49 protein-coding genes and 2 pseudogenes (1 of these 51 running past the window's edge) are annotated in these 57,671 nt (G+C 63.6%); 28 read left to right on the forward strand and 23 right to left on the reverse strand.

Annotation, left to right across the window (positions count from 1 at the left end; all coding sequences use genetic code 11):
- Positions 1–240 precede the first annotated feature (240 nt).
- Genes sdhC through F3W81_RS20320 form a run of 4 tightly spaced genes read left to right on the forward strand, consistent with a single transcriptional unit; the run spans position 241 to position 3,630 of the window.
- Positions 241–630 (forward strand): succinate dehydrogenase, cytochrome b556 subunit, encoded by a 390-nt coding sequence (gene sdhC, locus F3W81_RS20305; RefSeq protein ID WP_193081381.1) that lies wholly within the window; start codon positions 241–243, stop codon positions 628–630.
- A gap of 14 nt (positions 631–644) precedes the next feature.
- A complete protein-coding gene (sdhD, locus tag F3W81_RS20310; protein ID WP_193081382.1) occupies positions 645–1,016 on the forward strand; it encodes a succinate dehydrogenase, hydrophobic membrane anchor protein in 372 nt (123 codons plus the stop codon).
- A gap of 15 nt (positions 1,017–1,031) precedes the next feature.
- Complete coding sequence (sdhA, locus tag F3W81_RS20315) at positions 1,032–2,837, forward strand: succinate dehydrogenase flavoprotein subunit (protein WP_193081383.1); 1,806 nt, start codon at positions 1,032–1,034, stop codon at positions 2,835–2,837.
- A 10-nt stretch (positions 2,838–2,847) separates the two neighbouring features.
- Positions 2,848–3,630, forward strand: a complete 783-nt coding sequence (locus F3W81_RS20320) for a succinate dehydrogenase iron-sulfur subunit (protein WP_193081384.1) — start codon at positions 2,848–2,850, stop codon at positions 3,628–3,630.
- A gap of 180 nt (positions 3,631–3,810) precedes the next feature.
- Here F3W81_RS20320 and F3W81_RS20325 read toward each other — a convergent pair whose 3' ends face one another.
- A complete protein-coding gene (locus tag F3W81_RS20325; RefSeq protein ID WP_193081385.1) occupies positions 3,811–3,975 on the reverse strand; it encodes a hypothetical protein in 165 nt (54 codons plus the stop codon).
- A gap of 237 nt (positions 3,976–4,212) precedes the next feature.
- Between F3W81_RS20325 and F3W81_RS20330 the strand changes: the two genes are divergently transcribed.
- The 4 genes from F3W81_RS20330 (at position 4,213) to F3W81_RS20345 (ending at position 7,150) form a co-directional block, all read left to right on the forward strand.
- Positions 4,213–4,386 (forward strand): hypothetical protein, encoded by a 174-nt coding sequence (locus F3W81_RS20330; RefSeq protein ID WP_193081386.1) that lies wholly within the window; start codon positions 4,213–4,215, stop codon positions 4,384–4,386.
- 150 nt (positions 4,387–4,536) lie between these two features.
- Positions 4,537–4,740, forward strand: a complete 204-nt coding sequence (locus tag F3W81_RS20335; RefSeq protein WP_193081387.1) for a hypothetical protein — start codon at positions 4,537–4,539, stop codon at positions 4,738–4,740.
- A 259-nt stretch (positions 4,741–4,999) separates the two neighbouring features.
- Positions 5,000–6,178: a type III PLP-dependent enzyme gene (locus F3W81_RS20340; protein WP_193081388.1), complete on the forward strand. Its 1,179-nt coding sequence runs from the start codon at positions 5,000–5,002 to the stop codon at positions 6,176–6,178.
- A gap of 108 nt (positions 6,179–6,286) precedes the next feature.
- Positions 6,287–7,150 (forward strand): urea carboxylase-associated family protein, encoded by an 864-nt coding sequence (locus F3W81_RS20345; protein WP_193081390.1) that lies wholly within the window; start codon positions 6,287–6,289, stop codon positions 7,148–7,150.
- A 51-nt stretch (positions 7,151–7,201) separates the two neighbouring features.
- On the opposite strand, the gene F3W81_RS20350 is transcribed toward F3W81_RS20345, so the two are convergent.
- From F3W81_RS20350 to F3W81_RS20365, 4 genes are all read right to left on the reverse strand, one after another.
- Positions 7,202–8,191, reverse strand: a complete 990-nt coding sequence (locus F3W81_RS20350) for an aldo/keto reductase (protein ID WP_193081391.1) — start codon at positions 8,189–8,191, stop codon at positions 7,202–7,204.
- 138 nt (positions 8,192–8,329) lie between these two features.
- Positions 8,330–9,352, reverse strand: a complete 1,023-nt coding sequence (locus F3W81_RS20355) for a hypothetical protein (protein WP_193081392.1) — start codon at positions 9,350–9,352, stop codon at positions 8,330–8,332.
- Positions 9,353–9,457: 105 nt separating this feature from the next.
- Positions 9,458–9,733, reverse strand: coding sequence for an acylphosphatase (locus tag F3W81_RS20360; RefSeq protein ID WP_193081394.1), 276 nt, complete (start codon positions 9,731–9,733; stop codon positions 9,458–9,460).
- Between the two features lie 68 nt (positions 9,734–9,801).
- Entirely contained in the window at positions 9,802–11,784 is a 1,983-nt protein-coding gene (locus tag F3W81_RS20365) for a protein meaA (RefSeq protein WP_193081395.1), read from the reverse strand.
- Positions 11,785–12,033: 249 nt separating this feature from the next.
- On the opposite strand from F3W81_RS20365, the gene ccrA reads away from it, so the two are divergent.
- The 4 genes from ccrA to F3W81_RS20385 all read left to right on the forward strand — a co-directional run bounded on the left by ccrA (position 12,034) and on the right by F3W81_RS20385 (position 15,834).
- On the forward strand, positions 12,034–13,320 hold the full coding sequence (gene ccrA, locus F3W81_RS20370) for a crotonyl-CoA carboxylase/reductase (RefSeq protein ID WP_193081399.1): 1,287 nt from the start codon (positions 12,034–12,036) through the stop codon (positions 13,318–13,320).
- A 114-nt stretch (positions 13,321–13,434) separates the two neighbouring features.
- Positions 13,435–13,710: a hypothetical protein gene (locus F3W81_RS20375; RefSeq protein ID WP_193081400.1), complete on the forward strand. Its 276-nt coding sequence runs from the start codon at positions 13,435–13,437 to the stop codon at positions 13,708–13,710.
- Positions 13,711–14,003: 293 nt separating this feature from the next.
- Positions 14,004–14,222 (forward strand): hypothetical protein, encoded by a 219-nt coding sequence (locus F3W81_RS20380; RefSeq protein ID WP_193081401.1) that lies wholly within the window; start codon positions 14,004–14,006, stop codon positions 14,220–14,222.
- Positions 14,223–14,295: 73 nt separating this feature from the next.
- Positions 14,296–15,834 carry an ATP-dependent DNA helicase gene (locus F3W81_RS20385; RefSeq protein ID WP_193081402.1) on the forward strand — a complete coding sequence of 513 codons (1,539 nt, stop codon included), beginning with the start codon at positions 14,296–14,298 and terminating at the stop codon, positions 15,832–15,834.
- Between the two features lie 166 nt (positions 15,835–16,000).
- Here the strand turns inward: F3W81_RS20385 and F3W81_RS20390 are convergent, their stop codons facing one another.
- Positions 16,001–16,876 carry a 3-hydroxybutyryl-CoA dehydrogenase gene (locus F3W81_RS20390; protein WP_193081403.1) on the reverse strand — a complete coding sequence of 292 codons (876 nt, stop codon included), beginning with the start codon at positions 16,874–16,876 and terminating at the stop codon, positions 16,001–16,003.
- A 157-nt stretch (positions 16,877–17,033) separates the two neighbouring features.
- Between F3W81_RS20390 and F3W81_RS20395 the strand changes: the two genes are divergently transcribed.
- Complete coding sequence (locus F3W81_RS20395; RefSeq protein ID WP_193081404.1) at positions 17,034–17,882, forward strand: DUF6473 family protein; 849 nt, start codon at positions 17,034–17,036, stop codon at positions 17,880–17,882.
- Positions 17,883–17,932: 50 nt separating this feature from the next.
- On the opposite strand, the gene F3W81_RS20400 is transcribed toward F3W81_RS20395, so the two are convergent.
- Both F3W81_RS20400 and F3W81_RS20405 read right to left on the reverse strand, forming a co-directional pair.
- Positions 17,933–18,859, reverse strand: coding sequence for an electron transfer flavoprotein subunit alpha/FixB family protein (locus F3W81_RS20400; protein WP_193081405.1), 927 nt, complete (start codon positions 18,857–18,859; stop codon positions 17,933–17,935).
- Complete coding sequence (locus F3W81_RS20405; RefSeq protein WP_193081406.1) at positions 18,859–19,617, reverse strand: electron transfer flavoprotein subunit beta/FixA family protein; 759 nt, start codon at positions 19,615–19,617, stop codon at positions 18,859–18,861. Before F3W81_RS20405 ends, F3W81_RS20400 begins: the two co-directional genes overlap by 1 nt.
- 358 nt (positions 19,618–19,975) lie before the next feature.
- On the opposite strand from F3W81_RS20405, the gene F3W81_RS20410 reads away from it, so the two are divergent.
- Positions 19,976–22,465, forward strand: a complete 2,490-nt coding sequence (locus F3W81_RS20410) for a GcvT family protein (protein WP_193081407.1) — start codon at positions 19,976–19,978, stop codon at positions 22,463–22,465.
- Positions 22,466–22,490: 25 nt separating this feature from the next.
- Here the strand turns inward: F3W81_RS20410 and F3W81_RS20955 are convergent, their stop codons facing one another.
- The 11 genes from F3W81_RS20955 to F3W81_RS20460 form a co-directional block, all read right to left on the reverse strand.
- Positions 22,491–22,832 (reverse strand): HNH endonuclease, encoded by a 342-nt coding sequence (locus F3W81_RS20955; RefSeq protein ID WP_226941762.1) that lies wholly within the window; start codon positions 22,830–22,832, stop codon positions 22,491–22,493.
- A 171-nt stretch (positions 22,833–23,003) separates the two neighbouring features.
- On the reverse strand, positions 23,004–23,237 hold the full coding sequence (locus F3W81_RS20960) for a hypothetical protein (protein ID WP_226941763.1): 234 nt from the start codon (positions 23,235–23,237) through the stop codon (positions 23,004–23,006).
- A 160-nt stretch (positions 23,238–23,397) separates the two neighbouring features.
- On the reverse strand, positions 23,398–24,483 hold the full coding sequence (locus F3W81_RS20420) for an NAD(P)/FAD-dependent oxidoreductase (protein WP_193081409.1): 1,086 nt from the start codon (positions 24,481–24,483) through the stop codon (positions 23,398–23,400).
- A 113-nt stretch (positions 24,484–24,596) separates the two neighbouring features.
- Entirely contained in the window at positions 24,597–25,679 is a 1,083-nt protein-coding gene (locus tag F3W81_RS20425; RefSeq protein ID WP_193084064.1) for a BMP family ABC transporter substrate-binding protein, read from the reverse strand.
- Positions 25,680–25,738: 59 nt separating this feature from the next.
- Entirely contained in the window at positions 25,739–26,659 is a 921-nt protein-coding gene (locus F3W81_RS20430; RefSeq protein WP_193081411.1) for an ABC transporter permease, read from the reverse strand.
- Positions 26,659–27,741 carry an ABC transporter permease gene (locus F3W81_RS20435; RefSeq protein ID WP_193081413.1) on the reverse strand — a complete coding sequence of 361 codons (1,083 nt, stop codon included), beginning with the start codon at positions 27,739–27,741 and terminating at the stop codon, positions 26,659–26,661. Before F3W81_RS20435 ends, F3W81_RS20430 begins: the two co-directional genes overlap by 1 nt.
- Positions 27,742–27,822: 81 nt before the next feature.
- On the reverse strand, positions 27,823–29,340 hold the full coding sequence (locus F3W81_RS20440) for an ABC transporter ATP-binding protein (protein ID WP_193081415.1): 1,518 nt from the start codon (positions 29,338–29,340) through the stop codon (positions 27,823–27,825).
- 11 nt (positions 29,341–29,351) lie between these two features.
- Positions 29,352–30,320: a xanthine dehydrogenase accessory protein XdhC gene (xdhC, locus tag F3W81_RS20445; protein WP_193081417.1), complete on the reverse strand. Its 969-nt coding sequence runs from the start codon at positions 30,318–30,320 to the stop codon at positions 29,352–29,354.
- Positions 30,313–32,742 carry a xanthine dehydrogenase molybdopterin binding subunit gene (gene xdhB, locus F3W81_RS20450; protein ID WP_193081419.1) on the reverse strand — a complete coding sequence of 810 codons (2,430 nt, stop codon included), beginning with the start codon at positions 32,740–32,742 and terminating at the stop codon, positions 30,313–30,315. The genes xdhC and xdhB overlap by 8 nt, the downstream gene beginning before the upstream one ends.
- Complete coding sequence (gene xdhA, locus F3W81_RS20455) at positions 32,739–34,106, reverse strand: xanthine dehydrogenase small subunit (RefSeq protein WP_193081421.1); 1,368 nt, start codon at positions 34,104–34,106, stop codon at positions 32,739–32,741. The genes xdhB and xdhA overlap by 4 nt, the downstream gene beginning before the upstream one ends.
- Positions 34,107–34,265: 159 nt before the next feature.
- Positions 34,266–34,730, reverse strand: coding sequence for an SRPBCC family protein (locus F3W81_RS20460; protein WP_193081422.1), 465 nt, complete (start codon positions 34,728–34,730; stop codon positions 34,266–34,268).
- 168 nt (positions 34,731–34,898) lie between these two features.
- Between F3W81_RS20460 and dnaE the strand changes: the two genes are divergently transcribed.
- A complete protein-coding gene (gene dnaE / locus F3W81_RS20465) occupies positions 34,899–38,405 on the forward strand; it encodes a DNA polymerase III subunit alpha (RefSeq protein WP_193081424.1) in 3,507 nt (1,168 codons plus the stop codon).
- A 222-nt stretch (positions 38,406–38,627) separates the two neighbouring features.
- Here dnaE and F3W81_RS20470 read toward each other — a convergent pair whose 3' ends face one another.
- Positions 38,628–38,822 carry a SlyX family protein gene (locus tag F3W81_RS20470; protein WP_193081426.1) on the reverse strand — a complete coding sequence of 65 codons (195 nt, stop codon included), beginning with the start codon at positions 38,820–38,822 and terminating at the stop codon, positions 38,628–38,630.
- A 208-nt stretch (positions 38,823–39,030) separates the two neighbouring features.
- On the opposite strand from F3W81_RS20470, the gene hisS reads away from it, so the two are divergent.
- From hisS to hisG, 3 genes are read left to right on the forward strand one after another with little or no spacing between them, the layout of a single operon-like run.
- The gene (gene hisS, locus F3W81_RS20475; RefSeq protein WP_193081428.1) at positions 39,031–40,515 is read left to right on the forward strand and encodes a histidine--tRNA ligase; all 1,485 of its coding nucleotides are present in this window, start codon (positions 39,031–39,033) and stop codon (positions 40,513–40,515) included.
- Positions 40,516–40,518: 3 nt separating this feature from the next.
- Positions 40,519–41,628 carry an ATP phosphoribosyltransferase regulatory subunit gene (locus tag F3W81_RS20480; protein WP_193081430.1) on the forward strand — a complete coding sequence of 370 codons (1,110 nt, stop codon included), beginning with the start codon at positions 40,519–40,521 and terminating at the stop codon, positions 41,626–41,628.
- The gene (gene hisG / locus F3W81_RS20485; RefSeq protein ID WP_193081432.1) at positions 41,625–42,320 is read left to right on the forward strand and encodes an ATP phosphoribosyltransferase; all 696 of its coding nucleotides are present in this window, start codon (positions 41,625–41,627) and stop codon (positions 42,318–42,320) included. The genes F3W81_RS20480 and hisG overlap by 4 nt, the downstream gene beginning before the upstream one ends.
- A gap of 206 nt (positions 42,321–42,526) precedes the next feature.
- Here the strand turns inward: hisG and F3W81_RS20490 are convergent, their stop codons facing one another.
- Both F3W81_RS20490 and F3W81_RS20495 read right to left on the reverse strand, forming a co-directional pair.
- Positions 42,527–42,904 (reverse strand): hypothetical protein, encoded by a 378-nt coding sequence (locus F3W81_RS20490; RefSeq protein ID WP_193081433.1) that lies wholly within the window; start codon positions 42,902–42,904, stop codon positions 42,527–42,529.
- A gap of 134 nt (positions 42,905–43,038) precedes the next feature.
- Entirely contained in the window at positions 43,039–43,467 is a 429-nt protein-coding gene (locus tag F3W81_RS20495) for a DUF1489 family protein (protein ID WP_193081435.1), read from the reverse strand.
- A gap of 159 nt (positions 43,468–43,626) precedes the next feature.
- On the opposite strand from F3W81_RS20495, the gene F3W81_RS20500 reads away from it, so the two are divergent.
- The 8 genes and pseudogenes from F3W81_RS20500 to F3W81_RS20535 all read left to right on the forward strand — a co-directional run bounded on the left by F3W81_RS20500 (position 43,627) and on the right by F3W81_RS20535 (position 53,180).
- Positions 43,627–45,915: an adenosylcobalamin-dependent ribonucleoside-diphosphate reductase gene (locus F3W81_RS20500; RefSeq protein WP_193081437.1), complete on the forward strand. Its 2,289-nt coding sequence runs from the start codon at positions 43,627–43,629 to the stop codon at positions 45,913–45,915.
- A gap of 316 nt (positions 45,916–46,231) precedes the next feature.
- Positions 46,232–46,480: a hypothetical protein gene (locus F3W81_RS20505; protein ID WP_193081439.1), complete on the forward strand. Its 249-nt coding sequence runs from the start codon at positions 46,232–46,234 to the stop codon at positions 46,478–46,480.
- Positions 46,481–47,216: 736 nt separating this feature from the next.
- Positions 47,217–48,954: pseudogene (istA, locus tag F3W81_RS20510) on the forward strand (IS21 family transposase).
- Between the two features lie 51 nt (positions 48,955–49,005).
- Positions 49,006–49,875, forward strand: a pseudogene (istB, locus tag F3W81_RS20515) (IS21-like element helper ATPase IstB).
- 169 nt (positions 49,876–50,044) lie between these two features.
- A complete protein-coding gene (locus F3W81_RS20965) occupies positions 50,045–50,203 on the forward strand; it encodes a hypothetical protein (RefSeq protein ID WP_226941764.1) in 159 nt (52 codons plus the stop codon).
- On the forward strand, positions 50,200–50,652 hold the full coding sequence (locus tag F3W81_RS20525) for a hypothetical protein (RefSeq protein WP_193081441.1): 453 nt from the start codon (positions 50,200–50,202) through the stop codon (positions 50,650–50,652). Before F3W81_RS20965 ends, F3W81_RS20525 begins: the two co-directional genes overlap by 4 nt.
- 78 nt (positions 50,653–50,730) lie before the next feature.
- Positions 50,731–52,143 (forward strand): Mu transposase C-terminal domain-containing protein, encoded by a 1,413-nt coding sequence (locus tag F3W81_RS20530; protein ID WP_193081442.1) that lies wholly within the window; start codon positions 50,731–50,733, stop codon positions 52,141–52,143.
- Between the two features lie 278 nt (positions 52,144–52,421).
- Entirely contained in the window at positions 52,422–53,180 is a 759-nt protein-coding gene (locus tag F3W81_RS20535; protein WP_193081444.1) for an ATP-binding protein, read from the forward strand.
- Positions 53,181–54,612: 1,432 nt separating this feature from the next.
- Here the strand turns inward: F3W81_RS20535 and F3W81_RS20540 are convergent.
- Positions 54,613–55,299, reverse strand: coding sequence for a GntR family transcriptional regulator (locus F3W81_RS20540; protein WP_193081446.1), 687 nt, complete (start codon positions 55,297–55,299; stop codon positions 54,613–54,615).
- A gap of 128 nt (positions 55,300–55,427) precedes the next feature.
- On the opposite strand from F3W81_RS20540, the gene F3W81_RS20545 reads away from it, so the two are divergent.
- Positions 55,428–56,327 carry a VOC family protein gene (locus tag F3W81_RS20545; RefSeq protein WP_193081448.1) on the forward strand — a complete coding sequence of 300 codons (900 nt, stop codon included), beginning with the start codon at positions 55,428–55,430 and terminating at the stop codon, positions 56,325–56,327.
- A protein-coding gene (locus F3W81_RS20550) for a bifunctional 3-(3-hydroxy-phenyl)propionate/3-hydroxycinnamic acid hydroxylase (protein WP_193081449.1) crosses the window boundary here: on the forward strand, positions 56,324–57,671 show its 5' portion. 191 nt of this gene lie beyond the right edge of the window; the window shows 1,348 of its 1,539 coding nt (coding positions 1–1,348); its start codon is at positions 56,324–56,326; the stop codon falls past the right edge of the window. The genes F3W81_RS20545 and F3W81_RS20550 overlap by 4 nt, the downstream gene beginning before the upstream one ends.

Below are 57,671 nucleotides of genomic sequence, written 5' to 3' on the forward strand. Positions count from 1 at the left end.
CGACCTCCGCCCTGCGCAGATTGGCTGCAGAATCAGACGCAAAAACCTAGCAAATCAGTCGGATATGATGCGCGGAAAACTGCGCCTAATTTGTGATCACAGCATTATTTCTTGTGATCACAATTGCGAAAAGAAATGGTTGCTTGTGTCAAATTCTGTGCACTGCGGCATGGTGTGCGGATGACAAAGCGCTATTGTCTGGTACAAGACGACCCCAAGGGATTTCGGAAAGGACATGTGATGGCCGACGTCAATCGGGGCAACCGCCCCCTTTCTCCATTCGTACTTGGGAAGGATTACCGCTTCCAGCTGAACTCTGTCACGTCGATCCTGAGCCGGATCACCGGCAATGCGCTGGTGCTTGAGGCCTTCCTGATCGCCTGGTGGCTGATGGCCGCCGCGACGGGACCTGAGTATTTCGCGACAGTGGATTTCGTGATCACATCCTGGATCGGCGATATCATCCTGCTCTTCTCGACCCTCGGCCTGTGGTACCACGCCCTCGCCGGTGTGCGTCACCTGCTCTGGGACAACGGCTACTGCCTGGATGTCGAAACAGCCGACAAGCTGGGCTGGGGCATGCTGATCGGGTCGGTCGTCCTGACCTTCATCACAATCATCTTCGTCTGAGAGAGGGGCCTGTCATGAGCTTTCTGACCGACCGCAAACGCGCCGTAGGCATGGGCGCCTCCAAGACCGGGACCGAGCATCACTGGTCGATGCAGATCAGCTCGATCGCGCTGATCTTCCTGGTGCCGCTGTTCGTCTTCACCTTTGGTCCCGCCCTGGGCGGCACTTGGGAAGAGATCGTCATCTATTATTCGCATCCCTGGCCCGCAATCGTGGCCGCGCTGACGATGACCGTCGGCATGATGCACTTCAAAAACGGCGCCCAGATGGCGATCGAGGATTACGTGCATGGGCTGACCGGCCGCATCACCATCATCCTGGTCACCTGCCTGGCCTACGCCATCGCTGGTGTCAGTGTCTTCTCGCTGATCCGGCTCGCCCTTTAAGACCCGAGGTTCCCTATGGCTGCTTACGAATACGAAACACACGAATATGACGTGGTCGTGGTTGGGGCTGGCGGCGCTGGTTTGCGCGCGACCCTGGGCATGGCTGAACAGGGTCTGCGCACCGCCTGCGTGACCAAGGTTTTCCCGACCCGTTCGCACACGGTTGCGGCGCAGGGTGGCATCGCCGCCTCGCTCTCCAACATGGGCCCGGACAACTGGCAGTGGCACATGTACGACACCGTCAAAGGGTCGGACTGGCTGGGCGATACGGATGCGATGGAATACCTCGCCCGCGAAGCCCCCAAGGCTGTTTATGAGCTTGAGCATTACGGCGTGCCCTTCTCGCGCACCGAAGAGGGCAAGATCTACCAGCGCCCCTTCGGCGGCCACACCACCGAATTCGGCGAAGGCCCGGCCGTGCAGCGCACCTGTGCTGCGGCGGACCGCACCGGCCACGCCATCCTGCACACGCTCTATGGCCAGTCGCTGAAGAACAACGCCGAGTTTTACATCGAATATTTCGCCATCGACCTGATCATGTCCGACGACGGGCAGTGCCAGGGCGTTGTCTGCTGGAAGCTCGACGACGGCACGATGCACATCTTCAACGCCAAGATGGTCGTTCTGGCCACCGGCGGCTACGGTCGTGCGTTCTTCTCCGCGACCTCGGCCCACACCTGCACCGGCGACGGTGGCGGCATGGTGGCGCGGGCAGGCCTGGCGCTGCAGGACATGGAATTCGTCCAATTCCACCCGACCGGCATCTACGGCTCCGGCTGCTTGATCACCGAGGGCGCGCGCGGTGAGGGTGGTTACCTGACTAACTCCGAAGGCGAACGCTTCATGGAGCGCTATGCGCCCCAGTACAAAGACCTCGCGCCCCGCGACTACGTCTCTCGCTCCATGACCATGGAGATCCGTGAGGGGCGTGGCGTCGGCGAACATGGCGACCACATCCACCTGAACCTGGCGCACCTGCCGCCCGAGGCGCTGCAACTGCGTCTGCCGGGCATCTCGGAATCGGCCAAGATCTTTGCCGGTGTCGACGTAACCAAGGAACCGATCCCGGTTCTGCCGACGGTGCACTACAACATGGGCGGCATTCCGACGAACTATTTCGGCGAAGTGCTGAACCCGACGGCGGAAAACCCGACGCAGGTCGTGCCCGGCCTGATGGCCGTGGGCGAAGCCGGTTGCGCAAGCGTTCACGGGGCCAACCGCCTCGGCTCCAACTCGCTGATCGACCTCGTGGTCTTTGGCCGCGCCGCCGCGATCCGCGCCGGTACGGTTGTCGACCGCGAAGCGCCTGTCGCGACGCCGAACCAAGCCTCTATCGACAAGGCCTTTGATCGGTTTGATTTCTTCCGCAACGCCAAGGGCGGCACGCCGACAGCGGAACTGCGTCTGGAAATGCAAAAGACCATGCAGTCCGACGCCGCCGTTTTCCGCGCCTCCGAATCGCTGAAAGAGGGCGTCGAGAAGATGACCGAGATCGCGGGCAAGATCCCCGATCTGCACGTCACCGACCGCAGCCTGGTCTGGAACAGCGACCTGATGGAAACGCTGGAACTGACCAACCTGATGCCGAACGCCATGGCCACCATCGTTGGCGCCGAAGCGCGCCACGAGAGCCGCGGCGCCCACGCCCACGAAGACTACTCGGCGCGTGACGACGAAAACTGGCGCGTGCACACCATCAGCCGCGTTGACGGTAACAAAGTCGATCTGACCTATCGCCCGGTCATCCTCGATCCGCTGACCACCGAAGACGAAGGTGGCATCTCGCTGAAAAAAATCGCGCCCAAGGCGCGGACGTTCTAAGGAGGACGACATGGTACAACTGACGCTCCCCAAGAACTCACGGATGAAGACCGGCAAGACCTGGCCGAAACCCGAGGGTGCCACCAACGTTCGCAAGTTCCAGATCTATCGCTGGAGCCCGGATGATGACGCTAACCCGACCATCGACACGTATTTCCTCGATATGGATAAATGCGGCCCGATGGTTCTGGACGCGCTGATCAAGATCAAGAACGAGATCGATCCGACGCTGACCTTCCGCCGCTCCTGCCGGGAAGGCATCTGTGGTTCCTGCGCGATGAACATCGACGGCGGCAACACGCTGGCCTGTATCTTCGGGCTGGATGAGGTGAAGTCGAAGGTCATCAAGATCTACCCGCTGCCCCACATGCCTGTGGTGCGCGACCTGATCCCGGACCTGACGCACTTCTATGCGCAGCATGCCTCGATCATGCCCTGGCTTGAGACCAAGACCAACCGGCCCGCGAAAGAGTGGCGCCAGTCGATCGAGGATCGCAAGAAACTCGACGGTCTGTATGAGTGCGTCATGTGCGCCTCCTGCTCGACGTCCTGCCCCAGCTATTGGTGGAATGGCGATCGGTATCTCGGCCCGGCTGCCCTGCTGCACGCCTACCGCTGGATCATCGACAGCCGCGACGAGGCGACACCAGAGCGCCTCGATCAGCTGGAAGACCCCTTCAAGCTGTACCGCTGCCACACGATCATGAACTGCGCCAAGACCTGCCCCAAGGGTCTGAACCCCGCCGCAGCGATTTCGTCGATCAAGCAGATGATGGTCGAACGCACCGTCTGATCTGATGTGAGAGACCAGAAAAAAGGCCCCGGAGCGATCCGGGGCCTTTTGCGTCTTTCAATGCTGCGCTGCAGCCGCATTCTCTGCCCATCCGCGCCGAAAACGGCGAGAAACCCGCCCGGTCAGATGTCCGGGCAGGCTGCGGTGGGGCACGTCACTGGCAGGGCGAAGGGGAGGGCCTCAGCCCTTCTTCTTGGCCTCTGCTGCGGCCTTCATGCGGGCCAGCAGTTCTTCTTTCGAAGAAGCGCCGCCAATACCGGCATCCTTGCCGTTGTTCGACTTGTCGCCCTTGTAGCGCGGGGCATCTTTGTGGAGCTTGGCAGCACCTTGTTTTCCGTAGTCCATTGCGGGCGTCCTTTACGGTTGGCGCGTGTCGCCAGCAAATGCACCAAGTTGCGCCGCCGCACAAGCGTTCCTGCATGCTCGGGATCCGGATATTCGCTAAAACCGGCTGCTCCGTGCCGTTCGGGCCCCTGAGCTTTGCGCGGGTGGCATAGCGCATGTGCAGGAATGTCCATTCCCCTCGCGCCCCCGAAGCCCATATGGAAGGACAGGGAGGCGAGACAGTAAAGAGGCCCTCGCATGACCAGCACCACACAGACTATTCAGACCAAGACCGCTCAACAGCGCCCCCAGATTTCCCCCGCCGAGGCGCTGACGCTCCTCGAAGAGACGCTCTCCTACTTCACGCCGCTGGCTGCTGTTGCTGCCGCGCCTGAGGTCAGCGCCCCGGAGTATGTCCCCTACGCCGCCTGAGTGACCTTTGGTCAACAGGCAGGCCGACGCGAACCGCGCAGTCTCCCTCGGGCTGCGCGGTTTGCGTTTTGAAGGGCCTCTGAGCGATCTGCCTTGCGCCGCCCCGGCACGTGAGCTGCGTGCGCTGACAGGTGAAAAAGGAGTTCCGCCATGATCTTTGCCCCCATCTTTCTGGTCATCGCGATCGTTCTGATCAGGATCTATTCCAACCCGTCGACGCGGGGCTGCCGCTGGCGCATGGACCGCTCGCGCAACCGCGACGGGCAGACCTATTTCCGCTGCTCCGCCTGCGGCGCGGAGGCGTGGGTCGACGGCACCACGCCGCCAAAGATCTGCATCGCCAAGGCCAAGTGATTGAAATCTAACGTGCGGGCACTAGGTTAGGGGTCAGCACCGCACAAGCGGACCCTGACTGAACCGCAGGATCGGACAGATTTGGCCGAGCCTGCAAAATGGCCCTTGATCGAATCCGCGATCAGCCCAATATCCCGCTCACAGACGCCAACGCACGCGCCTCTGGCGAAAGGGCTGACAGCCCTAAGGTTACGTAGCGACGGTAACGTCTCCCTTGGAAGTGAGCGGTCATAGATGGCCGGGTCTATTGGAGATGACCATGAACGTGAACGTAACCGATTTTTCGGCGCGCGCCCCCATGCGCCCTGCCTCCCGCGTTGAAACCTTCATCCGACAAAACCGCTTTGATCGTCCGACCCTCGTGCTGGACATCGACCGGGTCGAGTCCCAGTACCACGCGATGAAGGCAGGCCTTGGCCGCGCCCATATCCACTACGCCGTCAAAGCCAACCCGCAGCGCGAGATCATCGAGCGGCTGGTGGCGCTTGGCGCAGGCTTTGACGCCGCCTCGCGCGCCGAGATCGAGCTTTGCCTGTCCCTCGGTGCCCAGCCCGATCTGATCTCTTTCGGCAATACGGTGAAAAAGCCGCGCGACATTGCCTTCGCCTATGGCGCTGGCCTCACCCTGTTCGCCGCCGACGCCGAGGAAGAGCTGGACAAGATCGCCGAACACGCCCCGGCCTCGGATGTCTATATCCGCGTCATCGTCGATGCCTCGCAGGCCGACTGGCCGCTGTCGCGCAAATTCGGTGTGTCGCGCAGCCATGTCGTGCGCCTGATGGACCACGCCGTCACGCTCGGCCTGCGCCCGGTGGGGCTGTCGTTCCACGTCGGCTCGCAAACCCGGCGGGCCGAGATGTGGACCACGACGCTGGATCAGGTGGCCGAGGTCTGGGCCGAGGTGCAGGCCGCCGGTCACGACCTCTCCCTGCTCAACATCGGTGGCGGTTTCCCGGCGTACTACGGCGAGGCGATTGACGGCCCGACCCCCTACGCCGCCCGCGTCATGCAGCTGATCGCGGAACGCTTCGGCACCGTGCCCCGCATCATGGCCGAACCGGGGCGGGGCCTTGTCGCCGAAGCCGGTGCCATCGCCGCCGAAGTGCTGCTGGTCTCGCGCAAGTCCGACAATGATCTGCATCGCTGGGTCTACCTCGACATCGGCAAGTTCTCCGGTCTGGCCGAAACCATGGACGAGGCGATCCGCTATCAGTTCCTGACCGACCGCGACCTTGAGCCGACCGGCCCCTGCATCCTCGCCGGCCCCTCCTGCGACAGCGCCGATGTGCTCTATGAAAAGCGCCCCGTCGATCTGCCGCTGGGCCTGCGCGCGGGCGACCGCTTCGTGATCCGCAACTGCGGCGCCTATACCTCGACCTATGCCTCGATCGGCTTCAACGGCTTCCCGCCGCTGGATATCGTCGTGCTGCAGAACTGATCCGCGCGGCCAGAGCGCGGCGGGAGGAGAGATCTTCCCGCCTCGCCCTCTTGCACCTGCGCCGCTGTCGCGGTTCTGTGGCGCAACCCGCAGAGGAAAGGCCCGATCATGCGACACGCCCCCGAAGATGCCGACGCCCGCCGCGCCATCCCGCCCGTCATCTGCTACCCCGTAGAGACGCTGCCCCAGCCCGACCTCGCGCTCTACCAGAGGGCCCTCGCAACTGCGAAGCCCAGTGCCCGCGTCACCGCGCCGCCCCGTGACGCCGCCACCTTCCGCGTCCCCGCCGGCTCCTTCTTCCGCATCACCTGCGAGGGCGGCCCCCAAGTCGGCGACCTCAACCTCTGGAACGCCGAGGATCTGTCCGAGCGATTCTACTCCGGCAAGACCCGCGCCCTGCATGGCACCCATGTCAGCACCGGCGACCGGCTCTGGTCATCCTTCCCGCACCTGCGCCCCATGGCCACCATTGTCGCGGATACGCTCGATTGGTACGGCATCGATGCCTTCGGCGGCGCGGTGCATGATGTCATCGGCACCCGCTGCGACCCCTACACCGGCCATCTGCTGGCGGGCACGCAGTACCACCACTGCTGCCACTCCAACCTGACCCGCGCCCTCGCGGATGCGCTCAACGTCCCCCTGCACCAGGCCGAACCCCTCGTGCATGACGTGCTGAACGTTTTCATGTGCACCGGCTTCACCCGCGACACCGGACAATACTTCATGAAGGCCAGCCCGGTCCGCCCCGGTGACAGCTTAACCTTCTTCGCCGAAATCAACCTGCTCGGCGCCCTCAGCGCCTGCCCGGGCGGCGATTGCTCCGCCGAACACAGCTCCGACACCGCGCACTGCCACCCCCTCGGGATCGAGGTGCTGACCCCCGATCCCGAAACGCTCAGCTCCTGGCAGCCCCCCGCGCGCAACGCCTATGACGGCACCCACGGTGGCCCAGCTTCTTCTTGCCCCTAATATTCTGGGGGGCCTCCCCTTGGGGAGGCGGGGGCAAAGCCCCCTGCACCCTCAGCAGTAGCGCTCGACCGACACCGCCTGCGCATCGGAATACCGATCGCCATGGGCAAACCCCACCGGCAGCAGCTCCGCAATCTCGGCCATATCCGCCGCGCTGAGCGTGATATCCCCCGCGCCCAGCCATTCGTTCAGATGCGCCGGGGTGCGGGTGCCGGGGATCGGGATCACATGCTCGCCCCGCTCCATGACCCAGGCCAGCGCCGCCGCCGCAACCGTCCAGCCCTTGCCGTGCGCCCAGGCGCGAAAGCCGTCGATGGCGGCCAGGTTGTAGCCATAGTTCGGCTCCATGAAGCGCGGGTTCTCTTTGCGGAACTCGCCCTCGCGCATATCCGCCGGATTGACCGACACCTCACCGAACATCCCCCGCGCCAGCGGTGAAAACGCCACAAAGGCGATGCCGAGGCGCTCGCACAGATCAATCAGCCCCAGCTCCGGCTGGCGCGACCAGAGCGAATATTCGTTCTGTACCGCCCGCACCGGGCTGACGGCATGGGCCCGGGCGACGGTGCCGGGGGCGACCTCGGACAGGCCATAGCCTCCGATCAGCCCGGCCTCGATCAGCCGCTGCATGGTCTCGGCCAGCGCCTCGGGCGGGGTGGCGGGGTTGTGACGATGCGCATAAAACAGATCGACGCGCTCCACGTTGAGCCGCTTCAGCGACCCCTCCAGCTCCGCGCGCAGATGGTCGTAGGAGTTGTCGATGCTGCGCGGCGGGCCCGCCACGATGCTGGCCTTGGTCGCCAGCGTGATCTGCGGGTTTTTCGCGGCGATATACTTGCCCAGCACGGTTTCGCTGATCCCCATGCCATAGATATTGGCCGTGTCCCAGAAGGTGATGCCCCCGGCAATCGCGGCGTCGAGCGTGGCAAGGCTGGTTTCCTCGTCCGTCGCACCGAACATGCCGGCCAGCGACATTGCGCCAAATCCCAGTTGCGGCACCTTTGGTCCGCCGCGGCCCAGTTCCACTTGTTTGAACGTCATTTGAATGCGGCCTCCGTTGCACTTTCGCCGCCAACCTAAGCGGTTCACGCGCAGGGGCAAGGCGATCGCTGATCACCGGGCCGGGAATGGCGCAAGTGTGAGGGGCAAAGTGCTGTCGCTCTGCGCAAAAACACCCCCTCAGGGCACATAGAGCGTGCCATAGCCCAACTGCCGTTCTGGCGCAGGCACGGTGACGGTGCCCTCGGCCTTCGCGCCCTTCAGGCGGTAATACTCGTGCATCTTGCGCGGCGTATAGGCACGGCGTCCGCAATCGAGCTGGTCCAGCGGCGTCGCTCCCGGGCGGATATGGCAGGCGCGGCTGGGCTGCAGATCCCCCACCGGGCGCTTGCCCTGCGCATGGATCACGGGCCGCGCGCGGCGCAACTGCAGCTTCAGCCGGGGCGCGAGGGTCTCGCCCGGGGTATAGCGCCCGCTCAGCGCCGCACTCAGCGAGGTGCCCTGCGGCAGGCCCCGCGTCACCCGGCTGGTCAGGGACAGGGTGCCGATGCCACGGGCTTGCCGGGTGTTGGTGGCAGGGTACTGAAACAGGCTGGCGCGGGCGCCCATCTGCAAGCCGTCGCCCATCTGCTGCGTCCATGCGACATAGCTGTCGAGGCCGCGCCGGGGCACCCAGGCGCTGCTGGTAAAGCGCGCCTGAGTGTAATCCTGAAACGTCAGATAGAGGTTGCCGCCAAAGGTCAGATTGGTCGCGGAATAGGCGCCTTTCAGGGCCACCTCATATTCGACACCAAAGCTCGCCTGCGCCATCACCGCATCGATCTCGGCCTTCTTGCCGAAGTCGAGATAGCTGTTGAGGCCGAAGACCCGGTTTTCTGACAGGCTGCTGCGCCAGACCCGGCCAAAGCTCAGACGCCCGTTCTGGTTCGTGTCATTGCCGCTATAGGCCAGCGCCATGTGGTTGAAACTGGCCGAGCCGAGGCCGTCTGGCCCAAGGCTGGCGGCCTGCGGGGTAAAGATGTCGAAGGCCAGAGAGCCCCAGTTGCGGCTGAACGACAGGGCATAGCTGCCCTCGGAGGCATAGGAGATGGCACGTGGCCGCAGCAGCCTTGTCTCGGCCGCCCCGGAAACGGCGGCGCTCGGCGCCAGGGCGGCGAACGTCAGAGCCAGTCCGCAGGCCAGAAGAGAAGAGATCTTGCGCATGGGGCCCTCTCTGGCCCTGCGAAGGGTAAACTTCCATGAGCGATGCGGCGAGGGCAGGCGGGCGCGCGGCTGTTTGCCGATTGACGCCGCGCCTTGCGCGAAAATTCAGCGCTGGATGTGAAAGCCGGGCTCTGTCGGCGGCGTGCCGCTGCCGGTCTCGATATTGCGCACCGAGGCCGCGACAGGGCCGCTCCAGCAGGCGGTAATCATCGCCTCGACCTGCGCTTCGGGGCCGTGAAACAGCGCCATGACCGCGCCGTCGTCACAATTTCTGACCCAGCCGCCGAGGCCGAACTTGCCCGCTTGCCCCCGCACCCAGGCGCGGTAGGCAACGCCCTGCACGCGCCCCGTGATGCGCGCTGTTCTGGTGATATCGGCCATGGCGGTCTCCTTCCGGGCTGTTTGGCCCAGACCTAACACGATGAGAGGCGCAGCACAGCAAGTCCCGCCTATTCTGCCGCGACAGGGGCTGGCGCGACCAGTGCCACCACGTCCATCATGATGCGGTTCAGCTCAAAATCCTTCGGCGTATAGACGCGGGCGACGCCCATCTGCAGCAGGCGGCGCGCGTCGTCCTCGGGGATGATGCCGCCGACGATGACGGGGATATGGCCCAGCCCGGAGGCTTGCATCAGCGCCAGCGTGTCTTCGACCAGCGGCATGTGGCTGCCCGACAGGATCGACAACCCGATGACATGGGCCTCCTCGGCGCGGGCGCGGGCGACGATTTCCTCCGGCGTCAGGCGGATGCCCTCATAGGAGATGTCCATGCCGCAATCACGGGCGCGACAGGCGATCTGCTCGGCACCGTTGGAATGCCCGTCCAGCCCCGGCTTGCCGATGACGAACTTCAGCCGCCGCCCGAGGCTGTCGCTGGCGGCATTCACCGCCTCGCGGATCTCGTCCAGCCCTTCGGTCTGGTTGCTGACCCCGGCGGCGACGCCGGTCGGCCCGCGATATTCGCCGTGGATCGCGCGCATGCAGGCGGCCCATTCTCCGGTGGTGACGCCCGCCTTGGCCGCCGCGATCGAGGCCGGCATGATATTATCACCACCCGAGGCCGCTTCGCGCAGCGCATCGAGCGCCGCGCGAACCGCGTCAGCGTCGCGCGCTGCCCGCCATTGGGTGAGGCGACCCACCTGTTGCGCCTCGACCGCAGGGTCCACGGTCATGATCCCCCCGTCGCTGCCCACCAGCGGCGAAGGCTCGGCCTCGCGCCAGCGGTTGACGCCGACGACGGTGATCTCGTTGCGCTCGATCCGGTTGACGCGCGTGGCATTGCTCTCGACCAGACGGGCCTTCATGTAGTCGATCGCCTCGATCGCGCCGCCCATGGCCCCGAGGTTGGCCAGCTCCGCCCGGGCGGCCTGCTTCAGCGTGGCGACCTTGGCATCGACCGCCGGGTTGCCGTCGAACAGGTCGTCGAACTCCAGCAGGTCCGTCTCATAGGCCATGATCTGCTGCATCCTCAGCGACCACTGCTGATCCCAGGGCCGGGGCAGGCCGAGCGCTTCGTTCCACGCCGGCAGCTGCACGGCACGCGCGCGGGCCTTCTTGGAGAGCGTCACCGCCAGCATCTCGATCAGAATACGGTAGACGTTGTTCTCGGGCTGCTGCTCGGTCAGGCCCAGCGAGTTGACCTGCACCCCATAGCGGAAACGGCGGTACTTCTCCTCTTCCACGCCATAGCGTTCAAGGCAGATCTCGTCCCAGAGATCGACGAAGGCGCGCATCTTGCACATCTCGGTCACGAAGCGGATGCCCGCGTTGACGAAGAAACTGATACGCCCGACCAGCGCCGGGAAATCGGCAGCAGGCACCCGGGGCCGCAGCTCGTCCAGCACCGCGATGCCGGTGGCCAGCGCATAGGCCAGCTCCTGCTCCGGCGTCGCCCCGGCCTCTTGCAGGTGGTACGAGCAGACGTTCATCGGGTTCCATTTCGGCACATGCGCATAGCAATACTCGGCCACATCCGCGATCATCTTCAGGCTGGGCTTCGGCGGGCAGATATAGGTGCCCCGGCTCAGGTATTCCTTGATCAGGTCGTTCTGAACTGTCCCCTGTAGCGCCGCGACCTCCGCCCCCTGTTCCTCGGCCACCGCAATATAGAGCGCCAGCAGCCAGGGTGCTGTGGCATTGATCGTCATCGAGGTGTTCATCTCGGCCAGCGGGATCTGGTCGAACAGGGCGCGCATGTCGCCGATATGCCCGACCGGCACGCCGACCTTGCCAACCTCGCCCCGCGCCAGAATGTGATCGCTGTCATAGCCCGTCTGCGTCGGCAGATCGAAGGCCACCGACAGCCCGGTCTGCCCGCGCGCAAGGTTGCTGCGATAGAGCGCGTTGGAGGCTTCGGCCGTGGAATGCCCGGAATAGGTGCGGAACAGCCAGGGGCGGTCGCGGGTCGGGCTGTCTGGCGTGGTCTGGGTCATAGCGGGCCTCATGAGATTTCGTAGGGTAATTTAATTGCGCTTAGGCGTTCGTATCCGGAATAATGTGGTTCTGTCAATTCGCCGCGACGCGGCGTAGCTGTGCTCCCGTGCGCGCGGAGTGAAGATTCACTGAGAAATAAAATTACAAAACAGATCACACAAGTATTGCATTGTTGCGCGACGAAAGTTATCCCAAAGCCATACCGAGCGATTCTGCATCGCGGCAATTCACGACCGGAGGAGGTTGTCATGGCTCTGGACACCGATTTGGGCATCGCGCCCTATGACGCACCGCAAAAGGACCTCTACGAGGTGGGCGAGCTGCCGCCCCTCGGCTATGTGCCGCGCCAGATGTACGCTTGGGCGATCCGGCGCGAACGTCACGGCGACCCGGACACCAGCTTTCAGCAGGAAATCGTTGATGTCCCGACGCTGGAAAGCAACGAAGTTTTGGTCCTCGTCATGGCCGCAGGCGTCAACTACAACGGCGTCTGGGCGGGCCTCGGCGTGCCGATCTCGCCCTTCGACGGGCATGGCGCCGACTACCATATCGCGGGCTCGGATGCCTCGGGGATCGTCTGGGCCGTCGGCTCCTCCGTGCGCTCCTGGAAGGTGGGGGACGAGGTCGTCATCCACTGCAATCAGGACGATGGCGACGACGAGGAATGTAATGGCGGCGACCCGATGTTCTCCCCCTCGCAGCGGATCTGGGGCTACGAGACGCCCGACGGCTCCTTCGCGCAGTTCACCCGTGTGCAGGCGCAGCAACTGATGCCCCGCCCCAAGCACCTGACGTGGGAGGAATCCGCCTGCTACACCCTGACGCTGGCCACCGCCTACCGCATGCTGTTCGGCCACCACCCGCATGAGCTCAAGCCCGGTCAGAACGTGTTGGTCTGGGGCGCGTCGGGGGGCCTCGGCTCCTTCGCGATCCAGCTGATCAATGCGGCGGGCGGCAATGCCATCGGGGTGATTTCTGAGGAGGACAAGCGCGATTTCGTCATGGCCCTTGGTGCCAAGGGCGTCATCAACCGCAAGCAGTTCAATTGCTGGGGCCAGCTGCCCACCGTCAACACGCCCGAGTATAAGGAGTGGTTCACCGAGGCGCGCAAGTTCGGCAAGGCGATCTGGGACATCACCGGCAAGGGCAACAACGTCGATATCGTGTTCGAACACCCGGGCGAGGCGACCTTTCCCGTCTCCACGCTGGTCTGCAAGAAGGGCGGCATGATCGTGATCTGCGCTGGCACCACCGGGTTCAACTGCACCTTCGACGTGCGCTACCTCTGGATGCACCAGAAGCGCGTGCAGGGCTCGCACTTTGCCCATCTCAAGCAGGCGGCGGCGGCCAACAAGTTGATGATCGAACGGCGAATCGATCCGTGTATGTCCGAAGTGTTTCCTTGGGACGAGATTCCTGCCGCCCATATGAAGATGCTGAAAAACCAGCATAAACCGGGGAATATGGCAGTTCTGGTGCAGGCGCCCCGCACCGGATTGCGTACAGTTGAAGATGTTCTGGAAGCCGGTCGGTAACACCTCCTTAAGGCCCATAATGACAATGTGACAGGCGAGTCGATGGGCGCGCCTGACACTGTCTTTCAGGCGCATCCGGGGCACTCGCACCGTCTTTCATGGGGAGCGATGAACATGCGTGGACAGAACAGAGTTGAAGCGGACCTTGCGTCCCTGGCCATTCCGCGTATGGCGTCGGACCAGTGGATGGTCGACGTCCTTGCCGATCTGCAGGAGGCAGCGCGCGATCGCGGCATGATGGCTGTGGTGGACCAGCTGGCCATCGCCACCCGCGTCACCAAGGAAGAGATCGTGCGCAAGCGCAACGAGGCCAATATTCGCCGCCCGAACGAGGTCGAGCATACGGCCTATTACTACACCGTCCCGCCCGCAGGCTACCGCCGCAACTGACACCCTTGGGCCAGGCTGCGGGTTCCGGTCCCGACGTGGCCGGTCCAGCAATACCCACCTATCGAGCGCCGTCAGGCGTGCCTAAACCTTGACCGCCCAAGGGTAAGCCCGTCCTGCCACGTGGACATTTTCTTGACGCGATAGTCAAAATATTCGATCTTTCAAAGATGATCCTGCAAGTTTCTGTAAACAAGCGGCTTTCAGACTTTGTCCTTTGACCTATGGCATTGTGATGGCTGCAAACACCGGCTGACGGTCGCTATGCCGTCGCCCTGTTCAGCGCGGTTTCCGGTATGAGATCCAATCTTTGGATGATCGATGTCCTGGCGGATTTGCAAGAGGCAGCGCAACAGCGCGGTCTCACGGCCTTTGCCGACCAGCTCAGGATCGCAAGGCGCGTGGCGCATGCTGAAATGTCCAGCCATCCGGATGCGACGCCGCCGCCCGACGGCCCCGACAGCGCCGTACAGGATGTTTCGGGCGACGATCCGGGGCAGGACGAAACAGCCTGACGCCCGACCGCTTTTGCCACGCGGAGCCCGTATCCGTCTGGTGCTTTTTGCCCCCAGATAGTAGCGTCGCACCATGACTGTTCCGGCGCTTACATTTTCCCATGATCAGGCCGACGCCTTCGATCGTATCGCCGAGGCTCTGGCCGAAGCGGGCATCAATCTTGTCGAGGGCACGACCGCTCAGGCCCGGGACGGCAAAAGCCGGGTTCTGGCGGTGATCGGCAAGGCCGGCTCGGGCAAGACCCTGCTGCTCAGCGCCCTGGCCGAAGCCTGCGAGGCTGCGGGCCTCGCCATAGTATCGGGCGATTACGAACCCAAACGCGGCCGTGAGCGTCGCAGTCTGGCAATCCTTGCGCCCACCAACAAGGCCGCTTCGGTGCTGCGCCTGCGCGGCGTGCGCGCCACCACGATCCACCGCATCCTCTATACGCCGGTCTATGACCCGGAGTACGAAAAGGTCGCCGAATGGCTGGAAGGGCAGGGCGAGCGCCCCGTCGTCGAGGGTCTGACGGACGAGGCGATGGACCGTGCCAAACTGTTCTATGCGGGCAATAAATCGATCCCCGGGGCGCTTGCCGTGGCGGGCCTGCGCGGCTCTGACTTCATCACCGGCTGGAAGCGCCGCGATGACCCGCTCGACGTCGGCTTCGTCGACGAGGCTTCCATGCTCGACGAAAAGCAGTTCCAGGACCTCTGCGAGATCTTCCCGATCCTGATCATCTTCGGCGACCCGGCGCAGCTCGCCCCCGTCGGGCAATCCGGCGAGATGGTGTTTGAGACGCTGCCCGCCCCGGCCCAGCTGGTGCTGTCGCGCATCCACCGACAGGAGGCCGACAACCCGATCCTCGACCTCGCCCACGCCCTCGCCGACCCTCAGGTCGATTTCTACCGCTTCGAGCGGATGATCGAGGAAGCCGCGCAACGCGACGAACGCGTGGTCTGGGCACAGCGGGTCGAGGCAGGCCTGATGGCACGCTCGCCAGTCCTTGTCTGGCGCAACGCCACGCGCATCCGCCTGATCAACGCCTTCCGCTCCGTCCACGGCGCGCCGGAAGATGCGCTTCTGCCGGGGGAGCCGCTGATCTGTGACGGCATTGAACTGCCTCTGAAGCACCGCAAGAAACGCCAGGATCTTGAGGCACGCGGCCTGATCAAGGGCGCACAGGTCATCTACCTCGGCCCCGGCGCCAAACCCGGATTTTCGCGCCTGCACGTCGTCGGTGCCGAAAATCCGCAGGTTTCTGCGGCATCGATCGTCAAGATCGAAAAGCCGGACGAGGAAGAACCCTTCATCCCCTACGCCGCGCGCATGGGCGCGACCTTTTTGCATGGCGCCGCAGTGACGATCCACAAATCTCAAGGCAGCCAGTGGCCCGCAGTCCAGGTGTTCGCCCCCGACATCTATGCGGCTTCGCGCGCTGGTCGTGTCGAAGCGGGCCAGCCGCTGTGGAAACGGCTCGCCTATGTCGCCATCACGCGCGCCGAAAATCGCTTGCTCTGGGTGGTACGCAATCGGTTGTCGCGCCCTGACGAACCCCTCGGTGTCGCAGATCTACGCGCCCGCGAGGCGGCACCGCTGGAACTGACGCAGCCGGAATCCGAAGACCTCTGATCAAGGAAGTTTCGCTCAGCCTCGTACTGAGCCACGCAACAAGTGGGGGCTCTGCCCCCGCCAGGCTACGCCTGTCTCCCCCGAAGTATTTCCGGCAAGATGACACTGGAGCGCTGAGCTCTTCATCATCTTGCCTCAAATACTTCCGCCGGAGGCTTCTGCACTGTCAGCGGGTCGGAACCGGCGTCTCTCCGCGATAGTCGTAAAACCCACGGCCCGTCTTGCGGCCCAGCCAGCCGGCTTCCACGTATTTCGTCAGCAGGGGGCAGGGGCGGTACTTGGTGTCCGCCAACCCGTCGTGCAGCACATTCATGATGGCGAGGCATGTATCAAGGCCGATGAAGTCGGCCAGTTCCAGCGGGCCCATCGGGTGGTTCGCGCCGAGCTTCATTGATTCGTCGATGGACTTCACGTTTCCGACGCCCTCGTAAAGCGTGTAGACGGCCTCATTGATCATCGGCATCAGGATGCGGTTGACGATGAAGGCCGGGAAATCTTCCGCAGAAGCAGCTGTCTTGCCGATCTTTTCCACCACCGCCAGGCAGGCCTGATACGTCTCGGCATCGGTCGCAATGCCGCGGATCAGTTCGACCAGTTGCATCACCGGCACGGGGTTCATGAAGTGGAAGCCCATGAATTTCTCGGGCCGGTCCGTGCGGCTGGCCAGTCGGGTGATCGAGATCGAAGAGGTGTTCGAGGTCAGGATCGTCGTTGGCTTGAGGTGGGGCAGCAGGTCCTGAAAGATCGCTTCTTTCACGGTTTCGCGTTCCGTCGCGGCCTCGATGATCAGGTCGCAGGTGCCAAGGTCCGACAGCGTCTTGGTGGTCGAGATGCGGGCCATGGCGGCCGCCTTGTCTTCGGCGCTGAGCTTTTCGCGCTGCACCTGGCGGTCGAGGTTCTTGTTCACCAGCGCCACCGCGCGATCCAGCGCCTCCTGGTTGATATCGTTGAGCAGCACGTCATAGCCCGCAACCGCCAGCACATGTGCGATGCCGTTGCCCATCTGCCCTGCGCCGATGACGCCAATCTGCTTGATATCCACCTGAAACTCCTCTGTCTCTTGATGGGCGCAATGTGGACTGCTGGTGACATTGCCGCAAGGGCTCCCGTCCTGATCCTGATCATTTGTGCTGAATTTCCGGGTTAGCAATTTGGCAAGCTCTGCCCTGCAGATTGCCGGGGGGTGATGAGGTGGTGAGATGAGCTTTGATCAGATGGGCCGGGGCGGGCTTGCGTATGTCCCCTGTCGCTATGGCGCGTCACGGATGATGTTTCGCGGGCCGGCGCGGGCGTTGGACGGGGAGTATGTCGTCTGTCTTGGCGGGGCCGAGACCTATGGCAAATTCATCCCTGAGCCCTTCGCGGCGCGGGTCGAGGCCTGTCTGGGGCTGCCGGTGGTCAACCTTGGCTGGGCGAATGCCGGGGTTGACGCCTTTCTTGGCGATGGGGATCTGTTGCAGGTGGTGGCGGGGGCGCGGGCGGTGGTGATGCAGGTTCTGGGGGCGCAGAACCAGTCGAACCGCTTCTACGCCGTGCACCCGCGCCACAATGACCGCTTTCTGCAGGCCACGCCCGCGATGCGGCGGCTCTTTCCGGAGGTGGATTTTACCGAATTCCACTTTACCCGCCATCTGCTGCATACGCTCAACGCCGTCTCTGCCGTGCGCTTTGCCGAGGTGTGCGCCGACCTTCAGGCCGAATGGGGCGACCGGATGCGCCATCTGCTGGCCCGCATTCCCGCGCCGGTGGTACTGCTGTGGCTGGCCGATCAGCCGCCGGGAGCCGCGCCGCCCGGTCTGGGGCAGGAGCCGATGCTGGTCACCGGTGCGATGCTGGAGGCTCTGCGCGCGCATGTCGCCGGGATTGTGACAGCCGTGCCGGGGGCTGCGGCACTGGCCCAGGGCACACAAGGCATGGTCTTCTCGGCGATGGAGGCGCAGATGGCGGCGCAAGGCCTCCCGGTCGCCGCGCACGACATGGCAGCCGAGGCGCTGATCCCGGCCTTGCGCGCGCTGCTCGCATCAAGCGAAAAGGCCCGCCATTGCTGACGGGCCTTTCCAATCTCTGCAGGGCAGGGGGTGCCCTGCCGTGACGTGCCTTACAGCTTTTCGATCAGCTCGGGGACGGCGGTGAACAGATCCGCGACCAGGCCGAAATCGGCAACCTGAAAGATCGGCGCCTCTTCGTCCTTGTTGATCGCGACGATCACCTTGGAATCCTTCATCCCCGCAAGGTGCTGAATCGCGCCGGAAATCCCGACAGCGACATAGAGCTCCGGTGCGACGACCTTGCCGGTCTGGCCGACCTGCCAGTCGTTCGGGGCAAAGCCCGAATCGACTGCCGCGCGGGATGCGCCGACAGCCGCGCCCAGCTTGTCTGCCAGTTTCTCGATCAGCGCGAAGTCGTCTTTCGACCCGACGCCACGACCACCGGACACGACAATCCCGGCCGAGGTCAGCTCGGGGCGATCGCTGGCGGCAACCTTGTCCTCGACCCATTCCGACAGGCCGGGGTTTTCAGCGGCGCCGATGCTCTCGACCGAGGCCGAGCCGCCGTCGCCAGCCGCATCGAAGGTCGAGGTGCGGAAGGTGATGACCTTGGTCGCATCCGAGGATTTCACCGTCTGGATCGCGTTACCCGCGTAGATCGGACGCTCGAACGTGTCGGCGTCTATCACGGCGGTGACCTCGGACAGGACCATGACGTCCAGCAGGGCCGCAACGCGCGGCAGGATGTTTTTCGCGTCCGTCGTCGCGGGGGCGACGATGTGCGAATACTCCCCCGCCAGCGACACGATCAGCGCCGCAACGGGTTCCGCCAGGCGGTGACCATAGAGCGCATCTTCGGCGACCAGCACCTTGGAGACACCGGCGATCTTGGCGGCTTCGGCTGCAGCGTCGGCCGCCTTTTCGCCCGCGACCAGAACAGTCACGTCACCCAGCTTCGCGGCACCGGACACGGCCTTGGCGGTGGCGTCCATCGCCAGCACACCATCATTGACTTCGGCAAGCAGAAGAACGGCCATTACACGATCCCCTTCTCTTTGAGTTTGGCAACCAGTTCATCAACCGACTTGACGATGATGCCCGCGCTGCGGGTTTCCGGCTCGGAGGTCTTGACCACTTGCAGGCGCGGCGTCACGTCGACGCCCAGCTCTTCGGCGGTCTTCTCGTCCAGCGGTTTCTTCTTTGCCTTCATGATGTTGGGCAAGGAGGCATAGCGCGGTTCGTTCAGACGCAGATCGGCGGTGACGATCGCGGGCAGCTTGACCTTGACGGTCTGCAGGCCGCCGTCGACCTCACGGCTGACGGTGGCGAAATCGCCCTCGACATCCAGATCGTTGGCGAAGGTTGCCTGCGACCAGCCGAGCAGCGCGCTCAGCATCTGGCCGGTGGCGTTCATATCGTTGTCGATCGCCTGTTTGCCGGCGATGACCAGACCGGGCTGTTCGTCCCCGATGATCTTGGCGAGGATCTTGGCGACGGCCAGCGGTTCGATGTCCTGATGAACGTCGTCCGTGGCGATGACCAGAATGGCGCGATCCGCCCCCATGGCCAGCGCGGTCCGCAGGGTTTCCTGCGCCTGTTTGACGCCGATGGAGACGACGATGACTTCCTCAGCCTTGCCGGCCTCTTTCAGACGGATCGCCTCTTCGACGGCAATCTCGTCGAATGGGTTCATCGACATCTTCACATTGGCAAGATCGACCCCGCTGCCATCCGCCTTGACGCGAACTTTAACGTTATAGTCGATCACGCGTTTGACAGGCACCAGTACCTTCATCTGCGGTCACTCCCCTAGTTTTTTCCACTCTGCGATCTGTGCCGGATTCGGCGCAGATCAATCAGTCTCAGGCACTTTGATATAATCTTGCGCCCAGTCGTGACAGGACAAAACAGACTTTCCATAGCCTTGCAACGTCACGTTTTATTCCGTCATGCGGGGGTTATTCTGCAATGCGGCAGCATGATGCGCAACCCCTGTCTCTTGATGCGCGCCGCGCATGGCGGGCTGGCGCGCGCAAATCGCCGCCATTCTTGCGGCGCGTCGCATTCAGCGCGCATTGCGTCGGCTGGGCGGTGCGGAAATTTGCCATGGTGGTAAAGCTGGCGGCAGATCATCCAATCAGGAACCCTGCGTCATGAAATCCCACGTCAAAGCTCTCGTCGTCGGCGGCGGCGCCGTCGGCACCTCCATCGCCTATCACCTCGCGGCTGCGGGCTGGGATGACGTGATGCTGCTCGAACGCGATGAGCTGACCTCCGGCTCGACCTGGCACGCCGCCGGTCTGCTGCCGCTGTTCAACATGAGCTATGCGACGACCCATATCCACAAATACTCGGTCGAGTTCTACAAGTCGCTGGAGGCCGAGACGGGCCTGAACGCCGGTTTCTCCATCGTCGGCAACCTGCGCATGGCGCAGACGCAGGACCGCATGGATGAATACATGCTCTACGCCTCGACCGCCGAGACTGCTGGTGTCCCCTATGAGTGGCTGACGCCCGCGCAGATGAAATCCCGCTGGCCGCTGCTGAACACCGAAGACCTGAAGGGCGCGATCTTCCACCCCACCGACGGCTATATCAACCCCGCCGACGTCACCATGGCGATGGCCAAGGGGGCGCGTCAGCGCGGCGTGCTGATCGAGCGTAAATGGCAGGTCGACAGCTACACCTGGACCGGTTCGGAATGGCAGGTCGGCGTCACCAAGATGGTGGAAAAGGGCGGCAACCTTGTCGCCTCTGAGGAAACCGCGATCATCACCGCCGAACATGTCGTCACCGCCACCGGCAACCACGCACAGCGCACCGCGCGCCTGCTCGGTCTGAAAACCCCCGCGATCCCGGTCGAGCATCAGTTCATCGTGACCGAGCCTGATCCCGCCCTCGTCGAGTTCCGCAAGACCAACCCCGAACACCCGGTCCTGCGCGACGCCGACGCCAAATGGTACGTGCGCGAAGAACGCGGCGGCTGGATCCTCGGCCCGTATGAGCGCAACGCCCCCGCGCGCTTCCGCTACGGCGTGCCCGACAGCTTCCGCGCCGACCTCTTCCCCCTCGATCTGGAGCGGATCGAAGAGGAATACATGTCGATGATCCACCGCCTGCCGACCTCCGAAACGGTTGGCCTCAAGGACGATTTCAACGGCCCGATCTGCTACACCCCCGACGGCAACCCGCTGATCGGCCCCGCGCCCGGCCTGCGCAACATGTGGCTGGCCGAGGGGTTTTCCTTCGGGATCACCGCCGCGGGCGGCACCGGCTACTACCTCGCCCAGCTGATGACCCAGGGCGAGGCCGAGATCGACATGGCCTCCCTCGACCCCAAACGCTACGGCAGCTGGATGACCTCCGAATACGCCGTGCAGAAGAACGAAGAAGCCTATGAGCATGTCTTCGTCCTGCACCACCCCGATGAGGAGCGTGAGCGTGCCCGTGCCCTGCGCACCTCGCCCGCCTACGACCGCCAAGCGGCAAAAGGCGCGCAATTCGGCGCCGTCAACGGCTGGGACCGCCCGAACTACTACGCGCCGATGGGCTTTGACGACCACGCATCGCGCAGCTTCCGCCGTGGCGGCTGGTGGCAATACGCGGTGGAGGAAGCCAAGGCGATCCGCGAAACCGTCGGTCTGGTCGACGCCACCGCCTTCACCAAGCACGTCGTCAAGGGCCCCGGCGCGACCGCCTTCCTCGACTGGTTCACCTGCAACAAACTGCCGAAAGTCGGCCGCATCAACCTGACCTACGCGCTGACCTCCGCCGGGACGACCCGCACCGAATACACCATCGTGCGGATTTCCGAGGACAGTTATTACCTCGTCTCCGCCGGGGCATGGACGGCCTACGACGCCGACTTCCTGCGCAAAGCCGCCGAAGATAAAGCCCCCGAGTTCGGCTATATCGAGATCCAGGACGTCACCACCCAATGGGGCGTCTTCGCCATCGCAGGCCCGAAATCGCGCGAGCTGCTGAAATCGCTCATCTGCGACGCCGACCCCGAAACCGCCCTGTCGAACAAGCGCTTCCCTTGGCTCTCGGCGCGCGAGATCGAGCTTGGCATGGTCCCCGTCCGCGCCATCCGCGTCGCCTACACCGGCGAGCTGGGGTGGGAACTGCACCACCCGATCGAGATGCAGAACCACCTCTGGGACATGCTGTTGAAAGCAGGCGAACCGCTCGGCCTCAAACTCGTCGGTGCCCGCGCGCAAAACTGGCTGCGTCAGGAAAAATCCTACCGCGCCTTCGGCAACGAGCTTGGCCGCGACGCCACGCCTTTGGAGGCTGACCTTCCCCGCTTCGTCGACCTCACCAAGGACTTCCACGGCAAGGCGGCGATGGAGGCCACCGGCATCCGCTCCAAATGCGTCACCCTGCTGATCGACGGCCCCGCCGACGCCGATCCCTGGGGCCGCGAGGCGCTGTATGACGGGCCCTCCAAGGTCGGGCGTCTGACCTCGGGCGGCTACTCCGTCGCCTTCGGCAAGAGCATCGGCATGGGCTACGTCAAACCCGAACTTGCGGTGCCGGGCACCAAACTGAAGGTGAAGATGTTCGACCAGCTCTGGGACTGCGAGATCACCGAGGACAGCCCCTACGATCCGACCAACGCCAGGATCCGCGTCTCGGAATAAAGCACAGGGCGGGGGAGACCCCGCCCTAGGCCTGCCGCGCGTGAAACCTCTGGCGGTGCCGCTGCATCAGCGCAGGGTCAGGCAGCGAGCGTTCCGGCATGCTCAGCCGGTCACTGTCGACCCGCTGCAACTGGCGGCGCGCCTCGGGCGGGACATCCGCCGCGATCACCATGCGATAGTCATCGTCAAAGGTGATCAGATGCCGGTCAAACGCCCGGTCATGCAGCGCGTTCAGCGCAATGCCGTTGCGCGGGTTCACCCGGACACTCGCATCCTCGGCCCAGCCGACGATATGGCTCGCCGTGATCAGCCGTGCATCCTCGATCCCCGTCAGCGCGCAGCGGTTGCCGTAAGCGGTCAGGATCATCTCGCGGAAAAAGCTTTGCCCGATACGCTGGCGTACGGTCGCCGTGACGACGCGGTCCTGCCGCCCGGCAAAGGCCTCGGCCCGCTCTGCGAAGGTATTGGCTGGGGGCGCAGGGCTTTCCTGCCGCTCAAAGGCCAGAAGGACCTGCTCGGGATCGTTCAGGAACCGCGCTCAGACCCGCCTGTCGATGGCCGAGGCATTGGCCATGCCCTTTTGCGCCAAAGTCTCGTCCAGCGCGGCAAGGTTGGTCAGCTTCAGCGCCACCGCAGACGGCGTGCGCCCAAGCCGGGCCGCCAGCGCGATCACCTGCGGGTTGCGGCTGTGGAACTTGCCGAAGGCCAGCCGCAGGTACAGCGCCAGCGCCTCGGCCACCTCGGTTTCGCTCCAGTTGCGCCGCTCAGCCACCTCAGGTCTCCGCCCCGTTCGCGGCCAGCTTGCCAGGGCGGGGCAGGGGGTTCAAGACATGGTTAACGGCGCGGCGCATTAACCTTTACCGGGGGCGCCTGCGCCGCACCGACGTGATACCGACGCAATACCGCCCTGATACCGACCGTCGGAGTCGGCGTTAACCAAACCGCGCCGGGCTGAGCGCGGCAACCACGCTGGCGGGCAGCTCAGGGGCGTCTCCGGCCACCAGATCTGCGACCAGCTGCGACACCGCCAGCGCCGTCTGAAAGCCATAGCCGCCCTGCGCCGCGACCCAGACGAACTCCGGTACAGCGGCGTCGCGGCCCACCACCAGCGTGCGGTCGGGGGCAAAACTGCGCAGCCCCGCCCAGCTGTGTTCGACCCGGGTGACCTGCATCGTCACCATCGCCTCGAACCGCGCCAGCCCCTCGGCCAGCACCATGTCGTCGGCCCAGGAGTCCATCGGCTCCGAGGCATCCTCGTCCCCGGGCGAAACCAGCAACTTGCCCGCCTGTGGCTTGGCGTACCAGCCCTCGCCCACGGAATCGACAAAGGCCCAGGCGCTGCTGTCGAACCCCTCGGGCAGGGGCAGAACGGCCATGCTGCGCCGGAACGGCTGAATGCCCAAGGGCGTGATCCCGGCCATTTGCGCGACCCCGTCGGCCCAGGCCCCGGCGGCATTGACCAGCACCTGTGCGCGGTAGACCTGATCGCCGGCCTGCACCTCCCAGACGCCGGAGTGGCGGATCGCCGTGACCTCAGCGCCGGTCTCCACCACCGCGCCACCCGCCCGCGCCCGCTTCAGCGCGTTCTGGATCAGCAGGTCGGTGTCGATGTCGCTGGTGTCGTGGCGCACAGCAGCGTGGCTCACAACCGATTGATCGAGCAGAGGAAACAGCGGCAACGCCTGCTCCACCCCGATCCGCTCCAGCCCCAGATCTGCGGCCTCACCCGCGAAGCAGGCCGCATCCTCATCGCGTCCCAGCAGCAGCATCGGGCGCGGCGACAGCACGCCGCCATCGCGCGTCGCCAGCGGTTCGGCGCTGGCATCGTTCAGCGCGCGCACCACGGCATTGCCATAGTCCTGCAGGAACATCGCGGCCGAACGCCCCGAGGCGTGATAGGCCAGCTGGCGTTCGCGCTCCAGCACCCGAACCGAGCCATGTGGCGCCAGATCGGCGGCGGCGGTGATGCCGGCCACGCCGCCGCCGATGATCAGCATATCCGTGTAATTTTCGCTCATGCGCGGCATCCTTGCACAGGCCCGCCGCGTGAAACAGGCCCCGTCGCGTGAAAAAGCCCCGCCGGACATCTGTCCCGCGGGGCCCTTTAGTGGATGGGCGATAGGCCCGATCCTTAGTTCGGCAGCTCGGCGTCGATACCTTCGACGTAGAAGTTCATGCCGGCCAGCGTGCCGTCATCGGCGGTCTCGCCCTCGGCCAGCCAGTCAGAGCCGTCCTGCTTTTTCAGCGGGCCGGTGAAGGGGTGGTATTCACCGCTCTCGATCGACGCCTGCAGGGCTTCGGCCTCGGCCTTGACTTCAGCCGGAACGGCCGAGGTGATCTCGCCGATGCCGACCATGCCGGTGTTGATGCCTTCCCAGACGTTGTGGCTTTCCCAGGTGCCATCCATCACGGCCTTGACGCGCGAGGTGTAGTAGGGCTCCCAGTTGTCGATGATCGAGGAGACGCGCGGCGACGGCGCGTATTCGATCATGTCACCCGCCTGACCGAAGCCGATGACGTTGCCCGCATCGCGGGCCGCTGCCAGAGGCGCGGTGGAGTCGGTGTGCTGGAAGATCACGTCAGCGCCCTGTTCGATCAGGGTGCGCGCCGCGTCGGCCTCTTTCGCCGGGTCCATCCAGGTGTAGAGCCAGATGACCTTGAACTGGACGTCCGGGTTCACCTTCTTGGCGTGGATATAGGACGAGTTGATGCCGCGCACGACTTCGGGGATCGGCACCGACGCGATATAGCCGATGATGTTGCTCTTGGTCATGCGGCCCGCAATGGTGCCCATGACGGCGCGGCCTTCATAAAAACGTGCCGAATAGGCCGAGACGTTCGGAGCCGTCTTGTAGCCGGTCGCATGTTCGAACTTCACGTTCGGGAACTTGGCGGCGACGTTGATCGTCGGGTCCATGTAGCCAAAGGAGGTCGTGAAGATCAGGTCCGCCCCCTCCAGCGCCATCTGGGTCATCGCGCGCTCAGAATCCGGGCCCTCGGCCACGTTTTCCTGATAGACCATGTCAACCTTGTCGGCGCCGATGGTCTCGACCATCTTCAGGGCGCTCTCGTGGTGGTGCTGGGTCCAGCCGCCATCGTTGATCGGGCCGACGTAGACAAAGCCGACCTTGACCTTGTCGTCCTGTGCCCAGGCGCCGGTGGCAGCCAGGCCAAGCGCCATGGCGGTGCCTGCAAGAAAGCTTCTTTTCTTCATTTTCATGATGTTCTCCCCATTAGAATGACGGCGTTTTGCCGCCCGAGTTTTGTGCGGCCTCATTGGGCCGCGTGGAACGTCTTGCCGAGCGAGGCCGGAGAGGCGCTGCGGCGGTTGGACATGATCACCAGAACGATGATCGTGATCAGGTAGGGTGACATGGAAAGGTATTCGACGGGAATCGCAATACCTGCCGCCTGCAGATTAAGCTGCAACACGGTGACACCGCCAAAAAGATAGGCACCCAGCAGCACGCGCCAGGGCTTCCAGCTGGCAAAGACCACCAGAGCGAGGGCGATCCAGCCGACACCGGCGGTCATGCCTTCGGTCCATTGCGGCACGCGCACCAGACTGACATAGGCCCCGCCGACCCCGGCGCAGGCCCCGCCGAACATGATCGCCAGCACCCGGATCCGCACCACCTTGTAGCCGAGCGCATGGGCCGCCTCGTGGTTTTCGCCCACGGCGCGCAGCACCAGCCCGGCGCGGGTGTATTTCAGGAACAGCCAGACCAGCACCACCAGAAGGATGCCGAAATAGACCACCATATCGTGGCGGAACAGGATCGGCCCAAGCACGGGAATATCGCTCAGCAGCGGGATGTTCAGCTTGGGAATGACCGGCGGCTTGATCCCGACATAGCCCTGACCGATCAGCGACGACAGGCCCAGCCCGAACAGCGTCAGCGCCAGACCACTGGCCACCTGATTGGCCAGCGCCACCTGCGTCAGCAGGGCAAACAGCAGCGACAGCCCCGCGCCCCCCACCGCCGCCGCAACAAAGCCCACGGCGGGCGAGCCACTGTGCACCGCGGCGGCAAAGCCGATGATCGCCCCGGTGATCATCATCCCCTCGACCCCAAGGTTCAGCACCCCGGCGCGTTCGACGATCAGCTCTCCCAAGGCCGCGATCATCACGGCCGTGGCCGCCACCATCAGCGAGGCCAGCAGCAGGATCGGATTGATTGCGCTCAGATCCATCACGCCACCTCCCTCTTGGTCATCTTGATACGGTAATTCGTCAGCACATCGACGGCGAGCAGGAAGAACAGCAGCATCCCCTGCACCATCTGGATGGCGGCCGCCGGCAGCTGCAACCGGCTCTGCGCCACGTCGCCGCCGATATAGGTCAGCGCCATCAGCAGCCCCGCCAGAATGATGCCTACGGGATGCAAACGCCCCAGAAAGGCGACGATGATCGCGGTAAAGCCATACCCGACGTTGAAGCTGAGGGTGATCTGTCCCGAGGGGCCCGCCACCTCGAACATCCCCGCCATGCCCGCAAGTGCTCCGGCCACGCCCATGCAGATCAGCACCAGCCGCGCCGGTTTCACACCCGAGAACTTCGCCGCCCGTGGTGCCTCTCCGGTCAGACGGATCTGAAAGCCCAGGATATGCCGGTTCAGCAGGATATAGCTGAAGATCGCCGCGATAAACGCCGCCGCCACGCCCCAGTGCATGCCCGTCCCGGCAATCAGCTCACCGTTGAAGGCCGCCGGATACTGCTGCAGATTGCGCGATCCCGGAAAGCCATAGCCTTCGGGGTTCTTCATCAGCCCCAGTGCCATCGAGGCCAGCAACTGCTCGGCGACATAGACCAGCATCAGCGACACGAGGATCTCGTTGGTGCCGAATTTCACCTTCAGGATCGCCGGGATCATCGCCCAGGCCCAGCCCCCCAGTGCCCCCGCGATCACCATCAGCGGAAAGATGTACCAGGCGTCAAGCGGATAGAAGGCCAGCGCCACCCCCGCGCCACAAATGGCGCCGATGATATACTGCCCCTCGGCGCCGATGTTCCAGATCCCGGCACGAAACCCCAGGCTCAGCCCCAGCGCGATCAGGATCAGCGGTCCACCTTTCACCAGCAACTGCGGGCGATAATAACTGGCAAACTCGCCAAACAGCGGCTCCCAGAAGATCGTGCGGATCGCCACGACCGGATCCTTGCCAAGGGCGGCAAACAGCAGCCCCCCCGCAATCATCGTCACGATCACTGCCAGCACCGGCGTGATATAAGACAGCGCCTTGGACGGCTGCGGCCGTTTCTCCAGCGTCAGCATCCCGCGCGCCCCCCAAACTTCTTCTTGCTCATCATATTCCCGCCGGAGGCTCCCGCCGCCTCAGCCCGCGCACAGATGCGATCACGCATGCGCCACCTCCAGCCCGTGCGCGCCGCCCATCATCAGGCCGATCTCTTCCATGCTCAGCCCCTTGGCGGGCCGGATCTCCGACAGACGCCCCTCGTTCAGCGCCGCGAAATTGTCCGCAACCTCCATCAGCTCGTCCAGATCCTGGCTGATCACCACGATCGCCGCGCCACCCACGGCCAGGTCCAGCAAGGCCTGCCGGATCACCGCCGCAGCCGAGGCATCGACCCCCCAGGTCGGCTGGTTCACCACCAGCACATCTGGGCGTTGCATGACCTCGCGGCCAATGACGAATTTCTGCAGGTTGCCCCCGGAAAGCGCCCGCGCTGCCGTCTCCGGCCCCGGGGTGCGCACATCGAAACGCTTGATGATCGCCTCGGCAAAGCTCTTCGCCTTGCCCCATTTCAGAAACCCGTTCTGCATCAGCGCTTCGCGCTCGGCGCCGGTCAGCAGGGCGTTCTCGGTCAGGCTCATATTCGGCGCCGCCGCATGGCCCAGACGTTCCTCGGGCGCCGTCAGCAACCCCATCTTGCGCCGCGCGCCGGGGCCCTTGGCACCGATCTCGGCGCCATCCAGCACCACCATCCCCGGTTTCGCCAGAATCTCGCCGGCCAGCGCCGCCAGCAGCTCGTCCTGACCGTTGCCAGCCACTCCCGCCAGCCCCAGTACCTCGCCCGCACGCACCTCGAGCGAGATGTCCTTCAGCGACGTCCCGAACTGCCCCGGCGATGTCACCGACAGCCCGCGCAGCGCCAGCCGCACCGCGCCTGGCACCGTCGCCGCGCGCTCGGGGCGGTGCAGCTCGCTGCCCACCATCAGCTCGGCCATCTGCGCGGCAGAGGTGTCGCGCGGCACGCAGGTGCCGACCTTCTTGCCCAGACGCAGGATCGTCGCCTCGTCACACAAGGCCCGGATCTCCTCCAGTTTGTGCGAGATATAGAGGATCGAGGTCCCCTCGGCCTTCAGCTTGCGCAGGGTGGCGAACAGGATCTCCACCTCCTGCGGCGTCAGCACCGAGGTCGGCTCGTCCATGATCAGCAGCTTCGGGTCCTGCAGCAGGCAGCGGATGATCTCGACCCGCTGACGTTCGCCCGCCGACAGATCGCCGACGATCTTCCACGGATCCAGCGGCAAGCCATACTGTTCGGAGACATCGGTGATCTTCGCCGCCAGCTCACTGGTTTTCGGAGGGTTCGCCATCCCGAGCGCGACATTCTCCGCCACGTTCAGCGCGTCAAACAGCGAAAAGTGCTGAAACACCATCGCCACGCCAGCGGCGCGCGCCGCCTGCGGCTCAGCCGGGGTATATTCGCGCCCCTGCAGTACCATGTGGCCGCTGTCGGGCTTCACCAGCCCGTAAATCATCTTGACCAGCGTCGATTTCCCGGCGCCGTTTTCCCCCAGCAGAGCATGCACTTCGCCCGGCTCGATATCGAAGGACACGTCGCTGTTGGCGACCACGCCCGGATAGGCCTTCGTCAGGCCCCTGATTGAAAGAAGTTTCCCCGTCACCCTACCGTTCCCTATCCGCCATCGCGGCTCTTCTTGGCCTGTACGGCCTTGTTGACCTCTCCGGGCCTTGATGCGTCTTGTCGCGCCGATTGCCTCAGTAGCGCAGCGGCTACGCCCACGGCAATCTCTTGCGGATGTTTGCCGAGCTCCGGTGCGCCAATCGGGCAGTCGATGCTCGCAATACGGGCAGGATCATGGCCCATGCCCGCCAGCCGTTTGCGAAACCGCGCCCACTTGCTGGCGGACCCGATCAATCCACAGCGCGCAAACCCGCGCCCCAACAGGGTATCACACAGCGCCAGATCCAGCGCATGGGAATAGGTCAGGATCAGATGCTCCGCCGCGCGCGGCGCATGCGCCGCCAACAGCGCCGGATCGACAGCGGGCAGCATCGTCACCCCTTCCGGAATCACCTCGGGAAACCGCCCCGCCCCGGTATCGACCCATGTGATCGCAAAGCCGGGCAGGGGCGCCAGCACGGCGACGATCGCCCGCCCGACATGCCCCGCACCCCAGACCCAGACCTCGCGGCTCGGGCGCGCCACCGGCTCGACCATCCAGCCCTCGATCAGCTGCGCGCGCGGCAGATTGCCGGACCGCGCCCCCGCCAGCACCCGCTTGACGGCAAAGGGCATATCACCCGCCCCCCGCGCAATCACAACCTCATCCAACGCCGCCACCCGCACGGAGTCGTAAACCTCATAAAGCAGCGTCACCGCCCCGCCACAGCATTGCCCCAGATCGGGCCCGAGGGCGCGTTTTTCGAGCCGGTCCGCGTCCGCCCCCAGCATCTCCCGCGCCCGCAGCATCGCCTCATGCTCCAGCGTGCCGCCGCCGATGGTGCCCTGAAACAGGGTCTCGCCCACCAGCATCGCCGCGCCCGCCTCCCGGGGAACCGAGCCGCGCGTCTGCGCCACGACCACCCGTACGACGCGGCCCGCCTGCGCCACGGCGCTGCGCAGGCCGACCAGATCAAACACCGCGCACCCGCTTTACAGCGGCCAACACCCTCTCGGGCGTCGCCGGGGCATCCAGCGCCGGATAGGCAGTGCCGCAGGCTGCCACCGCATCCGACAGCGCCATCAGGGCCGAAACACCATGCATGAACGGCGGCTCCCCCACGGCTTTCGAGCGATAGATCGTCGCCGCCGGGTTCGGCTCATCCCACAGATCGACGTTGAACACCCGAGGCCGGTCGCCACAGGCCGGGATTTTGTAGGTCGAGGGCGCATGGGTGCGCAGTTGCCCCTTGCCGTCCCAGACCAGCTCCTCCGTGGTCAGCCAGCCCGCCCCTTGCACATAGCCGCCCTCAATCTGCCCGATATCAATCGCCGGGTTCAGGCTGCTGCCCGCGTCATGCAGAATATCGGCGCGCAGAATGCGGTACTCCCCGGTCAGCGTGTCAACCACCACCTCGGTCAGGGCCGCGCCATGGGCAAAGTAGAAGAACGGCCGCCCCGCCCCCCTGATCCGGTCCCAGGCGAGGTCCGGCGTCTTATAATGCCCGGTGGCCGACAGGCTCACCTGAGCTTCATAAGCCAGCTGCGCAGCCTTCGCGAAGGTCATCTCATTGCCCCCCGCCAGCACCATGCCACCCTCAAAACGCACGGTCTCCACGGCCACCTGATGCAGCTCCGCCACCACGCCGGCAATCCGGTCGCGTATGGTGTCGCAGGCCGCCTGTACCGCCATCCCGTTCAGATCGGTCCCGCTCGAGGCCGCCGTGGCCGAGGTATTCGGCACCTTCGCCGTATCCGTCGCGGTGATCTTCACGTCGCCCAGATCAATCCCGAACCGGCTCGCCGCCACCTGCGCAACCTTCAGGAACAACCCCTGTCCCATCTCCGTCCCACCATGGTTCAGATGCACCGAGCCGTCCTGATACACATGCACCAAAGCCCCCGCCTGATTGAGATGCGTCAGCGTGAACGAGATCCCGAACTTCACCGGCGAAAACCCAAGGCCCTTCTTCAGCACCGGATGGCTGTCATTCCACTCATCAACCGCCGCCCGCCGCGCCGCATAGTCCGACGTCTCCAGGAACCGCTCCGTCAACCGCCCCAGCAGAAAGTCGACAACCTCCTGCCCATACGGTGTCGTCTGTCCGCCTTTCGCTTTGACAGCCGCACCCTCCACCGGAAACGCCCCCGCCGCCCCACGCGAGGTCACATCTTCCTGTGTTTCCCTGTTGGAAATATCCCGGGGGAGCGGCTCTGCCGCGGGGGCAGCGCCCCCGACGACACCGCCCACAGGCGCATCCGCATAATAGTTCACCTGCCGCACCTTCACCGGGTCCAGCCCCAGTTCATGCGCGATATGATCCACCACCCGCTCGATCCCGACGACGCCCTGCGGCCCGCCGAACCCGCGATAAGCGGTGGCCGAGCACATATTGGTCTTCAGCCGATGACTCTCAATCCGCGCATTCTCCAGCAGATAGGCGTTGTCCGCATGCAGCATCGCGCGGTCCGCAACGGCCAAGGACAGGTCCTGGCTCCACCCACACCGGGTATATTGCACGAAATCAACACCATGGATACGGCCCGTCTCGTCGAAGCCCACCGCATAATCGATCCGGAAATCATGCCGCTTGCCGGTGATGATCATGTCGTCATCGCGGTCATAGCGCATCTTCGCAGGCCGTCCGGTCTGGCGCGCCACCACGGCGCAGGCCACGGCGAGCGGGTTGCCCTGGCTCTCCTTGCCGCCGAAGCCACCGCCCATACGACGCGTCTCGACGCGCACCGCATGCATCGGCTTGCCGATTGCCTCGGCCACCTTATGCTGGATCTCGGTCGGGTGCTGGGTGGAGGAGGAGACGATCATGTCGCCGCCCTCCTGCGGCATCGCCAGCGCGGCTTGCCCCTCCAGATAGAAATGCTCCTGACCGCCCATCTCGATCCGACCCGTCAGGCGTTTCGGCGCCGCAGCGATCGCCGCCGCCGCGTCGCCCTTGGCGTAAACTCGCGGACCTTCCTCGAACCGGCTGTCAGCGGCCAGCGCCGCCTCGATCGTCAGGATCGGCTCTTCCTCGTCAAACGCCATCACCGCCTGACGCGCGGCAAAGCGTGCCGCATGATGACTGGTCGCAGCCACCAGAAAGATCGGCTGACCGACAAAGTTCACACGCTCCACCGCCAGCAGCGGCTCATCATGGGCCCCGGCCGAGGTGTCGTTCTCGAACGGCAGATCCGCCGCCAGCAGCACCGCCACCACACCCGGCGCCACGCGCACGGGGTCAAGGTCCAGCGAGGTGATCACGCCGCGCGCAACGGGCGAGACGCCGAACGCCAGATGCAGGCAGTTCGCCGGCGTCGGGATATCGTCGATATAGCGCGCCTCGCCGGTCACATGCAGACGGGCGGCGTCGTGGGGCAGGGGTTTGCGCACCTGGTCGTTCATGCCGAAACCTCCGCAATATCCGTGACTTCGCCCATGTCGGCCAGCAGGTAGCGCGCGAACATGCCGCGCGCGCCCTCCAACCGATAGGCTGCCGAGGCCCGCATGTCCGAGAGCGGCTGAAAGTCCTGCGCCCATGCGTCCTGCGCCAGCCCCAGAATGCTCTCGTCCCACAGCTGCCCGGTGATCGCCGCCTCGACAGCCGTCGCACGTTTCGGCGTCGCCGCCATACCCCCAAAGGCAATCCGGGCAGAGGCCACGCGTCCGCCTTCAACCACGATATTGAAGCAGCCACAGACAGCCGAGATATCTTGATCCAGCCGCTTGCTCAGCTTGTAGGCCGCGATCCGGTCCGCCTGCCGTGGAAAGCTCACCGCCTCGACGAACTCGCCCGGCTGACGGTCCTGCTTGCCGTAGGCGACAAAGAAGTCCTCCAGCGGCAGCGAGCGCCGCACGTCGCCACGCCGCAGATGCAGCACCGCACCAAGCGCGATCAGCGCCGGCGGGCTGTCCCCGATGGGCGAGCCGTTGGCGATATTGCCCCCGACGGTCGCGGCATTCCTCACCTGAACCGAGCCAAACCGGCGCAGCATACCGGCCAGACCGGGATGCAGCGGCGCAATCGCCGCCAGAAAATCCGTCAGCGAGGTCATCGCGCCAACGCGGATCTCGCCCTCGCCAATCTCGACGCCCTTGAGGTCCGAGCAGCGGTTCAGAAACGCCACTTCGCCCAGGTCCCGCATGCCCTTGGTGACATGCAGCCCCAGATCGGTAGCCCCCGCGATCAGCGTCGCCTCCGGGTGATCGACATACCACGCCGCCAGCGCATCGGCGCTGCGCGGCTGGAACGGGCCAGAGCCCTCAGCCTCATCGGGCATCACAAAGGTCTTGGGCAGATGCGCCGGGGCGGGGTGGGCAAAGGCTTCTTCGGCGGCGCGGATGATCGGCGCATAGCCGGTGCAGCGGCAGAGGTTGCCCGCCAGCGTCAGGTCATGCGCGTCCGAGCCTGCCAGATGCGCCGTCGCCAGCGACATGGTGATGCCCGGCGTGCAGAAGCCGCATTGCGAGCCGTGCTTGTCGATCATCGCCTGTTGCACCGGATGCAGCGCGTCGCCCTGCTTTAGCCCCTCGACGGTGGTGACAGCGCGGCCCTGAAGCTGGGGCAGGAACAGGATGCAGGCGTTCAGGGCGCGCGGCCCGTCCTCGCCGGTGACCATCACCGTGCAAGCGCCACAATCGCCCTCGTTACAGCCTTCCTTGGTGCCGGTCAGCCCGCGCTCGGTGCGCAGCCAGTCCAGCAGAGTGGTCGTCGCGTGTACATCCGGGATGTCCACGCGTTCTCCGTTCAGGTGAAAGGAGAGTGTCATATGCTATCATCCGCCGCGTTACCCTTGGCGCCCTGAATGCTTTCCCGATGCGGCGTAAGAAAAGCGGCGTTATATATTTCTTTTGTCCTAAAAAACCCTGTGGCCCGCGGCTTGGCAAGCCCCCGTAAACTGCAACGGCAACCAATTGGACAAAAAGGCCTATCCGCTAATCTTTTTTGCCAGATCCGACAGTTGATTTGCCGCCGCGCCCCAGCCTTCGTGAAACCCCATCTCTTCGTGGCGGGCGCGTTCCTCGGAACTGGCATGCAGCAGCATCGCGCTGTAGCGCGTGCCGGCCGCCACCGCATCAAAGGTGACGATGGCGGTCATGAAGCCTGCGCCGGTCGGGCGAAACCCCGCCCCAAGCGCGTCGGTAAAGCTCAGCAAACGCCCCGGGTCCGCCGCCAGAACACAGCCTTCCGAGGCGATCTCGGTGCCATCGGGCAGGCGCATCTTGGTGTAGAATCGCCCGCCGCTGCGCGGCTCGATCACCGCCTCGACGGTTTCCACGGGGGCTGGTGTGAACCACTGCATCAGCAGCGCCGGATCGGTCCAGCAGCGCCAGACCGCATCGGGGCTGGCGGGAATCGTGCGGGTCAGATGCAGGTCCAGATCAGATGTCATCAGCTTGGGCTTTCTGTTGCGCGCGCACACGCCTGAGGAGGGCGATTTGCGATCCGCTCGACTATGGCGGGCACCCTTTCGCGCATCAAGCCAAAAGCCGCGCCCGCTGCGCCTGTTTCCCCTTGGGCCTTCTTGCTGGGGAGGCAGCGCAGGCTTAGGATCGCGGGCATGAGCACCTCCCCCCGATTCATTCACCTGCGCGTCCATACCGAATATTCGCTTCTGGAAGGTGCCGTGCGCCTGAAGAAGCTGTCGGGCATGTGCGAGAAGGCCGGAATGCCCGCCGTCGCCATGACCGACACCAACAACATGTTCGCCGCGCTGGAGTTTTCCGTCACCGCCGCCGGGGCAGGGGTGCAGCCGATCATCGGCTGTCAGGTCGATATCGGCTGGCATGACGCCCAGCCCGGTGAAAAGCAGCACGCGCCGTCCCCCATGGTTCTGCTGGCCCAGAACGAGACCGGGTACGAGCATCTGATGAAGCTCAACTCCTGCCTCTATCTCGACAACAACGGCCAGATCCCGCAGGTCACGCTGGAGGAGCTTGAGGCCCATTCCGACGGCCTCATCTGCCTCACCGGCGGCCCCGATGGCCCCGTGGGGCAGATGCTGCAGGCCGGGCACCGTCCCGATGCGCAGGACCTGATGCAGCGCCTCGCGCGCGCCTTTCCGGATCGTCTCTACATCGAACTGCAGCGCCACCCGGACGAAGACGGCCAGCCCGAAAAGGAACGCCTGACCGAGCGCGGCTTTGTCGAGATGGCCTATGCGATGGACCTGCCGCTTGTCGCCACCAACGACGTCTATTTCCCGACGCCGGACATGTACGAGGCCCACGATGCCCTGATCTGCATCGCCGAGGGCGCCTATGTCGACCAGCAGCAGCCCCGCCGACGCCTGACCCGTCAGCACTACTTCAAGTCCCAGCAGGAGATGGTCACCCTCTTCGCCGACCTCCCCGAGGCTATTGACAACACGGTCGAGATCGCCCGCCGCTGCGCCTTCATGGCCTATCGCCGCGATCCGATCCTGCCGAAATTCGCCGATGACGAGGTGCAGGAACTGCGCCGTCAGGCCAACGAGGGGTTGCAACAGCGCCTCTCCGTGATCCCCCATGCGGTGACGGTGGAGGAGTACCAGAAGCGCCTCGACTTCGAGCTCGACATCATCGAGGGCATGGGGTTCCCCGGCTACTTCCTGATCGTTGCCGACTTCATCAAATGGGCCAAGGATCACGACATCCCCGTCGGCCCCGGTCGTGGCTCGGGGGCAGGCTCACTCGTCGCCTACGCGCTGACGGTCACCGACCTTGACCCCCTGCGCTATTCCCTTCTGTTCGAGCGGTTCCTCAACCCCGAGCGGGTCTCCATGCCCGACTTCGACATCGACTTCTGCATGGACCGGCGCGAAGAAGTCATCCGCTACGTCCAGCAGAAGTACGGCCGCGACAAGGTCGGCCAGATCATCACCTTCGGTGCGCTGCTCTCCAAGGCCGCCGTGCGCGATATCGGCCGCGTGCTGCAAATGCCCTATGGCCAGGTCGACCGCCTGTCCAAGATGATCCCGGTCGAGGGCGTCAAACCCGTCTCCATCGAGCAGGCCCTGATCCAGGAAGACCGCCTGCGCGAAGAGGCCCGCAACGAAGAGGTTGTCGACCGCCTGCTGAAGTACGGCATGAAGGTCGAGGGGCTGCTGCGCAACGCTTCCACCCACGCCGCCGGTGTGGTGATCGGCGACCGACCGATTGATGAGCTGGTGCCGCTCTATCAGGATCCCCGCTCGGACATGCCTGCGACGCAGTTCAACATGAAATGGGTGGAGCAGGCCGGTCTGGTCAAATTCGACTTTCTCGGCCTGAAAACCCTGACCGTGATCCAGAACGCCATTGCCCAGATCCACTCCGGCGGGCGCGACCTGCACACCGCTGCCGATGGCCGTCACCTCTATGACCCGGCGCCGGGCGGCGAGAACCAGATCAACCTGATTCCGCTGGATGACGAACGCACCTACGACCTCTACGCCCGCGCCAAGACGGTTGCGGTGTTTCAGGTGGAATCGACGGGCATGATGGATGCCCTGAAACAGATGAAGCCGACCTGTATCGAGGATATCGTCGCCCTCGTCGCGCTCTACCGTCCCGGCCCGATGGAGAACATCCCGACCTATTGCGAGGTCAAGAACGGGCTGAAGGAGATCACCTCGGTCCACCCCACCATCGACTACATCCTCGCCGAAACTCAAGGCATCATCGTCTACCAGGAACAGGTGATGCAGATCGCGCAGGTCATGGCGGGCTACAGCCTCGGCGGCGCTGACCTGTTGCGCCGCGCCATGGGTAAGAAGATCAAGGAGGCGATGGACGCCGAGCGCCCGAAGTTCGAAAAAGGTGCCGCCGAAAACGGTGTCGACAAGAAGAAGGCGACCGAGGTCTTCGACCTTCTGGAAAAATTCGCCAACTACGGCTTCAACAAATCCCACGCCGCCGCCTATGCCGTCGTCAGCTATCAGACGGCCTGGCTGAAGGCGAACCACCCGGTCGAGTTCATGGCCGGGGTGATGAATTGCGATATCCACCTCACCGACAAGCTGACGATCTATTTCCAGGAGGTGAAGAAGGGCCTCAAGCTGCCGTATGTGCCCCCCTGCGTGAACCGCTCGGATGCGACCTTCAAGGTGGTCGATGGCGCGCTCGTCTATGCGCTGGGCGCCCTCAAGAACGTCGGCGTCGAGGCGATGAAGATGATCGTCGAGGGGCGCGCCGGCAAACCCTTCGCCAACCTCTTTGACGTCGCCCGCCGGGTCGAGCTCAAGAAGGTCGGCAAGCGCCCGCTGGAAATGCTGGCCCGCGCCGGTGCCTTTGACGAGCTGGACCGCAACCGCCGCCGCGTCTTCGACAGTCTCGATGGGCTGGTGCAATACTCCGCCGCCTTCTGGGACCAGAAGACCTCCTCTCAGGTGTCGCTGTTCGGCGAGGCGGGCGATGACCTGCCCGAACCGCGCCTCTCGCCCGTGCAGGACTGGCTGCCCGCCGAACGCCTGACCGAAGAGTTCAAGGCCATCGGCTTCTACCTCTCCGGTCACCCGCTGGATGACTACATGGGCGCGCTGAAGCGCAAGGACGTCAAGACCCTCGACGAGGTCACGCGTCTTGCCGAAGGCGGTGCCATGGTCGCCAAGATGTGCGGCATTGTCACCGGCTGTCAGGAGCGTAAATCGGCGCGCGGCAACCGCTTTGCCTTCGCGCAACTCTCCGACCCGACCGGCGGCTACGAGATCACGATCTTCTCCGACACGCTGGAGGCCAGCCGCGATTTCCTCGTCAACGGCTCCAAGGTGGTGCTGACGGTCGAGGCGACGCTGGAGAGTGACCAGCTCAAGCTGCTGGCGCGCGGCATCGTGGCGATGGACGGCGTCGTCGCGGATGCCGGCGCGATCGGTCTGAAGATCTACATGAACGAAACCCGAGAGATCCGCGCGGTGCATGACGTGCTGCTGCGCGCCCGCGACACTGTGCGCGGCGTGCAGAAGGGGCCGATCCAATTCTGTCTGGTCAACTCATCGCTGCCCGGCGGGGGCGAGGTCGACGTCAAGATCAACGACGGCTTTCCGGTCACGCCCGAGATCAAGGGCGCGATCAAGAGCCTGCCCGGCGTCCTCTCGGTCGAGGAGATCTGAGGCCGCGTCGCCTGCCTTCCACTCTGCGATTCCTGCGCGATTCCTGCGCCGTCTGGTGTCACACCCAGTCGGCGCCTGGCCGCAGTGGTGCCCCTGCGCAGATCTGGCGGATGCCGTGGCCGCTGTCCCTACAGGTTGAACCGCCCGGATACCGTTCAGATACCGACGCAATACCGACATCAAAAACCGGCGGTTTCAGAGGGTTGGCAGGGCAGGGCGGTCTCAGTAGTGGGGTGGCTTTTCCGATCCGGTAAAGATCGCCGCACCACCCTCGGACTCGCGCGTTGCTTCGCGCTGCATCAGCATCTGCACCCGCCTCGTCAGCACGTCGATTTCCCCCTGCTGACGGGCCACCGTATCGGACAGATCGTCGACTGCACGGATCAGATGCGCCATCTTTTCTTCGATTTCCTGCACGTGCTGTCCTCCGGTTTGTGTCGCCGCTGGGGGCGCGACGGGGCATATCTAGCATAATCAGGCTCCGGGTCGACCAGCCTTTGTGTTGGCTGGGCGCAAGCCCGCCGGGCGCGTCGCGCATAAGGGGCCCGGCCCTCTCGGGCACGCTTGCCCCCTTCGGCCCCATGGGCTATGCCCCGGGCGCACTCCAAAGGGCAAGGATCAAGCGATGGCCAAGGTGAAAAAAGCACCGCGTCCGAAGGCGGAGACCCCCAAGGGCTTCCGGGATTACTTCGGCACGCAGGTAACGGAACGGACAGACATGTTGCGGACCATTGCCGGCGTCTATCATCGCTACGGCTTTGACGCGCTGGAAAGCTCCGCCGTGGAAACCGTTGAAGCGCTTGGGAAATTCCTCCCCGACGTCGACCGCCCGAACGAAGGCGTCTTCGCCTGGCAAGAGGGCGAGGAGGAGGGCAACGGCGACTGGCTCGCCCTGCGCTACGACCTGACCGCCCCCCTTGCCCGTGTCTACGCCCAGCACCGCAACGACCTGCCGACCCCCTATCGCCGCTACGCGATGGGGCCTGTCTGGCGCAACGAGAAGCCGGGGCCGGGTCGATTCCGCCAGTTTTATCAATGCGATGCGGATACCGTCGGCGCACCCTCCGTCGCCGCTGATTCCGAGATCTGCGCCATGCTCGCCGATTGCCTTGAGGCCGTTGGCATCCCACGCGGCGACTACCTGATCCGCGTCAACAACCGCAAGGTCCTGAACGGCGTGCTCGAAGCCATGGGCCTGTCCGAGGACACCCAACGCGACGCCGTTCTGCGCACCATCGACAAGTTCGACAAGGTCGGCGAAAGCGGTGTCCGCGCGCTGCTTGGCAAGGGCCGCCTCGACGCTTCGGGCGCCTATATCGACGGTGTCGGCCTTGCCCCTGAACAGGCTGATCCAGTGCTCGCCTTTCTCACCTCCAAGGGGGTCAACGCCACGGAAACGCTGGACAATCTGCGCGCCGCTATTGGCACGTCTGAGGTTGGTGCCGAAGGCGTGGCCGAACTCGCCGAGATGGCCGATCTGCTTGCGGCCCAAGGCTACGGCACCGACCGGATCGAGATCGACCCGTCTGTCGTGCGCGGCCTCGGCTACTACACGGGCCCGGTTTTCGAGGCTGAGCTCACGTTCGAAATCCTCGACGAAAAGGGCCGCAAACGGCAGTTTGGCTCGGTCGCGGGTGGCGGGCGCTATGACGATCTGGTCAAGCGCTTCACCGGGCAATCCGTGCCTGCGACCGGTGTCTCGATCGGGGTCGACCGGCTTCTGGCGGCGCTGCATGCCAAGGGGCGAATTGCCTCTGACGCAGCCGGTCCCGTCGTTGTCACGGTGATGGATCGCGAGCGGATGGCCGACTACCAGAGCATCGTGGCTGAGCTGCGCGAGGCCGGTATTCGCGCCGAGGTCTATCTTGGTAACCCGAAGAACTTCGGCAACCAGTTGAAATACGCGGACAAACGCGGCTCGCCTGCAGCTGTTATCGAAGGGGCGGACGAGAAGGCCCGTGGTGTTGTTCAGGTCAAGGATCTGATCCTGGGCGCGAAGATCGCCGAGAACGCGACGCTGGAAGAATGGAAAGAGCGCCCCTCGCAATACGAGGTGCCGCGCGATCAGCTGGTCGCGAAGATCCGGGACATCCTGGAAGGGCAGGGCTGAACCATGGGCAATCGCACTCCCGAAAAGGCGCAGGTGAAAGCCTGCGCTGCGGCCCTGCGTGAGGGCTTTGAGGCAGCGGGCGCCGTGCCTGTTGAGGCGCCTGTGCTGCTGTCTGCCAGCGCGCTGCTGGATCTTTACGGCGAGGATATTCGTGCCCGCGCCTATACCACCTCCGACATTCTGCGGGGCGAGCAGATGCTGCGCCCGGATTTCACGGTGCCGGTGGTGCAAATGCACATGGCGCAAGGGGCCGAACCGGCGCGCTATACCTATGCGGGCGAAGTGTTCCGCCGTCAGGAAGAAGACGAGGCCCGCGCCAATGAATATATGCAGGTTGGTTTCGAAATCTTTGACGGAACGGACCCGGCCGCTGCCGATGCCGAAGTCTTCGCCCGTGTGCAGCAGGCCGTGGCGCCGCTGAACCTGAAGGCGACGACGGGGGATATCGGGATTCTGATGGCTGCGGTCGAGGGGCTGGAGACGTCGGAGGCGCGCAAAGCCGCGCTCTGGCGGCACATCTGGCGGCCGGCTCGCTTCCGGGCGCTGTTGGAGCGATATGCGGGGCGCCATCCGGTGCCTGTGGCGCGCAAGGTGCTGCTGGCTGCGGACGATCCGTTCCGCAATGCCGGGCCGGAAATCGGGATGCGCAGCCGTGAAGAGGTCGCCGCGCGGATCAATGCGCTGCGCGTCGATGCCGCAACGCCACCGATCCCCAACAGCGACGTCATGCTGATCGAAGCGATCCTGAAGGTGCGTGAGACTCTGCCCTTCGCGCTCGAGCAGTTGCGCGACATAGCTGTCGACATGCCGGCGATTTTGCAGGCTGTGGAACGACTTGCGCGGCGCATGGAGGCGATGGCCGCGCATGGCATTGACGTCGAGGCGCTGGAGTTCGAGGCTGCTTTCGGGCGCACACACATGGAATATTACGACGGTTTCGTCTTTGGCTTCGTGGTCGAAGGGCGGCCGGATCTGCCGCCTGTGGCCACCGGCGGGCGCTATGACGCGCTGACGCGGGTGCTGGGGCGTGCCGAGGGGCGGCCCGAGGGCATTCCCGCTGTCGGGGGCGTGATCCGTCCCGGCATGGTTGTCGAGTTGGGAGGCTGGTCATGAGCATCAAGCTGGGTGTCCCCTCCAAGGGACGGTTGATGGACAAGACGTTCGACTGGTTCCGCGCCCGTGGCGTGGTGCTGGGGCGGGCCGGGTCCGACCGGGAATACGCCGGGAAAGTCGAAGGCATTGAAGGGGTTGAGCTGGTTCTGCTGTCGGCCGGGGAAATCCCGCGTGAGCTGACCGAGGGGCGCATTCACCTCGGCGTCACGGGCACCGATCTGGTGCGCGAAAAGCTGGGCCACTGGGAACAGCGGGTCGAGGAAATGGCCGAGCTGGGATTTGGCAATGCCGATCTGATCATCGCTGTGCCGCAGGCCTGGGTCGACGTCGACTGCCTTGATGATCTGGATGCGGTGGCCGCGGCCTTCCGGCGGGAACATGGCTTTCGTCTGCGGATTGCGACGAAATATCATAGGCTTGTGCGCGAATTCCTGAAGGAAAACGGCGTCGCGGATTACCAGCTGGTCGACAGTCAGGGCGCGACCGAGGGCACCGTGAAGAACGAAACGGCAGAGGCCGTGGCCGACATCACCACGACGGGTGAGACGCTGCGGGCCAACCACCTCAAGATCCTCAGCGACGGTCTGATGCTGAAGAGCCAGGCGACGCTGTTCCGCTCGCGCGCGGCCGCGATGGCCGATGAGGAGCGCGCCACATTGGCGGCGCTGGTGGCGCGGCTGGGGCTGGACTGACGGAGCGGGCAGGGGGCCTCTGCGCGCTCCGTCAGGGGCGTGTGGGGGCTCTGCCGTCCCTCGGCAGGCGCGTGGCGGCCAGCCGTCCGACCAATGGTTAACAGCGAAAACCGCGAAATCGCGATGTCGGTATTGCGTCGGTATCTGAACGGTATCCGGGCGGTGCGTGATCGGCGCAAAGTGCATGTGTTAACGGGGCAGCCTGCTCAGGTCGGGGAGCCGTCCGTCGCGCGGCCCCGCAGGAGTGCGGCATGGGCGGCGGGGTCTGCGGCCTTGAGCTTGTCGAGAGCGGTGGTCGCGCGCTCGGCCAGTTTCGACTGCATCTCGGCCTTCTTGGTCTCGACCGCCATGCGCAGGTCGTGGATCGCGGGCAGGGGCGTGTCGGTGGCGGCTGAGAGCGTCTCCAGCGCCTCGAGGATCTTGCCAAGCTGTGCGCCGTAGCTGGCGACATCCTTGAAGATCGCTTCCTCGATATCGGGCGAGCCGGCCATGTCCTCGGAGAACAGGCGCGGCTCAATGTTCTGCAGGATGTCGCCTGACAGAGGGGCCTTCCACAGGGCAAAGAGATTCGGCGCGGGGAACATGGGCAGGGCTTTCCGGCTTGGGATGGCGATATTCACCCCTGGCGTGTGTCGGCCTGTCAATATTCGCGCAGGATTTCGGGCGTTGGCGGTTTCGCGCTGCACAGCAATTGGGCCAGTGCCTCAGATCCAGTGCCTCAGATCACGCCGATTTCCGCGAGGGCGGCATTCAGCTCTGGCGGGAGGGCATCGTCATCGGCGCGGGTGCCGGAGAGATCGACAGGCGAATCCTCGGGCTTGAGATAGCGCCAGCCCTGAAACGGGCGCTTGGTCGAAGGGGCGACGCGGATCAGCTCAGGCTCCAGCACGAAGGCGCAGCGGCGCACGCCATCGCCGTGATCGGCTTCCTCCAGCCTGACAAAGCGCTGGCGAGCCTGAATCTGGCCCTTTATGACCCAGTAGATGCTGCCCCCGTCGAGCAGGTCATCTTCGCGCTTGGGCCACATGCGGGTGACGTGACGGACATTGCCATCGGCCGTGCGCACCATCGGAGTGGTCTGCCATGCCTCAAGATCCTCGACGCTTTCGGTGCCGACACTGAGTTTTATAAGGTTCGTCTTGGGCATAATATTCTCAAGGTGCTGTGGTGCTTCTGGGTGGGGACGCAAAATATAGTGCTTTGGCGGTCCGAAAAAAGTGCTAGGGTGTCTTGTGCCCCTAGTCCTGAAACCATAGTAAGCCGTTCTCTGTCAGCTTCAACCATGCCTTCTGCCAAAGGAATCGTGATGACCCGCTTTGCCGCCCCGATCGCCGAACAAGTCTGGGATATGAAATACCGCTTCAAGGATGCGGATGGAACACCCGTTGACCGGAGTGTCGAGGACAGCTGGCGCCGAATCGCGCGCGCCCTTGCCGCTGTCGAGGACGACAAGGACACCTGGGAAGACCGCTTTTACGGCGCGCTGGAGGATTTCAAATTCCTGCCCGCAGGCCGGATCACCGCAGGCGCCGGCACCGCGCGCCGTGTGACGCTGTTCAACTGCTTTGTCATGGGCACCGTGCCCGACAGCATGGGCGGCATCTTTGACATGCTGAAAGAGGCCGCGCTGACCATGCAGCAGGGCGGCGGCATCGGCTATGACTTCAGCACGATTCGCCCCAAGGGCGCGGATGTGAAGGGCGTGGCGGCAGATGCCTCTGGCCCGCTGTCGTTCATGGATGTCTGGGACGCGATGTGCCGCACGATCATGAGCGCGGGATCGCGCCGTGGCGCGATGATGGCGACGATGCGCTGCGACCACCCCGATATCGAACAGTTCATTGCCGCGAAAAGCGATCCGGCGCGGTTGCGCATGTTCAACATGTCCGTGCTGATCACCGACCCGTTCATGGCTGCAGTCAAGGCCGATGGACCTTGGGAACTGACCTTCGGCGACAAGGTCTATCACACCCTTCAGGCGCGCGATCTGTGGAACACGATCATGCAGGCGACCTATGATTACGCCGAGCCGGGCGTGATCTTCATCGACCGCATCAACCAAGCCAACAACCTGGCCTATTGCGAAACGATCGCCGCGACGAACCCGTGTGGCGAGCAGCCTCTGCCGCCCTACGGCGCCTGCCTGCTCGGCTCGGTGAACCTGTCGCGTCTGGTCAGCGATCCCTTCACCGAAAACGCCGCGCTGGATATTGCCGCGCTGGACGATCTGGTGCGCATGGCGATCCGCATGATGGACAATACCGTCGATGCCTCGGGCTTCCCGCTGGAAGCGCAGCGCCGTGAGGCCGAAGCCAAGCGCCGGATCGGTCTGGGCGTCACCGGCCTGGCCGATGCGCTGCTGATGACCGGCCTGCGCTATGGCTCGGACGAAGCTGCGGCCCAGACCGAAGCCTGGCTGCGGGCGATTGCGCGCGCTTCCTACCTCGCCTCCGTGGACCTCGCGAAGGAGAAGGGCGCGTTCCCGCTGTTCGACAAGGATGCCTACCTGGCCTCCGGCACCATGCAGCAGATGGACGAGGACGTGCGCGAAGCGGTCGCCGAACATGGCATCCGCAACGCACTGCTGACCTCGATCGCGCCGACGGGGACGATCTCGCTCTATGCAGGCAACGTGTCTTCGGGGATCGAGCCGGTGTTCGCCTATGAATACACTCGCAAGGTTCTGCAGAAGGACGGGTCGCGCACCGAAGAGAAGGTCGTCGATTACGCGGTGAAGATGTGGAAGGACCTCAAGGGCGACGCGCCCCTGCCGGACTACTTCGTCAACGCCCAGACGCTGGCCCCGCTGGAGCACGTCAAGATGCAGGCCGCAGCCCAGAAATGGATCGACTCGAGCATCTCCAAGACGATCAACTGCCCCGAGGACATCGGCTTTGACGACTTCAAGGAGGTCTACATGGCCGCCTGGGATCAGGGCTGCAAAGGCTGCACGACCTATCGCCCGAACGATGTCACCGGTTCGGTCCTGTCGGTCAGCGACTCCAAGGAAGAGGCCAAGCCCGCCATGCCCCAGGAGGGCGGCGAGGTCGTCTACATGGAGATGGCCGATCCGCTGGATCGTCCGCAGGCGCTTGAGGGCAACACCTACAAGCTGAAGTGGCCCGACAGCGAGCATGCGATCTACATCACGATCAATGACATCGTGATCAGCGGTCATCGCCGTCCCTTCGAGGTCTTCATCAACTCCAAGAACATGGAGCACTACGCCTGGACCGTCGCGCTGACGCGGATGATCTCGGCCGTGTTCCGCCGTGGCGGCGATGTGAGCTTTGTGGTCGAGGAGCTGAAGGCGGTCTTCGATCCGCGCGGCGGCGCCTGGATCAAGGGCAAGTACATCCCCTCGATGCTGGCCGCGATCGGTGGCGTGATCGAGCGTCACATGATCGAGACAGGCTTCATTGCGGGCGAGGGCCTCGGTCTGAAAACCGACCCGACCGCTTCGGTCGTGGGTCTGAACGCCGGTGGCACCAGCCACAACCGCGGCAAGGCCTGCCCGAGCTGCGGTCAGTACACGCTTCAGATGGTCGAGGGCTGCATGACCTGCACCTCCTGCGGCCACTCCAAGTGTGGCTGAAAGTGCGTGTCGGAATAGTCAGAGAAAGCAGATGAATGCGCAAACGGAAGCATAAGTCTGCGCAAGGGGTGTCAAGGGCGAAACGTATCGCCTGGTGCCCCTAGGCATCTCTCTGTCAAACAGTGATGGAGGCGCTGGGGCTGTTGCTCCGGCGCCTTTCGCGTATGAAGGAAATGTGCGGTTCGTGGCATGAAGCGGCGGATTCGGCGGAGGGCCGTTGTGGCCTCCCTGTATGAGCCTGCGCATGGCGCATTGGGGCTGGCTTGCGATGGTGAGACCCTGGACACGAGTTCGCTTAGAGGCGGTGGGAACTCCGATGAAGACCATTAAGCCGACGCAAGTTGTCGCTACGATCCTCAGCCGATATCAGCGTCAGAGAAATTGTCAGGTGCCCGTCACAGCAACAGATGTCTACGCCGACACCATTGCTCGCGTCTGTGGAGACGACGTTGACCTCGACCCGGTCGAACGGGGCCTCGTCCACCTCAAGCGCCAGAAGGTGATTTCCTTCAGAAGACTGGTCACGCTTCTTGCTCGCCATCAGCGCGAGATCAGACCTGAGTGACGCCTCCCGAGGGCTTCCCGGGGTACTGGGCTCAACACCAGATACGAATACACGAAGCGTCATCGCTCTTGGGAGCGAATGGTTTGATTCAAGGGGTCGTAGTCACCGCACACGTCCGGCGCTGCATGGTGATCTGTCCTGGCTAGAAGGGCGGGAAGCGGTCGTTCGCTGCTTCTGCGAAGGCACCCCGACCGCACCGCGGAAGCGGACATTCAGGCGAGAACCAAGACCGGAGCCCGCTCGATCGAAACCAGGGGCGGATCGCGGACATTCTCTGCGGATGCAAGATTATCGCTTACATTGGGAAGGACTGACATTCCGCGTGCCAATGATCTCGCCAACAAGTTCCAAGGCGATTCATCTTCTCATCTCTCACCGGCAAATAACTGAAAACATCTCCCTCAGAAATGTGCCCGAAAACGATGGCGGCGCTAACATATCCAACGCATAGTGCTCGTTCGTGGGCTGATCGACAGGGTGATGGATTTCGAATCCTCCCCCGCAGCTGTCTCTTCAAGCGTTTGATATAGAATTGCAGTTTCTGATTACATTGAATTTACTCGTCCTAACTTGAGGTGTGTTGGATGTCACTCAGAGCTGACCCAGCAGAAGTCGAAATTGTCACTGAGAATTGACCCATGTGGAACCTTGCCCCTGACGGGATTTGTCGGGGGTTATTGGAGTGATCGACAAGGATTTTTCAAGCGTCATTCGACGTTGGGCGTTGCGGGACAAGATGCCCATCCGCGAGATTTCACGGCGGACCGGGCTGTCTCGCAACACCATCAGGAGGTATCTGCGGGCGGGCACTGTTGAGCCCAAGTTCCAGGCACCATCAAGGCCAAGCAAGCTGGACCCGTATGCCGCGAAGCTGACAGGCTGGCTGGTGACGGAGCAGCGCAAGTCGCGCAAGGACCGGCGCACCGCCAAGCAGATGCACGCTGATCTTGTTCAGCTTGGCTATGGCGGCTCGTATGAGCGGGTCGCAGCCTTCGTGCGGGTATGGAAGGGGGATCGGCAACCTGCGCTGCAAACCACCGATCGCGGGACATTCGTGCCGCTGGTGTTCCAGCCGGGCGAGGCGTTCCAGTTTGACTGGAGCGAGGACTGGGGTCGCGCACGGTCTGCGCGCCTCCGGCACGGCGTCGGCGGCGAGCGCATCAAGTTGCAGGTGGCCCATATCAAGCTGTCGCACAGTCGGGCGTTTCTGGTCAGGGCCTATCTGTTGCAGACGCATGAGATGCTGTTTGACGCGCACTGGCAAGCGTTCCGGGTCTTTGAGGGCTCCCGGGCCGCGGGATCTACGACAGCGGGAATTGTCCGCCATTGGTCCGAGGACAATGGACGCGAAGACGGCGGTGGATCGCGTGGGCGCTGGCAAGAAGCGTGATGTGAATGCGCGGTTCCTGGCCATGCATTGCCCGGCAGGCGAATTGCGCAGCAATTCTGCCGAGAGGAGCCAGCCACTACGTTTTTGAGCCCAATTTTTGCAATCCGGCAGCGGGCTGGGAGAAAGGACAGGTGGAGAAGAACGTCCGCGATGCGCGTCGCGCTGAAAGCGCGCCTCCGGCACTACGGCTCTGGCAGGTGATGCCAGCCTTCTCAGATCTCGATGCGCTGAATGACTGGCTTGAAGAGCGCTGCAAGGTTCTGTGGGCCGAGACTGCGCATGGCACTTTGTCCCCCTCTCACACATGCAAGCATGTGTTGCCGGTCAGCGGGCAGTATTGCCGATGCCTGGGAGGCCGAGAAGCCGACGCTGATGCCCTTGCCTACGGCCTTTGATGGCTTCGTCGAACAGAGCAAGCGCGTATCGCCCACGCATTGCCCGGCAGGCGCATGCGAAGCATGCTGCCGAGAGGGGGCCTTATCACCTTCGACCGCAATCGCTACTCTGTGCCTGCCAGCTTCGCAAACCGCCCCGTCAGCCTGCACATCTACCCTGAACGGCTGGTGGTCGTGCTGGAAAGCACGCCTTTGGCGTGACGGCCGAAGGGCACGTGGTCTGCGAGCATCGGCGCATCATTGAGCGGTCGCACCGGCAACCTGGCCGCGTCATCTATGACTGGCAACATTGCCTCGCCGTGGTCCAGCGCAAGCCGGGCGCGCTACGAAATGGTGCGCCCTTCGTCGAGATGCCAGAGGCGTTCCGTCAATTGCAGGGGCAGATGCTGCGCAAGCCCGGCGGCGATCGCGAGATGGTCGAGATTCTGTCCTTGGTTTTGCATCACGTCATGCCGGAGGCATGCTTTCAGCATGACGAACAGGCCGTTCTGTGCGCCGTGGACATGGCGCTGGAGGCGGGCGTGCCGACCAAGACCCATGTGCTGAACCTGCTCCACAGGCTGGTGGATGGCACGCCAATCGACCAGCCCGATGTGACGCCACCTTCAAGTCTCGCCCTGAAGAAGGAGCCTGAGGCCAACGTTGCGCGCTACGATGGACTGCGGGGAGGCACACGCCATGCGTCATGATCCCGCCCATTCAATCCTGCGCGCCTCTGGCGCGACGCCGCAATTGTCATCATGCTGCGCAGCCTCAAGATGCATCACGCCAAAGGCGTGCTTCCAGCACGACGCATGGCGCAGGCAGTGCATGACCTCATGGAACAGGGAGCGCCTGCATTTGACGCGGTCACGCTGAAAGCGTGCCTCCGGCACGGCCCCGATCCTGTCGCAACTGCTCAAGGCTGAAATGGCCGAACGCGAGGTGCGCTCCATCCACTGCCCGGCAGTGCATGTTTACATGCACGAGAGGGGCCTATCACATGAAGGCCGCGCGCTTCCCGGCCTACAAGGACCTGTCCCGCTTCGACTTTGCCACCAGCGAGGTCAACGAAGCCCTCGTGCGCCAACTGCATCGGTGCGAGTTCATGGACGCGGCCGAGAACGTGGTCCTGATCGGCGGACCCGGAACTGGGAAAAGCCACGTTGCGGTCGTGCTGAAAGCACGCCTTTGGCGTGACATTGAGCATTCAGGCCATTGAGCATCATCGCAAGCGGGTGCGCTTCTTCTCGACCGTCGAACTGGTGAATGCGCTGGAACAAGAAAAGGCCCAGGGAAAAGCTGGAAAGATCGCCGAGGCGCTGGTGAAGACCGAATTGGTGATCCTGGACGAGCTCGGCTACCTGCCGTTCAGCGCCTCGGGCGGTGCGCTGCTGTTCCATCTTCTCAGCAAACTATACGAGCGCACCAGTGTGGTCATTACCACCAATCTGAGCTTCAGCGAGTGGGCCAGCGTTTTTGGCGACGCCAAGATGACCACTGCACTCCTCGATCGCCTCACCCACCGCTGCCACATCCTCGAGACCGGAAACGACAGCTACCGCTTCAAAGCCAGCTCCGAGACAGCGAAAAAGAAACGGAAGGATACAGCGCCATTGACCACGTCATGAACCAGAAGACATAACAAACGGGCGGGTCAGTTCTCGGTGACAATGCTGGGTCAGTTATGAGTGACATCCAACATACACGCGGGCATATCGCGACAATCTTCGCCGTATCTGGGACTATCTGCAGCTTGCAGATGCCGAAGCCGATAAGATCGTCGAAGAGGCGGCGCGCATGACCAACGACTGGTACCTGAGCGACCTCATCAAGAATTGCGACTTCGAGCCGGGTCGCTGCTACCAGGCGGCGATGCGGCTCATCGGCCAGAATGTGCTCTGGACGGACATGCATGGGGTCATCGACTATCCCTCCCGGGTCGCGCTGAACGCATGACTACGCAGCCGCTCTACAACATCCCCAAGGGATCTATCCTGAAGCTGGATGGTCGCGAACTGATGGTGTCGGTTCGCGAGGAGAGCGGCTACGCGGTGCGGTGTCTCGACAGCGGTGAGTGCTTCAACCTGACGGCTGAACGAGTCGACGACGCAATCCGGGCGCGGGATTGCGAGTTGATTAAGCCGGCGGATGCAGAGAAGAGGTATGCCCTTCTGGAGTATACCGGCGGCATTGAGCGCGTGGAGCAGTTTCCGGAAGAAACCCAGCGTATCGTGCAGGGCCGCCTGGCCCTCGTGTTGGCCCAGGACGCGCTACGTGAAGAAGGCGAAAAACTTACCCAGCGCTTCATGGACAAGACCGGGAAGCATCGCCGTCTTGTGCTGGAGCGAGCTGACGAGATCGCACCCGGTTTCAATTTCCTCAGAACTCGACGGGGCGGAAAGTAGGCCGCCGGCTTTGATGTTCCTCAGGGTCGTACTCTCGCCAGCTATCATGATGTCTATCATCGCTTCGATCGCAACCCGGTGGTTCTGGCCGACCGCGATCATAAGAAGGGGCGCCGGGAACCCAGGCTATGGGATTGGCAGGAGCGGTTCATCAGTTTCGTGGTGGATTGTTGGCTAGTTCCACAGAAGCCGAAGCTGGCGGACCTTTATGCACAGGCGAAGGAGGAATTTCACCGCTCTCCCCAGGAGATCGCGCAATGTATCAGCTTTCCGACGATCACGACGATCCGAAGCAGGATCAAGGCCATCTCGGAAGTCGTGCGCATTATCGGTCGGGGTGGCAAACGGCACGCGACGAACGTAAAGGGGCCCGGTTCAACGGACGTGCGCGCACTGGCGTTCGGTGAGAAGATCGAAACCGATCAGTACCTGCTGTCGATCTTCACCTCCGGCAACGGCGTCGTCAGAGCGAAGGTGATCGATCCTAAGCAGGCACCACAAGAGCTCGCGGACAACGAGGTCCGACGCTGCTGGCTTCACCTGATCATCGACGTGGCGACCCGCGAGGTACTTGGCTGGCTTATTTCCGAGACAGCAGACGCCGACCATACCAAAGCGCTGCTTCGTATGGCGACGCGGGACAAGACCAAGGAAAAGGTTCGCTACGGATGCAAGCAGGAGCCGGTGCCGCCCGTGCGGCTGGGTCTCGCCCTGGCTGACAATGGTACCGCCACTCGAAATGCCGATGTCTACGCTAGCCAGCTTGGTATGGGCATGACCGTCATGACTGCGCGTGCCTACCAGCCCCTGGACAAGCAAGTGGTCGAACGGGTGTTCGGTACACTGCAGTGGCAGGTGCTCAATACCCTGCCGGGGTACACGGGCAGTCGTCCTGGAGAGTTGACCGGGTACGACCCGAAAAGTTCTGCCAAGCTCAGCCATGACCAGCTTTACGGCATCATCACGCGCTATTTCATCGACGAGTATCCCTTCCGGCCGCATCGCGGCACCGGGATGAACGGTGCGACCCCACGCCAGAAGCGATATAGCGCTATCGAGGCGCCCTCCCAGCGCGACAGGTGTCTCCATCTTGGCGCGAAGGTCATTGCGACCACGACTTCAGGTGGCGTTCGAGTCTTCAATATCCCCTTCAGCTCGAGTCAGCTCGTGCGCTTCGATGATGGCGAGCCCAAGCGGGTTACGGTTCATCTCGACCCCGATGACCTCCGCAAGGTCTATGTCACCGCCGAGGGAGTGGAGGAGGTGATGGAGGCAGAGCTGAGCATGATTGTCTTTAAAGACCAAACGCTCGAGGAGGCCGTTGGGATCATGGAAGCAGCGTCGAGGTCCAACCCGATGCTGCGCGAGCTGCATGACCGGCATCTGAGCGAAGCTCGCGCGCGTCGCGCGCGCGACTCCGGCTTCTTCCCGGATTCCCGTGATCCTTCGAGCTACCAGACACTCGCACAGCTCGAGTATCGCGCCAGCTAACTGCTTCAGGTCGAAACGCGCCCCGCCGCCTATTTCGGTGCGACTGCCGCACCCGGGCATCTCATGAGCAGGGGCCGCACGTCGGGTGTGGTGCCGGCACGCCCGGCCAGCGTGGCTCCGTCCAAACCGCCGTCCGCATCGACGCCCCCCAAGGCAAGCGCACCTCCGCCGCAGTCCGCTGGACCGACGGATGTGCCCCCAAGGAAGGGGAGCACTTCGGCGCCACACCCTGACGACATCAAAACCATGACCTTCGGCCCCGTCAAGGATAGCAAGCTGTGACCAACCCCTTCATCATTCCCTCGTTGGCAAACCTGAACGCGGACCTGGCGCAGCGTCATTTCCCGCTCGCCAAGGGCGAGGAACTTCAGCAGACCTTCGCGCAGCTCTTCAGTCGCCACCTGGGGCGTCTGCAGTCCGGGAAGGGCTTCGAGGCATGCAGCCTCCTTGTGACGGGGCTGTCCGGTTCGGGCAAGACCGCCGAGATCTCGGACATGCTGAACCGCTTCAAAGAGAGCGCTGTTCGCATGCCTGACGGCAAGGATGCGCGGTTTGCAAGCTGCGTGCTGGAGGCAAAAGGGAGCTGGAAGGATCTCGGCCGCAAGACGCTTCACGCCTTGGGCTATGTGCAGCGCGAGCCACAGCTTGATCGGCTGATGATCAGGATCGAGTTTCAGGAAATCGATCTGAGCAGTGCGCCCGGGCATCCGGCACAGGATTACGAAACCCTCAACGAAATCGTCGGCAGCTACGCCATCAGCGCGGGGCTCGATGTCGACGCCAGCCTGCCGACGGGAGACTTCCTGCACCGCCTTGCGACTGCCTGCGCATTCCGGTGGGGCCTGGTCATCGACATGGTCGTCGATGCCGTGGCACTTGCCGTTGCCAGGAGGGAAGGGGTGGTTGAGCGGTCGGATTTCGTGGCGGCCTGGTGCGAGAAAACCGGAATGAACCAGCTGGCAACGCCGTTCATCCATGACAGCTACGAGACGATGTTCCGGAGGGACAAGCCATTTCGGGCCGCCATCGGCACCTGATCTTCCCGGACAATTCAGTCTTTGAGAAACCCGCGCTTCGGCGCGGGTTTTTTCATGTCTGGATGCTGCCGATCAGATGGCTTCATGAGCTAAACCTCTGATGTTGCGCAGGTTTTTGGTATCTGCGCAGTCTTATGCTTTCAATCTGGAAGTCGCGTTCAGCAAGTTGTTGAAAATGTTTATGGATTTTTCGTGCCGAATCGGAAGTGATTGATTTTGCGCATTCATCTACTTTCTCTGACTAATGCTGTCGTGACGCGTCACACGACATGACCTAAATGTCTCGATGGGGCATTTGGGCTGATAGGATGAAGAACGGCCTCGGGGAGCACCCGAGGCTGTTTGCATGTCCGGCAGTCGCGGTGCCAAATGGTGGGGTGGAGCTCGGGATCGGCACGAAGGGCAGACTACTAACCTTCGCTGCGCGTCGTTTACTCGTATTAAAGATGTGAGGTGCGCGGGGCAGCCCGACGCAGCCCTGGCAATCAACCCAAGGACTTGCCGCGGATCGAACGGGTCGTCGAATCTGAGAGCCTGGACTGCCCATGCGGCTGCGGGTTACCGATTAGATGACCGATTTTCTGAAGCGTTGCCGCCTCTCCCCCGCTACACTTGGGCGAAAGGGATACCGAAGTCTTGCCCGAAATCAACGGCCGAGACACCTCCCGCTGCTGCAAGGCGGGACATGATCGCAAACGCCGGCTCGCGATCGCGAGCTTCCGTTTGCAGTAGAGATTTGGCTTGATTTTCCATCATGGTGCTCAGGTATGAGCCGACAAATCCTCTGTCAAATGTTCAGTGTACGAAAAATTCCAGCGATAGAATTGGTCGAAATAACTTGGCCATATTCTGTCTATCGCAGCATAAATTTGGCTCCTCCGATACGACGCTGCACACATTGGACGGTTTCCGGAACATCGCTGTAGGCGAAAACTCACCGGGGGCGCACCGCGAGAGCGGAAATTCCGCAAGGCGCACACCGCCGGAGCGAGGCTGATCAACACGAAGGACGGGATATCGGCCAGCACCTTCAACGTGCGCATCATTTCCTTGCGGCTCAATTTCGGCATCACGTGTGGACTGGGGCTTTGTTGTTACCTTCAGAACAGATCAGACGCGCTCGAACCAGCTGATGAGGTAAGTGCCGGAGCGCTCGGAGGCGGTATTTATAGCCCTTTTCGGCGGCGCCCGCCTCCTCGATCCAGCCCTGATGCAGGAATATGGTGCGGGAGCAGACTTGACGGGCGAAGACGCCAACGCCCGTGTCGTCGAGGCGACCCGGCAGTGCTGCTGCGACTGCCAGGCCTTTGAGCTGCCCTGTCCGAAACCCTCGACTTCAGGCTCGAAAGCTCCGTCACTTTCGCGCGACAGGCGGCTTAAACGCGCACTTGGGCCCGCACAAGACAGTGACATGTCCACGCCATGGGGATGCTCATTCCGCAAGGCTCTCCAACAAAACCACCGCCGTTCTGGTGTAGTGCTGCATCAGGAGTTTGGTGGCACGATCGATGTCCCTCGCCAGCGCGGCTTCGGCAATCGCGGAGTGTTCGTCCGCAACCGGTCTTTTCGCGAACACCCGCGAGATCGAGATCATGCGGTAACGATAGAGCCGGTCCGCAAGCTGGTTGCAGAAATTTAGCAGGGTGGAGGAGCCGCAGCGCGACAAAAGCACCTCATGGAAGTTGCGGTGGTGTTTCTCCCATTCAGGATTGTCCTTGAAGACCAGCGGGTCGAGCGAGCGCGGCGTGCGCTGCAGCCTGTACTGCGCGACGATCAACTCTTCTTCCCAGTCCTGACCGCCGTTCGTGATGCTCTCGCGCAGGGCTATTTCTTCCAGCCAACAGCGGGTTTTGGTGAACTCCTCAAGCTCATTTCGGGTGATCGGGCTGACGAAGAAACCGCGCTGCGCCTTGGTCTCGACAAGGCCTTCCGCAGCGAGTCGGTTCAGTGCCTCGCGCAGCGGCGTCTGGCCTATCTCGTAGCGCTCCACAAGGGCGCGCATCTGCAGTTTGGTGCCCGGCTCAAGGGCGCCGGACAGGATATCAGAGCGCAGACGATGCGAGATCGTGCCTGCAATCGTCTGCTCCTCGTGAGGCTCCGCAAGGTACAAATGGTTCATATGAATTTCCGCAAACGCTTCTCCCGTCTTTGTACATTATCGAAATCAGATTTAGAATTTATATTTTTTATCTTGCGCGGCAGTTTTGTATGCATTACCTCGAAATCGAACGTTGAAGGAGGAGCTTCGTGGACAAATTCCTGATTTCGTGTATCCGCAGTGTCGAGCTGGGCGTTACCGATATTGCGAGTGCCGAGGCGTTCTATACCTCCGTGTGGGGCCTGGAACTGATTGCTCGCGAAGGTGACAAAGTTTTCCTGGCCGCGACGGGTGATGACATCTGCGTCCTCGAGCTGCGCGCCAGCCACCGCACCGAACTTCGCAAGACGACCTTCCGCGCCGCAAGTGACGAAGCCTTCGCTGAGCTTCATCGCCGAGTTTCGGCCTCGGGTGCCGTGATGCTGCGGGACATCGAGCCTGTCTCCGGCCCCTGCGGTGGGACGCATTTTGTCTTCCGTGAACCGCAGGGCACAGTGATCGAGATCGTGATCGGCGACATGCGCAAGGCGGCGACAAGTGACCGTACCCGCGCCTACCGTCTATCCCACGTCAACTTCAACTCGACCAACGTAGCCGATCTTGTCGATTTCTATCGCGACGTGCTGGGCTTTGATCTGACCGACCGGTCCGGGATGATGGCCTTCCTGCGCTGCAATTCGGATCACCACGCTGTTGTTCTGGCCGATGCTGACGTCAATGGCCTCAATCACATCGCCTTCATGATGCCGGATTGGGAGGGCGTGATGCTCGGCGCGGGCCGGATGCGCGACAACGGGTATGAAATCGGATGGGGCGTTGGCCGTCACGGGCCCGGTGACAACGTCTTCGCGTATTTTGTCGCCCCGGATGGCGCGGTGATCGAATACACAGCCGAGGTCCTTCAGGTCGACGAGAGCTATCGCGTCGGCTCGCCCAAAGACTGGACTTGGCCCGCAGGGCGCACTGATCAATGGGGTATCGCTCCGGCTAAGTCGGATGCCTGCAAAGCGGCGCAGCTCACCCTCACTTTCGACGAGGCGCGCAAATGACGGGGCCAACGCTCTTTGACGTCGCGATCGTCGGCTTCGGTCCCTCTGGCGCAGTTGCGGCGGCGCAGCTAGGCCAGACCGGTTGCAGCGTCGTCGTGCTTGAACGTGGCGACAAGGTTTATGAGCTGCCCCGAGCCATTGCGCTCGATCATGAAATCCTGCGTCACCTTGATGGGCTTGGCCTGCACGACACGGTGATGCCCTACATCGAACCTTTCACCGATTCTGAGCATTTCGGGGCGCAGGGACAATTGATCCGCCGCATCTCGATGGTCCCTGCGCCCTATCCGCAGGGCTATACGCCCAACATGGTCTTCTCGCAGCCCCCGGTCGAAGCCGCGATGAGGGATCTCGCGGCAGGGCTTGGCACTGTCGATGTTCGCCTGAACCATCAGGTCATGGCACTGGCGGAAAGCGAGGATCGGGTGCGCCTGACGGTCCGCGACGCGGCTGGTATGCAAAGCGATATCGAGGCGCGCTATGTCATCGGGTGTGACGGGGCGTCGAGCACCGTTCGCCAGCTTGCCGGGATCAGGCTGGACGACCTGATTTTTGACGAGCCCTGGCTTGTGGTCGATGTTCTGGTGAATGAGGACAAGCTGGATCTGGTTCCGGCCTGTTCCGCTCAGTTCTGCGAGCCTGAGCGCCCGATCAGCTATATCATCGGCCCCAAAACCCACCGACGTTGGGAAATCATGCTGACGCCGGGCGAGGATCCCATGCAGATGCAGACGCCAGAGTCGGTCTGGAACATCCTGTCGCGCTGGATCACCCCGGAAGACGGAACGCTTTGGCGCGCGGCCTGCTATCGGTTTCACGCCCTTGTCGCGGATCGCTGGCGTGTGGGTCGGATCTTTGTGGCCGGCGACGCGGCGCACCAGCAGCCGCCCTTCATCGGGCAGGGGATGTGTCAGGGGGTGAGAGACGTCACCAACCTCGCCTGGAAATTGTCCGAGGTCCTGAAAGGTCAGTCCGATCACCGTCTGCTCGACACCTACGAGACCGAGCGCAAGGCACATGTCACGGCGCTGACTGGGCGGATCAAGGCCATCGGCGAGGCGATCTGCATTCAAGATGTCGAGCGCGCCGCGGCCCGAGACGCCGAGATCCTTGCCAAGGGGGGCGGCAAGCCGCTGGAAGTCACGCGGCAGGATATCGTGCCGCCGCTGACACAAGGCCTCATTGATCGATCCGCAGCCGCCGGCACCCTCGCGCCGCAGCCCTGGGTCCGTCAGGGCGACGATTTCGAGTTGCTTGACCGTGTCATTGGCCACGGCTGGCGGCTGATACTGGATGGTCGCAAAATCACCATCGCTGACCTGAAGGACCACCCCGACGCGGCGC

This window comes from Pseudooceanicola spongiae (assembly GCF_014899185.1).
Classification (GTDB): Bacteria; Pseudomonadota; Alphaproteobacteria; order Rhodobacterales; family Rhodobacteraceae; genus Pseudooceanicola; species Pseudooceanicola spongiae.

What these genes read in the sequence shown, in the direction of transcription:
- F3W81_RS20460 (WP_193081422.1), bottom strand. Translation starts at nt 34,730, where the DNA reads ATGACATCTGATCTGGACCTGCATCTGACCCGCACGATTCCCGCCAGC.
- F3W81_RS20380 (WP_193081401.1), top strand. Translation starts at nt 14,004, where the DNA reads ATGAGATCCAATCTTTGGATGATCGATGTCCTGGCGGATTTGCAAGAG.
- F3W81_RS20360 (WP_193081394.1), bottom strand. Translation starts at nt 9,733, where the DNA reads ATGGCCGATATCACCAGAACAGCGCGCATCACGGGGCGCGTGCAGGGC.
- F3W81_RS20500 (WP_193081437.1), top strand. Translation starts at nt 43,627, where the DNA reads ATGACCCGCTTTGCCGCCCCGATCGCCGAACAAGTCTGGGATATGAAA.
- dnaE (WP_193081424.1), top strand. Translation starts at nt 34,899, where the DNA reads ATGAGCACCTCCCCCCGATTCATTCACCTGCGCGTCCATACCGAATAT.
- F3W81_RS20345 (WP_193081390.1), top strand. Translation starts at nt 6,287, where the DNA reads ATGCGACACGCCCCCGAAGATGCCGACGCCCGCCGCGCCATCCCGCCC.
- F3W81_RS20330 (WP_193081386.1), top strand. Translation starts at nt 4,213, where the DNA reads ATGACCAGCACCACACAGACTATTCAGACCAAGACCGCTCAACAGCGC.
- F3W81_RS20955 (WP_226941762.1), bottom strand. Translation starts at nt 22,832, where the DNA reads ATGATCCTGACCGCTTACGGCAACCGCTGCGCGCTGACGGGGATCGAG.
- F3W81_RS20480 (WP_193081430.1), top strand. Translation starts at nt 40,519, where the DNA reads ATGGGCAATCGCACTCCCGAAAAGGCGCAGGTGAAAGCCTGCGCTGCG.
- F3W81_RS20365 (WP_193081395.1), bottom strand. Translation starts at nt 11,784, where the DNA reads ATGACCCAGACCACGCCAGACAGCCCGACCCGCGACCGCCCCTGGCTG.
- F3W81_RS20375 (WP_193081400.1), top strand. Translation starts at nt 13,435, where the DNA reads ATGCGTGGACAGAACAGAGTTGAAGCGGACCTTGCGTCCCTGGCCATT.
- hisS (WP_193081428.1), top strand. Translation starts at nt 39,031, where the DNA reads ATGGCCAAGGTGAAAAAAGCACCGCGTCCGAAGGCGGAGACCCCCAAG.
- F3W81_RS20495 (WP_193081435.1), bottom strand. Translation starts at nt 43,467, where the DNA reads ATGCCCAAGACGAACCTTATAAAACTCAGTGTCGGCACCGAAAGCGTC.
- F3W81_RS20420 (WP_193081409.1), bottom strand. Translation starts at nt 24,483, where the DNA reads ATGAGCGAAAATTACACGGATATGCTGATCATCGGCGGCGGCGTGGCC.
- F3W81_RS20430 (WP_193081411.1), bottom strand. Translation starts at nt 26,659, where the DNA reads ATGGATCTGAGCGCAATCAATCCGATCCTGCTGCTGGCCTCGCTGATG.
- F3W81_RS20340 (WP_193081388.1), top strand. Translation starts at nt 5,000, where the DNA reads ATGAACGTGAACGTAACCGATTTTTCGGCGCGCGCCCCCATGCGCCCT.
- sdhA (WP_193081383.1), top strand. Translation starts at nt 1,032, where the DNA reads ATGGCTGCTTACGAATACGAAACACACGAATATGACGTGGTCGTGGTT.
- F3W81_RS20335 (WP_193081387.1), top strand. Translation starts at nt 4,537, where the DNA reads ATGATCTTTGCCCCCATCTTTCTGGTCATCGCGATCGTTCTGATCAGG.
- F3W81_RS20395 (WP_193081404.1), top strand. Translation starts at nt 17,034, where the DNA reads ATGAGCTTTGATCAGATGGGCCGGGGCGGGCTTGCGTATGTCCCCTGT.
- F3W81_RS20540 (WP_193081446.1), bottom strand. Translation starts at nt 55,299, where the DNA reads ATGAACCATTTGTACCTTGCGGAGCCTCACGAGGAGCAGACGATTGCA.
- xdhA (WP_193081421.1), bottom strand. Translation starts at nt 34,106, where the DNA reads ATGACACTCTCCTTTCACCTGAACGGAGAACGCGTGGACATCCCGGAT.
- F3W81_RS20505 (WP_193081439.1), top strand. Translation starts at nt 46,232, where the DNA reads ATGAAGACCATTAAGCCGACGCAAGTTGTCGCTACGATCCTCAGCCGA.
- sdhC (WP_193081381.1), top strand. Translation starts at nt 241, where the DNA reads ATGGCCGACGTCAATCGGGGCAACCGCCCCCTTTCTCCATTCGTACTT.
- sdhD (WP_193081382.1), top strand. Translation starts at nt 645, where the DNA reads ATGAGCTTTCTGACCGACCGCAAACGCGCCGTAGGCATGGGCGCCTCC.
- F3W81_RS20325 (WP_193081385.1), bottom strand. Translation starts at nt 3,975, where the DNA reads ATGGACTACGGAAAACAAGGTGCTGCCAAGCTCCACAAAGATGCCCCG.
- F3W81_RS20405 (WP_193081406.1), bottom strand. Translation starts at nt 19,617, where the DNA reads ATGAAGGTACTGGTGCCTGTCAAACGCGTGATCGACTATAACGTTAAA.
- F3W81_RS20435 (WP_193081413.1), bottom strand. Translation starts at nt 27,741, where the DNA reads ATGCTGACGCTGGAGAAACGGCCGCAGCCGTCCAAGGCGCTGTCTTAT.
- F3W81_RS20490 (WP_193081433.1), bottom strand. Translation starts at nt 42,904, where the DNA reads ATGTTCCCCGCGCCGAATCTCTTTGCCCTGTGGAAGGCCCCTCTGTCA.
- F3W81_RS20355 (WP_193081392.1), bottom strand. Translation starts at nt 9,352, where the DNA reads ATGCGCAAGATCTCTTCTCTTCTGGCCTGCGGACTGGCTCTGACGTTC.
- F3W81_RS20425 (WP_193084064.1), bottom strand. Translation starts at nt 25,679, where the DNA reads ATGAAGAAAAGAAGCTTTCTTGCAGGCACCGCCATGGCGCTTGGCCTG.
- ccrA (WP_193081399.1), top strand. Translation starts at nt 12,034, where the DNA reads ATGGCTCTGGACACCGATTTGGGCATCGCGCCCTATGACGCACCGCAA.
- F3W81_RS20320 (WP_193081384.1), top strand. Translation starts at nt 2,848, where the DNA reads ATGGTACAACTGACGCTCCCCAAGAACTCACGGATGAAGACCGGCAAG.
- F3W81_RS20410 (WP_193081407.1), top strand. Translation starts at nt 19,976, where the DNA reads ATGAAATCCCACGTCAAAGCTCTCGTCGTCGGCGGCGGCGCCGTCGGC.
- hisG (WP_193081432.1), top strand. Translation starts at nt 41,625, where the DNA reads ATGAGCATCAAGCTGGGTGTCCCCTCCAAGGGACGGTTGATGGACAAG.
- F3W81_RS20350 (WP_193081391.1), bottom strand. Translation starts at nt 8,191, where the DNA reads ATGACGTTCAAACAAGTGGAACTGGGCCGCGGCGGACCAAAGGTGCCG.
- F3W81_RS20385 (WP_193081402.1), top strand. Translation starts at nt 14,296, where the DNA reads ATGACTGTTCCGGCGCTTACATTTTCCCATGATCAGGCCGACGCCTTC.
- xdhB (WP_193081419.1), bottom strand. Translation starts at nt 32,742, where the DNA reads ATGAACGACCAGGTGCGCAAACCCCTGCCCCACGACGCCGCCCGTCTG.
- F3W81_RS20525 (WP_193081441.1), top strand. Translation starts at nt 50,200, where the DNA reads ATGACTACGCAGCCGCTCTACAACATCCCCAAGGGATCTATCCTGAAG.
- F3W81_RS20400 (WP_193081405.1), bottom strand. Translation starts at nt 18,859, where the DNA reads ATGGCCGTTCTTCTGCTTGCCGAAGTCAATGATGGTGTGCTGGCGATG.
- F3W81_RS20965 (WP_226941764.1), top strand. Translation starts at nt 50,045, where the DNA reads ATGACCAACGACTGGTACCTGAGCGACCTCATCAAGAATTGCGACTTC.